41 protein-coding genes (1 of these 41 running past the window's edge) are annotated in these 57,671 nt (G+C 45.7%); 30 read left to right on the forward strand and 11 right to left on the reverse strand.

The window, feature by feature from the left end; translation table 11 throughout:
- A partial coding sequence (locus GON05_RS00615) for a helix-turn-helix domain-containing protein (protein ID WP_157317333.1) occupies positions 1-200 on the reverse strand: 200 nt, incomplete at its 3' end.
- Between the two features lie 319 nt (positions 201-519).
- On the opposite strand from GON05_RS00615, the gene GON05_RS00620 reads away from it, so the two are divergent.
- Complete coding sequence (locus GON05_RS00620; protein ID WP_157317334.1) at positions 520-1,311, forward strand: hypothetical protein; 792 nt, start codon at positions 520-522, stop codon at positions 1,309-1,311.
- Between the two features lie 40 nt (positions 1,312-1,351).
- Here GON05_RS00620 and GON05_RS00625 read toward each other — a convergent pair whose 3' ends face one another.
- Together GON05_RS00625 and GON05_RS00630 are read right to left on the reverse strand one after the other, a co-directional pair.
- Entirely contained in the window at positions 1,352-2,152 is an 801-nt protein-coding gene (locus GON05_RS00625) for a class I SAM-dependent methyltransferase (protein WP_220138817.1), read from the reverse strand.
- Positions 2,153-2,289: 137 nt separating this feature from the next.
- The gene (locus GON05_RS00630; protein WP_157317335.1) at positions 2,290-3,135 is read right to left on the reverse strand and encodes an alpha/beta hydrolase; all 846 of its coding nucleotides are present in this window, start codon (positions 3,133-3,135) and stop codon (positions 2,290-2,292) included.
- Between the two features lie 309 nt (positions 3,136-3,444).
- Between GON05_RS00630 and GON05_RS00635 the strand changes: the two genes are divergently transcribed.
- A complete protein-coding gene (locus GON05_RS00635) occupies positions 3,445-4,467 on the forward strand; it encodes a Gfo/Idh/MocA family protein (protein WP_157317336.1) in 1,023 nt (340 codons plus the stop codon).
- Positions 4,468-4,523: 56 nt separating this feature from the next.
- Here GON05_RS00635 and GON05_RS00640 read toward each other — a convergent pair whose 3' ends face one another.
- The 4 genes from GON05_RS00640 to GON05_RS00655 all read right to left on the reverse strand — a co-directional run bounded on the left by GON05_RS00640 (position 4,524) and on the right by GON05_RS00655 (position 9,364).
- Positions 4,524-5,405 carry an AraC family transcriptional regulator gene (locus GON05_RS00640; RefSeq protein WP_157317337.1) on the reverse strand — a complete coding sequence of 294 codons (882 nt, stop codon included), beginning with the start codon at positions 5,403-5,405 and terminating at the stop codon, positions 4,524-4,526.
- 159 nt (positions 5,406-5,564) lie between these two features.
- On the reverse strand, positions 5,565-6,914 hold the full coding sequence (locus GON05_RS00645) for a lytic polysaccharide monooxygenase (RefSeq protein ID WP_157317338.1): 1,350 nt from the start codon (positions 6,912-6,914) through the stop codon (positions 5,565-5,567).
- A gap of 252 nt (positions 6,915-7,166) precedes the next feature.
- Complete coding sequence (locus GON05_RS00650) at positions 7,167-7,853, reverse strand: response regulator transcription factor (RefSeq protein WP_157317339.1); 687 nt, start codon at positions 7,851-7,853, stop codon at positions 7,167-7,169.
- Positions 7,854-7,888: 35 nt separating this feature from the next.
- Complete coding sequence (locus GON05_RS00655) at positions 7,889-9,364, reverse strand: sensor histidine kinase (protein ID WP_157317340.1); 1,476 nt, start codon at positions 9,362-9,364, stop codon at positions 7,889-7,891.
- A gap of 129 nt (positions 9,365-9,493) precedes the next feature.
- Here GON05_RS00655 and GON05_RS00660 point away from each other — a divergent pair, with 129 nt between their 5' ends.
- From GON05_RS00660 to GON05_RS00685, 6 genes are all read left to right on the forward strand, one after another.
- Positions 9,494-10,813 (forward strand): ABC transporter substrate-binding protein, encoded by a 1,320-nt coding sequence (locus GON05_RS00660; protein ID WP_246238728.1) that lies wholly within the window; start codon positions 9,494-9,496, stop codon positions 10,811-10,813.
- Positions 10,814-10,884: 71 nt separating this feature from the next.
- Positions 10,885-11,775: a carbohydrate ABC transporter permease gene (locus tag GON05_RS00665; RefSeq protein WP_157317341.1), complete on the forward strand. Its 891-nt coding sequence runs from the start codon at positions 10,885-10,887 to the stop codon at positions 11,773-11,775.
- 34 nt (positions 11,776-11,809) lie between these two features.
- Positions 11,810-12,688, forward strand: a complete 879-nt coding sequence (locus GON05_RS00670) for a carbohydrate ABC transporter permease (protein ID WP_220138818.1) — start codon at positions 11,810-11,812, stop codon at positions 12,686-12,688.
- A 7-nt stretch (positions 12,689-12,695) separates the two neighbouring features.
- A complete protein-coding gene (locus tag GON05_RS00675; protein ID WP_157317342.1) occupies positions 12,696-14,114 on the forward strand; it encodes a sulfatase family protein in 1,419 nt (472 codons plus the stop codon).
- 208 nt (positions 14,115-14,322) lie between these two features.
- Positions 14,323-15,360 carry a glycoside hydrolase family 88/105 protein gene (locus GON05_RS00680; RefSeq protein WP_157317343.1) on the forward strand — a complete coding sequence of 346 codons (1,038 nt, stop codon included), beginning with the start codon at positions 14,323-14,325 and terminating at the stop codon, positions 15,358-15,360.
- Positions 15,361-15,770: 410 nt separating this feature from the next.
- Positions 15,771-16,703 carry a D-2-hydroxyacid dehydrogenase gene (locus GON05_RS00685; RefSeq protein ID WP_181646069.1) on the forward strand — a complete coding sequence of 311 codons (933 nt, stop codon included), beginning with the start codon at positions 15,771-15,773 and terminating at the stop codon, positions 16,701-16,703.
- A 63-nt stretch (positions 16,704-16,766) separates the two neighbouring features.
- On the opposite strand, the gene GON05_RS00690 is transcribed toward GON05_RS00685, so the two are convergent.
- Complete coding sequence (locus GON05_RS00690; RefSeq protein ID WP_157317344.1) at positions 16,767-17,984, reverse strand: RCC1 domain-containing protein; 1,218 nt, start codon at positions 17,982-17,984, stop codon at positions 16,767-16,769.
- 119 nt (positions 17,985-18,103) lie between these two features.
- Between GON05_RS00690 and GON05_RS00695 the strand changes: the two genes are divergently transcribed.
- Positions 18,104-18,613, forward strand: coding sequence for a GrpB family protein (locus GON05_RS00695; RefSeq protein WP_157317345.1), 510 nt, complete (start codon positions 18,104-18,106; stop codon positions 18,611-18,613).
- Positions 18,614-18,691: 78 nt separating this feature from the next.
- Complete coding sequence (locus GON05_RS00700; protein WP_181646070.1) at positions 18,692-19,927, forward strand: ATP-binding protein; 1,236 nt, start codon at positions 18,692-18,694, stop codon at positions 19,925-19,927.
- A 7-nt stretch (positions 19,928-19,934) separates the two neighbouring features.
- Here the strand turns inward: GON05_RS00700 and GON05_RS00705 are convergent, their stop codons facing one another.
- Complete coding sequence (locus tag GON05_RS00705) at positions 19,935-20,774, reverse strand: helix-turn-helix transcriptional regulator (RefSeq protein ID WP_157317347.1); 840 nt, start codon at positions 20,772-20,774, stop codon at positions 19,935-19,937.
- Between the two features lie 146 nt (positions 20,775-20,920).
- Between GON05_RS00705 and GON05_RS00710 the strand changes: the two genes are divergently transcribed.
- The gene (locus GON05_RS00710; protein ID WP_246238730.1) at positions 20,921-22,303 is read left to right on the forward strand and encodes an MFS transporter; all 1,383 of its coding nucleotides are present in this window, start codon (positions 20,921-20,923) and stop codon (positions 22,301-22,303) included.
- 63 nt (positions 22,304-22,366) lie between these two features.
- Here GON05_RS00710 and GON05_RS00715 read toward each other — a convergent pair whose 3' ends face one another.
- Positions 22,367-23,836 (reverse strand): GGDEF domain-containing protein, encoded by a 1,470-nt coding sequence (locus GON05_RS00715; protein WP_246238731.1) that lies wholly within the window; start codon positions 23,834-23,836, stop codon positions 22,367-22,369.
- Between the two features lie 243 nt (positions 23,837-24,079).
- Between GON05_RS00715 and GON05_RS00720 the strand changes: the two genes are divergently transcribed.
- The 10 genes from GON05_RS00720 (at position 24,080) to GON05_RS00765 (ending at position 41,737) form a co-directional block, all read left to right on the forward strand.
- The gene (locus GON05_RS00720) at positions 24,080-25,870 is read left to right on the forward strand and encodes a sensor histidine kinase (RefSeq protein ID WP_157317349.1); all 1,791 of its coding nucleotides are present in this window, start codon (positions 24,080-24,082) and stop codon (positions 25,868-25,870) included.
- Positions 25,867-26,934 carry a response regulator transcription factor gene (locus tag GON05_RS00725; protein WP_157317350.1) on the forward strand — a complete coding sequence of 356 codons (1,068 nt, stop codon included), beginning with the start codon at positions 25,867-25,869 and terminating at the stop codon, positions 26,932-26,934. The genes GON05_RS00720 and GON05_RS00725 overlap by 4 nt, the downstream gene beginning before the upstream one ends.
- A gap of 124 nt (positions 26,935-27,058) precedes the next feature.
- Complete coding sequence (locus GON05_RS00730) at positions 27,059-28,360, forward strand: ABC transporter substrate-binding protein (RefSeq protein WP_127455709.1); 1,302 nt, start codon at positions 27,059-27,061, stop codon at positions 28,358-28,360.
- Between the two features lie 145 nt (positions 28,361-28,505).
- A complete protein-coding gene (locus GON05_RS00735) occupies positions 28,506-29,327 on the forward strand; it encodes a carbohydrate ABC transporter permease (protein WP_157317415.1) in 822 nt (273 codons plus the stop codon).
- Positions 29,324-30,148 (forward strand): carbohydrate ABC transporter permease, encoded by an 825-nt coding sequence (locus GON05_RS00740; protein ID WP_157317351.1) that lies wholly within the window; start codon positions 29,324-29,326, stop codon positions 30,146-30,148. Before GON05_RS00735 ends, GON05_RS00740 begins: the two co-directional genes overlap by 4 nt.
- Before the next feature lie 247 nt (positions 30,149-30,395).
- On the forward strand, positions 30,396-32,459 hold the full coding sequence (locus tag GON05_RS00745; RefSeq protein ID WP_157317352.1) for an efflux RND transporter periplasmic adaptor subunit: 2,064 nt from the start codon (positions 30,396-30,398) through the stop codon (positions 32,457-32,459).
- The gene (locus tag GON05_RS00750) at positions 32,456-35,602 is read left to right on the forward strand and encodes an efflux RND transporter permease subunit (protein ID WP_157317353.1); all 3,147 of its coding nucleotides are present in this window, start codon (positions 32,456-32,458) and stop codon (positions 35,600-35,602) included. The genes GON05_RS00745 and GON05_RS00750 overlap by 4 nt, the downstream gene beginning before the upstream one ends.
- Before the next feature lie 55 nt (positions 35,603-35,657).
- Complete coding sequence (locus GON05_RS00755; protein WP_157317354.1) at positions 35,658-38,474, forward strand: RCC1 domain-containing protein; 2,817 nt, start codon at positions 35,658-35,660, stop codon at positions 38,472-38,474.
- Positions 38,475-38,676: 202 nt separating this feature from the next.
- Positions 38,677-39,810, forward strand: coding sequence for a S1C family serine protease (locus GON05_RS00760; protein WP_246238732.1), 1,134 nt, complete (start codon positions 38,677-38,679; stop codon positions 39,808-39,810).
- A 16-nt stretch (positions 39,811-39,826) separates the two neighbouring features.
- On the forward strand, positions 39,827-41,737 hold the full coding sequence (locus tag GON05_RS00765; RefSeq protein ID WP_157317355.1) for a stalk domain-containing protein: 1,911 nt from the start codon (positions 39,827-39,829) through the stop codon (positions 41,735-41,737).
- Between the two features lie 58 nt (positions 41,738-41,795).
- Here the strand turns inward: GON05_RS00765 and GON05_RS00770 are convergent, their stop codons facing one another.
- A complete protein-coding gene (locus GON05_RS00770; RefSeq protein ID WP_157317356.1) occupies positions 41,796-42,470 on the reverse strand; it encodes a hypothetical protein in 675 nt (224 codons plus the stop codon).
- 177 nt (positions 42,471-42,647) lie between these two features.
- On the opposite strand from GON05_RS00770, the gene GON05_RS00775 reads away from it, so the two are divergent.
- From GON05_RS00775 to arfA, 9 genes are all read left to right on the forward strand, one after another.
- The gene (locus GON05_RS00775) at positions 42,648-43,187 is read left to right on the forward strand and encodes a GNAT family N-acetyltransferase (protein WP_157317357.1); all 540 of its coding nucleotides are present in this window, start codon (positions 42,648-42,650) and stop codon (positions 43,185-43,187) included.
- A gap of 409 nt (positions 43,188-43,596) precedes the next feature.
- Positions 43,597-46,746 (forward strand): alpha-mannosidase, encoded by a 3,150-nt coding sequence (locus GON05_RS00780; RefSeq protein ID WP_157317358.1) that lies wholly within the window; start codon positions 43,597-43,599, stop codon positions 46,744-46,746.
- Positions 46,747-46,975: 229 nt separating this feature from the next.
- A complete protein-coding gene (locus tag GON05_RS00785) occupies positions 46,976-47,869 on the forward strand; it encodes a carbohydrate ABC transporter permease (protein ID WP_127455718.1) in 894 nt (297 codons plus the stop codon).
- Between the two features lie 16 nt (positions 47,870-47,885).
- Positions 47,886-48,749: a carbohydrate ABC transporter permease gene (locus GON05_RS00790; RefSeq protein WP_157317359.1), complete on the forward strand. Its 864-nt coding sequence runs from the start codon at positions 47,886-47,888 to the stop codon at positions 48,747-48,749.
- 150 nt (positions 48,750-48,899) lie between these two features.
- Positions 48,900-50,306: an ABC transporter substrate-binding protein gene (locus GON05_RS00795; RefSeq protein ID WP_157317360.1), complete on the forward strand. Its 1,407-nt coding sequence runs from the start codon at positions 48,900-48,902 to the stop codon at positions 50,304-50,306.
- 92 nt (positions 50,307-50,398) lie between these two features.
- Positions 50,399-52,150 carry a sensor histidine kinase gene (locus GON05_RS00800; protein ID WP_157317361.1) on the forward strand — a complete coding sequence of 584 codons (1,752 nt, stop codon included), beginning with the start codon at positions 50,399-50,401 and terminating at the stop codon, positions 52,148-52,150.
- A 7-nt stretch (positions 52,151-52,157) separates the two neighbouring features.
- Positions 52,158-53,768 carry a response regulator gene (locus tag GON05_RS00805; protein WP_157317362.1) on the forward strand — a complete coding sequence of 537 codons (1,611 nt, stop codon included), beginning with the start codon at positions 52,158-52,160 and terminating at the stop codon, positions 53,766-53,768.
- Between the two features lie 25 nt (positions 53,769-53,793).
- Positions 53,794-56,898 carry a beta-galactosidase, LacZ type gene (gene lacZ, locus GON05_RS00810; RefSeq protein ID WP_157317363.1) on the forward strand — a complete coding sequence of 1,035 codons (3,105 nt, stop codon included), beginning with the start codon at positions 53,794-53,796 and terminating at the stop codon, positions 56,896-56,898.
- Positions 56,899-56,918: 20 nt separating this feature from the next.
- Positions 56,919-57,671: the 5' portion of an arabinosylfuranosidase ArfA gene (arfA, locus tag GON05_RS00815; RefSeq protein ID WP_157317364.1), read on the forward strand. Its footprint extends 759 nt past the window's final position; 753 of the gene's 1,512 nt are visible here — the first part of the coding sequence; it begins with the start codon at positions 56,919-56,921; its stop codon lies off the right edge, out of view.

Raw genomic sequence — 57,671 nt, forward strand, 5'->3', positions numbered from 1 at the left:
CGTTTGGAGTCGTTAATGCGTTCGTCGATCGTAGGTAGTGCGTCTGCTCCAAATTCATCTTGAAACTCTTTTACCCAGTTTCGAATGGTCTTTGGTGAGACGTCATACTTCCTTGCAAGAACTCCAACTTTAATCCCGGCTAAAGCTTCTTGCGCCACTTTGTTACGAACATCTTTGAATGCGTTGTTTCGTTGTCTCATTCCGTTCAGCCCCCTTTATTTAATAGTACCTCATTTCCCTAGGTACTCTCCAATTCAATTAGGGGGCTTAACAGCGAAGGGGAACCAGGGGCCACTATTTCCTCGTATTTGGCTGTGATTCAACCAAATATGGAGAAATAAGGCCCTGTAGTTCCCCTCAGCCAATCCAACCCCCGCTATTCGCCGAAATAGCGGACTGTAGTTCCTCCAAGTTAGCCAAGTATTTCGAAACTTTAAGTATGATTCCGCGTCTATTCCTACAGGTGGGAAATTATGGGATAATTTACCTTCGCATAGAAGATGCTGGGAGGAGAATAAAATGAGAAAAACCTGTCTAAGTCTAGCCTTGACTTCATGCTTGATGTTCTTGGGTTCAGCATACCCTGTTCACGCCGAAGCACCCCTCATTAATTTTGTTATTATCCAGGAAACAAACTTGTATGCGAAGGACGATCAAAGCAGCCGTCCTCTAGGTGCCATAGCACCTTATCAGAATGTACAGCTTGCCCCGGGTGCACCATTTAGTTTTTACGACAAAAGAAATCCCGAGGAATGGCTAAAGGTGCAGACTTGGCTGGGAGATCGCTGGATACAGGATGATGACAATGTTTTATATGGCACGTATGAAGAACGGAAGAGTACATTAACGCTCTTGAACACCGCAAGTTTATTTAACGAGCCAAACATTAACACGGAAACAACTCAGAAGCTTGCACCTCAGAAGATTAGTTCTACTGCCAAAATACAGTATGGACCGAAGTACGTTATAAACGCGATGAGTGCCACCGGGCAATCAGGAACGTGGTATCAAATTGATACATGGCTTGGACCTAAATGGATTATCAAACCGGCGCTTATGGAGGATGTCCATGCCGAACCGGTAGATTATCAACTTAAGTTAATGGGAACAGAAACGACATATTCCGTACCCTACGAACAGGAAGGTGAGGGGGAAGTATTGGAAGCAGGAACTGTACACGCTATTGCAAAATGGCAACATGCCCCATTGCCTGCTAATGTTATTACTTGGTATAAAATCAGTCTCCCGCAAGGTGAGCGGTGGGTAAACCCTAAGAATGATGTGATAATCCAAGAGAACTTATCCAAATGATAGAACCATCAGATGGCCTCATTACAGAATCTACATATCCCTACATCTTTCTAAAACGAAATATAACCGCAGGCGGAATATCATACCAATCAAATCTATTATTTGCCTGGTCATCCTTCTCGAAGCTTGGCTCATGCAACCCATCCAGAACAAAACCAGAGCTGAAAAATAAGTTCATATAATAGGCTAAAGGTCTATGAAATAGGAGATGAGGAACAGGCTGACCTTTTATTCCTATTGTTTGGCTAGGCTCTGGAGTTAAATATGTTGAGATTTGGATACTATTTCTTGTGACAATCTCCCCGTTACGGTCTTCGGATTCATGTATTTTTCTTGTAGTTGGCGTTTGGAAACAAGGATGCGGGATGGAGAATACGAAGATCCCGCTCTTTTTTAATAACTGTGAAAGCGCCTTTGTTAAAAAGGTTATATCCGCAATATCCATTAAAGCCATATTAGCTACAGCACCATCATACTTTTCTGTTCCAAGGGTTAGTAATGATTGATAGTTTGTTGCATCAACCACTTGATAGTCTATGCGATTTGTATAGTTAGTTGACCTTAATTTTGCTCGCTCGATCATGTTAGGGCTATAGTCAAAAGCAACAACCTCAGCGCCTAAATCAGCCAACCTTCGTGAGAAGTTTCCATTACCACATGCAATATCCAGCAGCATCTGACCTTCTTTTACTTCAAGAAGTTCTTCCGTCTTTGGTCTGATAATTTCACGATGGAACCGATTGCTGTGTTCACCCATGTAATCATCCCAAAACGCCGCAATCTCGTCCCATCTTGACTGGGAATCGTCCGTCATTTCATTCCATTTGCTCAGAATATCCACGTCCCTTCCACTCATGTTACAGGCTTATCCAACTCTCATAATACCATATGCTGGTATAAATATCCGTTGTCTTCTAGAACTCCAATCACAAATAAAGCCCAAGCGGGATACGCCTGAGCTTGCATTTGCAGTTCCAATCAGTCACGACCCGCCTCGTACAGCTTCTGTGCTACAACGGCAGGTTTTGTGCGGGTATAGGTAAAATGGTCTCCGTCGCCGACGATCAATCGGAACACACCGAGCCGTGAGGACATATGTGGATTCCAGCCGAAACCTTCTCCTTGTGGCAATACGTTGTCTTGGTAGAAATAGACGTAACTTTTGGGTGTAGGCAGTGTATAGAACACTTTGAGATCTAATTTCTCGAAAAGTGGTTTTGCCGGTTCAGGCTTGACTCCTGTATAAAATCGTTTGGCTTCCTCCAAAGTTGCCAAATTGACGAACAAATCGCGAAACAGCGGAAATGGAAGGAGGATGGTATCGTCCTTCGATCCGGCTCTGAGCTGCTCGAAACCCTCCCTCGTCGGGGGCGGCAACTCGTCGGCTAGCGACCCGCCGTCTTTCAGAACAAATGCGTCCCAGAAGACGAGGCGTTTGATGCGGTCTGGTATTTGTTCAGCAACCTTCTGGATGACGGTGCCACCGAAGCTGTGTCCTACGAGAACGAAATCGCTTAAGTTCATCTTCATTATATAATCGACGACAGACTTCGTGATCATCGCATGCGTGACATTTTTGTTCGGATCTGTACCGTGACCCGCGTATTCCGGCGCGTGAACGGTATGCCCCTGACTGCGCAGCACGGCAGCAACGCCATCCCAGAAATGAGCGTCGGCCCAGGATCCATGCACAAGCACGAAGGATAGCCGCTGTTCAGGCAGGCGATTGATTCCGTCGGATAGGGCGGCGCTGCGCCACGAGAGCCACTCGCTTTCCGCATAGGGGGAATAGTATGGCCAGTGGGGAACAAATCGGTAATACATGTACAAACATCCTCTCAAAATGACATATATCAGCTTATGCCCAATTCGCTTGCATGGTGTCTAAGACAGTTTTGTGTGATTTTACACCAGTTCTGTTCCTAGAATCTATGCGGACTATCACGTACAATTGGATTTGTAGGAGCGATGGTTGAGGGTCATGAAAGCGTTATTTTTAAAAAGATGATGAATCTAGGGGTTAACCAATGCCTGCACTTGGAAATATTTTGTTAAAGGGGTATTAATGGGTTCGGTTAAAGAATAGAAAAAACAGAATAGATCAGCTTGGTAGGATCTACAGGAGGGAAATTTATGTTTAAGTTAGGTTTGATGGGTTGTGGAGTTGTTGCAAATTACGGGCATATTCCGTCAATAATGAATTCGTCTAAATTTGAATTAGCGGCTATTTATGAGCCTGATGTCGCTCGAAAAGAAGAGCTGCAGAAGAAACATCAGGTTGAAGTTTTTAGTGACGTAGAGCTGTTCTTCCAATCGGGAATTGATGCGGTAGTCATTACATCGCCAGCGCCTGCTCATTATCAAAATGTTCGCGACGCCGCACGTTATGGAAAGCATGTTTTATGCGAAAAGCCATTGGCTATGGATGACGAAGAGGCTGCGGAAATGATCGCTTTGATGGAAAAAGCGGGATTAATGCTGTTTACAGCCTTTGACTACCGATTTAGCCCCGTTGCTCAGATGATCAAAACGATCGTTGAAAATAAGAGCATCGGTGACGTTCGCTCACTGAGGCTAAGTTATATATGGAATAATCATGGGAAATATGTCAATGATGATCAGATTCCTCCACAGTTAAACCTGAGACGTGCAAACCGAATGATTGAAGGCGGGCCTATGGTTGACTGCGGTGTGCACCAGATTGACCTTGCAAGATGGTGGTTAAATTCGGATGTGCAGCTTCAGCATTCGGAAGGAGCCTGGGTGGACGAGTATGAAGCTCCAGACCATATGTACCTCCATATGAAGCATGCTAACAAGGTACATACGATGTTGGAAATCAGTTATTCTTACTGTTTTACGGCCAAAGAACCGGTATCACATTTTATCTATGAGCTGATTGGGACTGACGGAGTTATTCGTTATGATCGTGAAGCCAAACTATTTGAAATGAGGAATGCATCCGGCACGACCCGGTTTCCTTATGCGTCAGAAAAGAATTTCAATGGCATGTACGAAGCCTTTGCTTTATCGCTTGAGACCGGTCAAACAGGAGATATGCCGACTGGACTGGACGGGCTGATTGCAACCCGGATCGCTCGCAGGGCAACGAATGAGCTCATTCAAAAACGAGCGTTGATGCAAGCAAGCAAGTAACTAAATGGAAAAAGTGCTCTTCCGACTGCGGAAGGGCACTTTCTCACTTTTTTACATTAAACGAGCGATATAGGTTTTTGTATTCGCTTTTTTCGAAATTCGGAAGGTGTATACTCGTTATAGCGCTTGAAAATACGAATGAACATGTTGACATTCGGGAACCCCGATTGAACACCAACATCGGCAATACTTAACGATTCGGTAAGCAGCAGATGCTCAGCTGTTTTTATGCGTCTATAATGAAGATAATCGACAAAGGACATACCGATACATTGCTGGAAATATTTGATGAAATAGTGATACTCCAAATGTACGAGATGGAGTACATCCTGAATTCGAATCGGATTTCGATAATTGATTTCAATATAATCCAATACGGGCTTGAGACGCTGCCAATCTGCAGGTGATAGGGGAGGCGAAGAGGGAGCATGACGAATGAGCAGGGAGAGCAGCTGCTTGAAGGCGCCACTTATCGCCAGTTCGTAGCCAGCCTCCATATGGCTTGCTTCTTGGTACACTTGAACTAACAGCTGAAACATCGTTTCTTTGACGGATGGGTTGTTAGCCAGCACCTCATTTATACGATCCAGCGGTTCCGATAATTCCAGCAAAATAGGCGAGAAGTCCTTGGTATATTGATCTAATTGTGCCAGGATATCCAATTGCAGTACAATTTGTTTGACTAACTTCTGTCTTCGGGTACGGTGCAACCGAGAGGATCCGATAATTAACAAATCCTGAGCTTGTAATTGATAAATCGTGTCAACCGTTTCAACTTGCATGGAACCTTCAAATAAGAGAATGATTTCTACTTCTTTATGATAATGCCACATGTTCCAAGGTAACGAAGGCAGTGGCTCTAAAGTACTGTCCCATATTTTGTAACGCAGTAAGGGATGATGGTAATTAACGTGTTCATTTTTGGCGTTTTCTTCCATAGTTGTCCCTCCAACATATTTAATTATAAGGCTGCAAGGCGACATGTAAGTAAGCGCTGCCATGATTTTAACATAGAACGAGGGATATCACAAAGTGAAAAAAGGGCAAAAAGAAGACGACCGATTCATTACTATCGGTCGTCTTCTTCATTTACTTGGTTATTTTTGCAATTCCCATAAAGCTGGAGTGACCGTTGGTGTCCAAGTGTAGATGGATTTATGGGACTGCAAACATTTGTATGTGTGGCCATTGTAGGTAACGAAAGTGCCTCTTGTATAAGAGGTATTTGTCGCCCAAGCAGCAATCGCCGGAGCTTCGCCTGCAGCTGTTGTTCCGCTGACCGTGCTGCCAGCCGACTGATTACCTGCAGCATCGATTGCGTAAACTTTAAAGTTATACGTTGTATTCGCTGCCAGCCCGGTTACAGTATAAGAATCAGCTGTGCCTGAAGTTGTTGTGACCAGCGTGGAACCGTTATAGATTCTGTAGCCTGTGACCCCAACGTTATCGGTGGAAGCCGTCCACATCAACATCATGCTGGATGCTGTAGGTGCTCCCATGATATGAAGACCTGCCGGTGCGGTTGGCTGGGTAGTGTCTGTTGCCGGCGGTGCTGTCGTTGTTACGTTCAGGCTGTTACTCGCTCCGGATTCGTTGCCTGCTGCATCAAAAGCTTTAACCGTAAAGGTGTAAGATGTGCTAGCTGTAAGTCCCGTTACAATATAGCTGGTTCCGGTCACATTTGCGACAAGGGTAGAGCCCTTATAAACTTTGTAGCCTGTTACACCAACATTATCGGTTGAGGCTCCCCATGACAAGGATACGCTCGTTGCAGCTACTGCTGCTTTAAGCGAAGTTGGTGCTGTTGGTGCTGTTGTATCTACCGGATTGGTACCTGAGAAATTAGCATCAATGACGTTATAAAAAGCGTTACCGGTATCTGCAATTTCCCAAACAGCTAAGATGACTTGATATCCGCTGCGCTGAGGCACATTACAAGTATCCGTGTGACCGGATGCAGGTTGTGCATTGTTATAGGCTACTGAGCAGAACGGTGTTAAGTCAAAAGAGCTTCGACTGAGAGGGGCATTTGGGTCCCAATTTGGTTTCGTGATGTAGTACTTCCAGCCTGTTGTTGAATGATTTGCCGTAAACGTCCAAGTGAAGGAATTTGTCCCACTAGCCATGTTCACTTTGGTCCAACGAGTAGCCGATTGTTGGTCAAGCTCAGGAAATTTGCCGCCGGCACTGGCAATTTGGCCATCTGCGGGTCCTGCAGTAGGGAATCCCTTGGGTGCTTCCAAACTTTGGGGTTCATAAACAATGGCACCGCAATTTTTGTTTTCACCTGACTTACAAAGCGCGGAGCGACTTGCAGGACCGTCTACATAACCGTGCGCTGACGCTATTCCAGCCTGAAATAATGAACTAATGGTTGCAAGTACGATAAGAAGACACATGAGAGCGATTTTTGCTGGGGTAGGCCTTGTTAAGCGTAGTACATTCATTAATGAAATACCTCCATAATCAATTGTTTTTATATAAACTCCTATAGAGTTCATACATATATGTAAAAATATATATATAATTGTAAAGGAAATACTTGGATTCCTCATGAGTCTTTTGATTGATATTGTAAATGTATGGAATTCATTGCTCTTTATCGAAAAATAAGTCTGAGGTACTAAAGCCAAAAAGACTGCCGCACAAGTAGGTCTTCTACTTGTAAAGCAGTCTTTTAACTGTAGCTTTAAGCCGGTTTATAGCTTTTTCAGCACTTCAAAAATTCGCAAATCGTTGATGGTTTGGATAACCATTGCGGAATCAGGCATTTGAAATTTCTTGAGAATGGAGTTTATTTGTTTCTTAATGGTTTCATATTCGACAAATCGCTCTTCGGCAATTTGCTTCCTTTTCTTGCCTTCGCATAGTAAACGGAGGACCTGCAGTTCGCTTGGCGTAAGCTCTGAAATGATCTGAATAATATTCAGCAGGCTGTTCTCGGCTCGCTTCACGCGCGCAAATTCCTCACGGATTTTCTCAGCAATCATCGGGCGGATGGGGGATGCGTTCATGTAGGCGGCGCGTATGGCTTCCATAATTTCGACGTCCGTAGCGGTTTTTAACAAATAGTCCGTAATGCCTGTCTGAAAAGCGGCAAAGATGAAGTTTTCATCCTTGTGGACGGTGAGCACGATAATTTTCATCTGGGGATATTTGTCGTGAATAATTTTCGCAGCTTGAATACCCGCGAATTGGGATTCCATCTCGATATCCATGAGAATCACGTCCGGTTGATGCAGCGCTGCTTGAATAACGGCGTCGTGCCCCGAGGAAACACGCGCCACACAGGCAAAATCATCATGTCCGGCGAATGTCCTTTCCAGCCTTCGAAGGTGAGCTTCCATGTCATCAGCGATGAGAATACGGATAGGTTGATGTGTCATTGTACAGGATCTCCTTTCGTCAGCTGTCCGTTCTTTTAGATAATCGGCAAGTAGACCGTAAAGGTCGTTCCCACGTCTTTCTTGCTCTCGACGACGATTTTCCCGTCGTGGCCTATGATGATCTTATGGCAATAGGACAAGCCGATGCCCCAATTATTAACCGATGCTTTGGTGGTGAAAAAAGGATCGAAAATAGCCTCCAAATGCTCCTCGGCGACGCCGGGTCCGTTATCGGTAATCCGGATGAGCGCCCATCCGTTTTGCTGGCTGCGTTCGACCACAATGCGGCCGTCATCCCGAAACAGGAGCGATTCACTGGCATTGAGGAGCAGGTTGTAGATGGCTTCAGTCAAATGCTTGAAGTCAATATAACAATTAGCGGGCATTGTGTCTGATGAATAATCGACTTGGCAGCGGCTAGCCTGTTCGTTTAAACGGGAAATCGCCTGCTGAACTGGAAGATCGATAGACATCGGTTGGAGATTCAGGCTTATATTTTTTAATTTATCAGCGGCATCGTTAATGCTGGCGAGTGCCGACTGCGACGATCGTAAGATGAGATCCAGACTATACTGGGATTCGCTGTCCGCCTGATGGCGTTCTTTCAGATAGGCGGCCTCCGACTGAATGCCGATTAAATGATTTTTGAGGGCATGTGTAAAAGCGCGCGTACCGAGCGTTGCCGTATCAATGCTTTTATTAATTTGAATATCGCGGTTTTTACGGTAAATCTCGATGGAATTAAACTTATACACCAGGTAAATCATTAAAAACAAGATTAAATAGATGGCAAATGGAAACACAGGAAGAAGGATCGACTGATAGCCAAGAGGAGGCTGCAAATAGTTGAAATAACCTTTCAAATACGTTTCTTTAACCAAAACTTTCGGTGCCCAGGAAAAAATAAACAGATGGATGACGACGAGCGGAATAAAGAGCAAGACATGATACAACGTTAAATTTTTGATAAACTTAATTTTCGGATAATTCAAATAATAGTTGATCAGTAAACCAAAAGCAACAAAAAGTATGAGGTAGCGAAGGCTCTTTATAACCATTTCCATCACACGAAAGAACGTCAAGCTATCTATCTGATTGCTTAGGGCGATATGGAAAGAAGGGTCAAAGTAGGTGGTCTCGATGATAAAAAAGAGTAAGATACCTCCATAGCCGATCCTTTGGTTCCATGGGCTTAAGCTGCGGGTGAAGGCAATGGCGAAGCCAAGCAGCGAGCAGTAGAACAACCCAACGCCGATATTCAGCATGCGAATAAGCCAATCGGGATTAAATTTAGTCAGAACCAAATAGTTCCAGGTGCCGGGACTGAAATCAAAGAAGGTGTGAATGACATTGAAATAGTAATTAAATTTGCTCAGGTACAACGTAAAGGCTACAAAAGAAAGCACCCAGCCGATGATGATGCCGTACATGAAGCGGGTTGACGCATGATTTAGCTTTTTGTACGTGAACAATATGGTAAAAATAAGCAGTACAAGAGTAACGAACAGCATAGAATCACTTCCTTCTCTTCAGGCAAAAGGGGGGAATAAAACATTCATCTGTCGGCCTGCCTGGTGTCTACGTATAATTCAAAATAAGAAAGCGCACACAAATCATATCAAAAAAAGGGTGGGTGTCAAATGAAAAAAAGTTTAAAGCTTGCTGTGACAGGCTCTTTGCTGTTGGGTTTTCTGGCTGGATGCGGGTCCGCCGGGCAAACGGCAGGAGATAAAAACACGGCATCTCCGGATGCCAAAGCGGCTCAAGTGAGCTTGAAAGCAACGGTACTTCAGGATGATTTGGAAACGTTTAAAACCGCTTACGAAGAATTTAGCAAAGAGAACCCGACGATCCAAGTGCAATTTGAAACAATTCCACAGGCGCAGTACTACGAAAAGCTTCGCATGCAGCTGTCTTCCGGGGATAATATCGATTTGTTCGGCGGCAACATGGATGTGTTTCTGGACACTGGCATTTTGGAGCCTTTAGACGATTATGTCAAAAAAGCGAATGTGGATGTTTCCGGATATGGCCCGTTGTATGATTCTTTAAAAGTGAACGATAAAGTTTACGGGCTTCCTTACCGAAAATCCAACTGGATGTTGTTCTACAACAAAACATTGTTCGATCAAGCCGGCGTGGCCTATCCAAAAGCGGATATGACATGGGACGAATTCCGTGAACTGGCCAAGAAGATGACCAAAGGGGAAGGCGCTAATAAAACGTACGGGGCATTCTTGCATCCGTGGGCACAAACGTGGTACATGCAAGGCGTTCAAACCGGCGCTTCGATCATCGATAAAGATTTATCGGCGTTCAAGAAAGGCCTTCAATTCCGATTGGATATGGAAAAAGACGGTTCGATGATGGGGTGGGCCGAGCAAATTACGACAAATGCCCATTACAACGCCGCTTTCCAGAAGGGAAATGTGGCGATGAATCTGATCGGAGATTGGCATGTGGCACAGCTTAGACAAGCGGAAGCCGAGAAGAAAATCAGCTTTGATTGGGACGTTGTTCCCGTTCCGCATCCGGAAGGCGTAGCAGCTAATACGAGCTTGGCGACTCCGGTGTCCTTGATGGTGAATAAGAACTCCAAGCACAAAGAAGAAGCGTTCAAAGTGCTTCAGTTCATGACCGGCGTGAAAGGTGCGAAGCAGTTTGCGGCGAAAGGCTTTCTCACAGGATATATCAACGATGAAATCCGTAAAACGTATATTGGTGACGGCACTTTGAAGCCTAAAAATATCCATTATTTCGTGGAACAAAAAGAATATCCGGAATATCCGCTGCTGCCAGGCGTGAAAAACATTTTGGTAGGAAGCGTCTACAAGCAAGAAGGCGAAATGGCGCTAACGGGCGCTCAGACCGTCGACCAAGCGATTCAAAAGATCGGTCAACGCGTTGCCTCCGAATGGGCCGATAAATATGCCAAAGATTACAAAGCAGGCAAAAAGTAAGAGACAGAACAGAAACGGCCGGGCTTCGCTCTATGTAGTGAAGCTCGACGGTTTTGATAGGGGTGAAGCATATGAAGGGTTCGAGCAAAGCATTACGGCGTAATCGATTGACAGGATATACATTTCTGCTTCCCAATATACTTGGATTTTTGATTTTTATTTGCTTACCGGTGTGTGCTTCCTTCCTCATGAGTTTTACGGAATGGAACGGGTTTGGTGAAATTGAATTTGCGGGATTATCGAATTACACGCGTTTATGGAGCGATGAAACGTTCCGAATCTCTCTGCTCAATAGTTTACTTATGACAGCCGTTTCCGTTCCGGTGACGCTGATTCTTGCGATTTTGGCAGCAGTCGCCCTCAATAAAGGCTTGAGAGGCGTTAAAATATTTCGAACGGCGATTTTTCTGCCGCATATTACGGCAACCATTGCCGTAGCCGTCGTGTGGCAACTGCTTTATAACCCGACCATGGGGCCGATTAACGGCTTCCTCAGAAGCCTTGGGATCGACAATCCGCCAACTTGGCTTGCATCGACACACTGGGCGCTCTTTTCGGTCATTATCGTCAGTATCTGGCATTCAATTGGTTACTATATGGTGCTCTATTTAGCCGGCCTGCAGGGAATTCCAAAGGATCTCTATGAAGCAGCAGAAATTGATGGCGCAGGCAAAGTCTCACAGTTTCGCAATATAACACTGCCGATGCTGTCGCCGGTCATTTTCTTTACTATTATTATGGGCATTATCAATTCGTTCAAAGTATTCGATCTGGTCTTTGTCTTGACCAAAGGAGGCCCCGGCCGTTCAACGCACATGCTGGTTTACGACATTTATTATACGGCGTTCCAGCGCTTTGAATATGGCTATGCCTCTGCCATGGCTTACGTGCTGTTCGCAATTATTCTAGTCATTACGTTGATTCAATTTAGAGGGCAGAAACGTTGGGTGAACTACTCCTAACGAGCATATCGGGTTAGAGAAGGGAGAAGCCAACATGAATATGCAAGTAGAATCAAGTCGGACGATGGTGACGTTACCGAGGCGAACTCCAATTGGCGCATGGATTAGAAAAACGGTTTTATATGCGGTCGTGACCGTTGTCGCCTTGTCCATGGTTGTTCCTTTCCTTTGGATGCTTTCCGCATCGGTGAAGTCGGAGGCGGAAATATTCAGCTTCCCCATTCAGTGGATACCGAGTCACTTTTACTGGTCAAATTACAGTAAGGTATGGACGCAACTTCCTTTTTTCACCTATTATTTGAATACGATCAAAATTGCCGTGCTAACTACACTGCTGCAAATTATTACATGCTCTACGGCTGCTTATGCGTTCGCCAAAGTGAAATTTCCGGAACGAGATAAACTGTTTTTCATGTATGTGGCAACGATGATGGTGCCTTACCAAGTCATGATGATTCCACAGTTTATGTTAATCAAGAAAATCGGGTTAATCGATTCGCATTTGGCATTGATTTTGTTGGGAGCTTTTAGTCCATTTGGCGTGTTCTTGTTCAGACAGTTTTTTATGTCTATTCCAGAGGAACTCTCGGAAGCTGCCAGAATTGATGGATTGAGCGAGTTTGGCATCTATGCACGGGTTATCCTGCCACTCATTCGGCCTGCGATTGCCAGCTTGACGATCTTTACCTTCATGCACGCATGGAATGATTTCCTCGGTCCTTTGATCTACCTGAATTCGGATAACTTATTTACGCTCCAGCTTGGCATGCAGCATTTCCAATCCGAGCATGCTACGGAATACGGCCCGTTAATGGCCGCAGCGGTTTGTGCCATTATTCCGACGATCATCATTTACTTTATGGCGCAAGACCACTTCGTCGAAGGGATTTCCGCAGGCGCGGTTAAAGGGTGAGTCGATCATGAAGCCAAACATCATTTATATTTTTGCTGATCAATGGCGGAAGCAGGCTGCCGGTTTTATGGGGGAAGATCCTGTCATCACGCCCAATATCGACCGATTTGCGCAGGAGAGTCTGGTGTTTAACCATGCGCTCTCTTGTACGCCGCTTTGTTCTCCGCACCGAGCTGCGCTCATGACAGGCAGATATCCGCAATCGACCGGTGTCTATACGAACTGTAAGATCGGTGCAGATATTATGCTAAGCCCGGACGAAGTTTGTGTGGGAGATGCGCTGAAGGCGGCTGGGTATCAAACGGGTTATATTGGCAAATGGCATCTGGATTTACCTGAGCAAAATCGTTGCCCGGAACCGGAATCCGGAGCGCGTGAATGGGATGCGTACACACCACCAGGGCCCAAACGGCACGGCTTTGATTTCTGGTATTCTTACGGTGCGTACGACCAACATTTGAAGCCGCATTATTGGAAAGACACACCGGAAATGATTCAAGTGGAACAGTGGTCATTGGAGCATGAAACGGATGTTGCGTTAGACTTTATTCGGACAAAAAGAAAAGAAACAGAGAAGGACAATGGGCCGTTTGCTCTATTTGTCTCTTGGAATCCGCCTCATAGCCCCTTTGAACTTGTGCCTGAACGCTACAAGGAGATCTATGGCGGACGGGAGTTGAGTTTGCGACCGAACGTAAGTTCTGGTCGACTTGCTGCGCACACGGGTGAGCCCTTTGAAAGCGGGGATGAGGCGCTGGATCGGTACACCCGAGATTACTTCGCAGCGGTATCAGGCATGGATGAACAATTCGGCCGGATATGGCGGGAAGTCGAGCAGCTGGGGATAGCGGAAAACACGTTGATCGTACTCTCGTCGGATCACGGCGAGCTTATGGGCTCGCATGGCTTAATGGCGAAGCATTCTTGGCATGAGGAATCCATTGCGATTCCTTGTCTTATGAGTTGGAAAGGCGTGATTGAGCAGGGCAGCACGAATCTGCTTTTTAACAGTGTGGATATTATGCCTACGCTGCTTGGTCTTGCAGGCATTCCCGTCCCTGCAGCTGTAGAAGGGATGGATCTGTCCGGTGATATTCTTGGTACGAGTGAAACGGATATTTCCTCAGCTTTCATTTCCGGTTTCCCCGGAAGAAAGGATGCGATGGAGCTCTTCGCCGCCTCTGGCTTGGACAACCGCCGATATGGTTGGCGGGGTATCCGCACAAGCATGTACACCTACGTTGTACATAGAGGATACGCACCTGGAGCGGAAGTGCAACGCTTATTTTATGAGCATGAGAAGGATCCTTATCAGCTGAATCCTGTTGTGCTGTATGAGCGGCCGCAGACGGAACTTTTGATCTCACTGGAAAAAGAGCTGCAAAGTTGGTTAGATCGGACCATGGATCGGTTTGATCTGGGTTGATAGATGTTTGCATTATAAAAAGAGCGCACAGAGTTTTGAATGTGTACTCTTTTTTGCTGTTTCTTTATCTAATCGCAAGATATGCGAGATTTGGTTATTTTTTAGTTAAAAATGCGGAGAATACCCTCGGAAATTATGCTATTTTTATAGGTAATGTGCGTAAAAGCTATAGATTTCATCAGGCAGAATAGATGGAGGTATCGATCCTATGCGGAAATTTGAATGTAACGAAAACGAAGTAAAAGAACTCATAGACCGGGTAGTCCGCAGAACGATGAATATGGATTTCACATGGAACTGGTCTTGCGGCGTAGCTTATTATGGCATTTGCAAAGCTTGGGAAGTAACGGGGAATCAGGAGTACATCGATTTCTTGGTGAAATGGGTGGACGAGTACCTGGAGCTCGGATTGCCGCCGATGATGGTTAATGCTTGCGCGATGGGGCATACCATGCTGACCTTGTATGAAGCTACGGACGATTCCAAGTACCTTGACCTGGCGCTCTTGAAGGCCGAATATTTGCGCAAGGATGCCATCCGATTCGGATCGGGTGTTTTCCAGCATACGGTATCCTCCAAAAATGATTTCCCAGAGCAAGCGTGGGCAGATACGTTATTTATGGCGGCGTATTTCCTGCTGCGGCTTGGATTCAAAATAGACAATAAAGCTTACATAGAAGATGCGCTGAATCAATTTTACTGGCATGAAGAATACCTGCAGGATACGAAGACGAACTTGTTCTACCACGCATGGGATAATGTGAGGCAAGATCATTTGTCGGCGATTTATTGGGGCAGAGCCAATGCATGGGCGGCTTATACGATGGCGCAAGCGTACAAAATGCTGAATCCTTTCATGCCAATGTGGATGCAAATTGGAGGAGCTCTCGGCGATCAATTAAGCGCTCTGGTCAGACTCCAGTCTGAGAACGGGCTGTGGCGCACGGTATTGACGGATGAAACCTCCTACGAGGAAACTTCAGCCTCCGCCGGTATTGCTGCCGCACTCACCACTTATGCGCATCCGCTGCATCAAAATTATATGGCCAAAGCCTATGAGGGCATCTTGGCAAACATTGATGAAGAAGGCTCCGTGCGGAATGTATCGGCAGGTACGGCCGTGATGTACTCCGTAGATGATTACAAAGTCATCTCCAAGAAAAGAGTGCAAGGATGGGGGCAAGGATTGACCTTAGCTTACCTGGTTGCTCTGCTTCAAAATAGGGAAGTCGTTAGTAAAATTTAAGAGTCAGCGGCAGTCTGGGGCTTGATTTTCTCCCGGGACTGCCGCTTTTATTTATCAGAATGCCACCCAAGATCAATGTTGCAATCGCTTAAGTGGTTCCTCCCTGGCCAGCGATGGGAACTACAGGGTGCTATTTCATCGAAATATGCTCTTTTTTGCGCGGAGTGGAACTGTGGGCCGCTATTTGTCCATTTTCTTTAAGAAAACGGGTTTAGGCGGTCAAATAAGGCCCTGCAGTTCCGCTTGAACGCGGAAACGGGCTGAATGTGCTAGAATAGCGGGCCGTAGTTCCTCAAGGACGACGAAGTTGTTTATCCTTCGAGAACGGAAGCAGAATATAAAAGAGAACTTGCCGTGGTATAATAAGTTACTATTGTATAGTTTTATGGATTTTATAGGGGGCGTGGCAGGTGGATATACAAAAAATCTTGGTGACCGGACGGATGTTCAAAGAGCTGGAAAAGTTAGCTTTGCTGGACACTAAGCGGGAGTATCTGTTTCTTCCAGAGGCGGAAGTGCGCTCGAATCACTTCGATTGGGCTGATGGTTATGTGGCTTTTAAACCGACGGAGTCGTTTCATTTCGGTAAACTGCGGTGGGTTCATGCGCTTGGAGCTGGCGTTGATGCTTTTTTACATAATCGCGAATGGAAAAAAGATGTATTATTGACTCGAACGGTCGGCAGCTTTGGATCTAAAATAGGGCAGTATTGCTTAAGTTACATACTTGCCGATGTGCAGCAACATCAAAAATTTCAGCAATATCAAACAGAAAGACAGTGGCAGCCTTCACAGCAGCTGCTTCTACAGCAGCTTCGCATTGTCATTTTCGGTACTGGAACAATTGGCATGAAAGTCGCGAAGATGCTTCATACTTTTGGGGTAACCGTTTATGGTATATCTCGCAGTGGAGCTCCGATCGCTCATTTTGATAGGGTAGTTTCACTTAAGGATGCGAACTCGTTGTTAGCCGAGGCCGACTGGATGATTAACACACTTCCATTGACTCCAAAGACGGATAAATTATTCGACAAGCATTTGTTCTCCTGCATGCAAGGTGCTGGCTTTATCAATGTGGGCCGGGGAGCTTCCGTAGATGAAACCGCACTGCTTGAGGCAGTAGACCGAGGCCAGGTGCGCCGAGCTGTTCTTGACGTGTTCCAAGAGGAGCCGCTGCCCGCAGCATCGCCGTTGTGGTCTCATACGAACGTGACCATTACTCCACATATTTCTGCCGTTACCGGGGTGGATGAAGCGATGGATGGTTTGCTCGCCGTACTGGAAGATATGGACAGCGGGCAAGAACACATTCGCCATTTGGTGGACGTAAGCCGAGGATATTAGTTTTAAATGAAAGAGACCAATTGCAGGCCCTTGATGGGCAACTGCAATTGGTCTATAAGCTAATTAACTCCTAAACTCTACTTGCTGTGGTTTATCAACAAATTTGCTGAAGTTATCAAGTCCCCACATCCAGACCGTTCCATCTTTTTTGATAATGGACTCTGTCGGCGAATAGTAATTATTAATATTAACGGAAGCAGCATCGGCAATGCCATCTAATTTAAATAAATCCTTCCAAACGGTTTGAGGCTCAATACCAAGAGCTTCCCATTTCTCTACAAAATAGCCCTTGCCCCAAACCGAACCATCTTTTTTCACAAAAAGTACATGTTCAAAGTTGCTAGAAACATCCACGACATCCGAAATTTCATCCACTTGATAAGGTGCTACAGGTGTGAGAGCTACTTCTTGGAAGGATTTATTTTCTGAGAAAGCTGTTGTTCTCCCCCAGTTCCATACGGTACCATCTTTCTTTATGGCAAAATGGTTGTTTTTCAGCATAACAATATCTTTTAAATTTTCGAGTTGCACTGGCTTATTGAAGCGAAATGAGTCGTATAAAGGCTTTTTCGAACCCCATGGGTTATATTCATCAATGTTCCAAACCGTTCCATCCTCTTTTAAAAATGTCACATCATAATAGTCATTAGAAATCATCAAGTCCTTAATATGATCCAAGCCTTCAACAAGAACTGGCTCTGTTTTCAATGAAATAGAAGGATCATTTTTTACATAACTTGGAGCCGTTTCGAATATCCATACTTTTCCATTTTTATCAAGGGCAAGAGCTAACATACCAAACGTATCAACTTTTACGATATTTTCTAAGTGAGGGATTTGCTCTCCTAAAGTTGCAGAGATATGCTCCTTGTGATCCGGTTGCTCATTTTCTGCCGTGCGTTCTACTGTCCATACGGTACCATCATTTTTCAAAACAAATATCATGCCAAGTTCATTTTGGCTAATGCTTTTTACATTTGTAAGACTTGGTGCTTTAACCATCAGATTAGGGAAAAAGCCATCCTTAACGGATATGGCATGAAGTGCCAAACACCAACCATTACCTTGATTGTCAATCGCAACAGGAAATTTGGGTTGTGTCAATTGAACAATCTTGGGCTGATCCTTCGCCGAAGCATCTGCCGCTATTGCCGTCAGTGGAGCAATACTTGAAAGGGATAGTACAGATAATAACGCAGCACCTTGAGTGAATCGTTTTGACCAATAATAAAACTTCAACGTCGTCATCTCTCCTTTAATTGGGGAATTATTTTTATTCATCCATTTATATCCATAAGGTTAGACGGAAAAAATAGGAAATAGTTTCGATATACAATAAAATTTTCTATTAATTCCCAAGTTGGTGATTTGATCATTCAGAATGAAAGGCAGGTATTCCCATGGCCGAGGAAGTTGTAATTGCAGAATATACGCCTGAATGGGCGACAGAGTTTGAGAGGGAAAAGGCGAAGATACAGCAATCTCTGCAACAAAGGGCGGTCTATATCGAACATATAGGCAGCACCTCAGTGGTCGGATTACCCTCAAAGCCAATAGTGGATATTGCGGTTGGCGTGCATCAACTTGAGGAAGCCGACCTATTCATTGAACCTTTGCGTAAAATGGGTTACGAATATGTTCCCAAAGTGGAGTTTCCCACTCGCCGATTTTTTCGTAAAGGAGAATGGCGGAAAGGAACGCATCATCTTCACGTTTATGAAATTACGAGTAAGGAATGGGAAAGTAACCTTTTATTCCGCGATTATCTCAGAAGTCACCAAGAGAAAGTAGGCGAATATGCCGCACTTAAGAAGCATCTTGCATCCCTATATTCAGAAGATCGAGCGACATATACCAAAATGAAAGCACCTTTCATTCAATCGGTCATAGAATTAGCGAGGAAATCATGAAGAAATGTCATTTGGCTATTTGCTAAGTGGCTTTTTTCAGGCATAATCAAAATTGAATAACTTCGTATGGGAGGGCTTATGTTAGATTACATACTCTTAAACTTTCTATTTATTCTGGTAGGTGCCCTTTCATACTTTGCTTTTGGATTATACAAGAATAAACACTCCAAATTAATTATTGGTGTGTTATCGGGTGTATCCGTCGTATTTTGCATGTCGTTTCCTTTTACGGTTTTTCCAGGATACATCTACGATTTGAGAATAATTCCATTTCTAGTAGCGCTGATTTACGGGGGGTATGGCGCAGGAGGGCTCGTAGCCGTTACATTGCTTCTGTATCGCTTTTATCTCGGAGGCAGCGGGTTTATCGTAACCACGTTATCTTACGTTCCCATTTTCATTCTTGTTCTTGTGTTTCTGAAGCTTCGAAAAGAAGGAAAACAAAATATTTTATTTGGGATGTTGTTCTCCTTATTGTCAGCATTAATTGTATCCGTGTGGAGCACGATTCAATTGCAGCATGATATAGATCACCATGAGATCTTTTTTGTTTATTATTGCGTCATTCTAACGGTTTGTTCATGGATTACTTTCTTTTTCATTGAAACGATGAGGGACAACATCCATATGCGGGATGAAATCTACCGTTCTGAGAAACTTAGTGTTTTGGGTGAGCTTGCTGCCACCATCGCTCATGAAATTCGAAATCCAATTACCGTATCCAAAGGTTTTCTTCAATTATTAAAATCCCGTACGCAGAATGAAACGGATCTTAAATATTCTATTCTTGCATTAGAAGAGATTGATCGAGCGGAAGCTATCATTTCCGAGTACCTCATGTACGCCAAGCCTCAGGCTGAAAAGGTAGAAAAGATTGATGTTAAAGCCCATTTGAGTAACGTTATAAGCATAACCGAACCCTATGTTACGTCAAAGGGCCATATTGTGGATAGCCAATTGGAAGATTTGTATGTTTATGGCGATTCGAAAAAATTAACGCAAGTCATGATCAATTTAATTAAAAATGCGGCTGAAGCGATAGAGAAAAACGGGAAGATCACGATTCATGCATTTGCCCAAAATAACTACGCTGTTATTGAAATTATGGATACGGGAATCGGCATGAATGAAGAACAGCTTCAGAGATTAGGAAATCCTTTCTATTCGACGAAGGCGAAAGGAACGGGGCTAGGACTTATGGTCAGCTACCGAATCATTGAAGCTTTGGGTGGAACGATTCGTGTTCAAAGTAAACAGGGGATGGGCACGAAATTCAGCGTTCTCATTCCTTTGCAAGATGAGGCCAAACAATAAGATGAACTTATTCCGCTAGAAGCTTCTTAAGTTTGCGAGTCGTATCACTATCGAGTGTCGGTACATTGATTGTCACCGTAAGGTGGGGTAAATCCGTTACATGGAAGGAAATTTGATCAAAGATCAGTAATCCGGCTGCCGGATGATGATTGATTTTCTTTCCTTCGGGCCCATTGAGAACATCATGTTGCGGCCACCATGCCCTGAATTCCGCACTTACTTGATTCAAATCCCCAATAAGCTCCATCCACCAAGGATCACCCGCAAATTTGCCGTAATTGGCACGAAAATGAGCCAAACGGTGCCGGGCATGATTTTCCCAGTTGTCTTGAAGCATTTCACGCACGTATGGCGAAGTGAACGTTCGCCATACCGAATTGCGCTCGCGCATCGACATGGCACGATAATCCCCATAAATCAGATTTGCTGCTCTGTTCCAAGCAACAATATTCAGGCGCTGATCGGTCACATAAGCTGGACTCGTCCCTTGTAGGTCAAGGAAAAGCTGAAGCGTCGGACTAATCGTAGTTTCAACTGGCGTCAGATCGGCAGGCAGCTGCTGTAAAGCCAGCAGAAATAAGTGCTTGCGCTCACTCGAATCCAACTGGAGAGCCCTAGCAATATTGTCCAGCACTTGAGCCGATACCTGAATATTTCGCGCTTGTTCCAGCCATGTATACCAATCCACGCTTACGCCGGAGAGTTGCGCCACTTCCCCGCGTCTAAGACCGGGTGTGCGTCTTCGGCCTCCATGCGGCAGACCCACTTGCTCAGGCGAGAGGCGTGCGCGACGTGTTTTAAGAAACTGCGCCAATTCTTCAAGACGCGTATGGTTTGAATGATCCATATAGCGGCGTCTACTCCTCTCCTCTAATCTGGCTCCTATCGTAGGAGCTCAACTCCTAGGATAAACCATCATCTTATTCTATTATACAATTCATTATACACTTTCTATTGAGATGAATTTCATATCGCAATGGAAGGGGACTTACTTTGGAAAAAGCATTGCAATTACAGTCCAACCTTACAGGAAAGCTAGCCAAAATGCTGCTTCTTCTTGGACTTTCGCTTGGATACTTTATGGTACTCCTGGACATGACGGTGGTGAGCGTCGCGCTGCCTGCGATTCGCTCCGAATTAGGCGGAGGACTATCCGGACTTCAATGGGTGGTCAACGCATACACAATTGTATTTGCCGGTTTACTGCTATCCATGGGTTCGTTAGCGGATAAACTTGGTGCCAAACGGGTTTATGCTGGAGGTTTGGTCCTTTTTCTCGGGGCTTCGGTCCTAGCCGCATTTGTTTCGTCGCTGGGGATGCTGATCGGCTTACGTGCGATACTCGGCATTGGAGGAGCAGCGCTGATGCCAGCTTCGCTCAGCCTATTGGTCCATGCCTACCCGGAGACGGCCGAACGCGCCCGGGCGCTTGGTATATGGGCAGCAGTTACCGGGGCAGCGATGGCGGCGGGACCTGTGATCGGCGGACTCTTGGTAGATTCGTTCGGTTGGCGAAGCATTTTCCTGCTTAATGTGCCGCTTGCAGTCATTAGCCTAATCTTGACGTTTCTGCTAGTTAAGGAAACAGACCGTAGAGCGCAGAGAAGCTTTGACATAGGGGGCCAAATGACGGCTATAGTCGCCATCGCTGCTTTGTCATTTGGACTGATGGAGGGGGATAGCTATGGATGGTCATCTCCGACTATTTTAATGGCATTTGGCGTAGCCCTGCTAAGCGCCATTCTCTTTCTCATATTCGAAGTGAAAGGTGAATCCCCATTACTTCCATTGTCATTATTTAAACATGCGACAGTATCGGCGGGCATGATAGCAGGGATGGCTATTAACATCGGCCTGTCGGGCATTTTATTTATCATGCCGGTATTTTTTCAACAAGTGCGCGGATTATCGGCCCACATCACGGGACTCATGCTCCTTCCCATGATGATTCCGCTTGCTTTTAACCCGATTCTGACTGGACGCATCGTTGGCAGAATCGGAGCACGGATACCGATGACTGTCGGTTTTTGTCTTGGTGGTGTGGGTACACTGCTTCAGGTGTGGACGGAAGTGAACACCAACTATGTGATTACGATGATTGGTTTGCTGTTTATCGGTTTCGGAGTATCTTTTACGATTCCTTCGCTGATGGCGGCTGTAATCTCTTCTGTCCCGAAGGAACAGACCGGTGCGGTATCCGGCGCTCTTAACGCAAGCCGTCAGCTCGGCGCCACGCTAGGGGTTGCTATTCTCGGTTCGATTCTGAGCAGCCGCACATCTTTTATTGACGGCATGCATCTATCGTTTATCGTGACAACCGTTATCTTGTTTGGCGGGAGCAGCTTGTCGTTCGTATTTATGGGTAGAAAAGAATAAACAGCGGCAGCCAAGGACTAAATGTTCAGTCCAAGGCTGCCGCCGTTTGTTGTCCCAGGTCATTCAATCTGCTAAGGCGGAAATGCCAGTTTTCCTTGCCCGTTTCATCGTATACATAGCCTCATCCGCGTTCTTCATTAATGTTGTGATGTCCGTGGCATCTCGAGGAAATTGGCTGACTCCGGCGCTAAACGAAATCGGAATTTCAATCCCTTTATACGTAAAAGGGGTCTTCTGTACGAGAGACAACCGATGGTCGACAATACGATCTAATTCGCTATTGTCATCCATGGAGGAAATAATCCAAACGAATTCGTCTCCACCGATCCGTCCAATCTTATCATCAGGTTGGGAGCAGTTTTCCAACATAAGTGCAATATGTTTGAGATAAAGGTCGCCAACAAAATGCCCGTATCGATCGTTAATTGGTTTAAAATTATCCAGGTCAATTAAGATAAGAGCAAAACTTTCACGGCGTTCAATCTTTTCTAACAGCAGCTCATGGAGGGCAGCCCGATTATATAAATCCGTAAGTGAATCATGGTGCGCTAAATATTTGTAATTTTGCTCGGATTTCAATAGTTTACGTTCCGCAACCTTAAGAGACGTAACATCCGTCAGATGCATCACATATAGTTTCTCGTCGGTTTCTTCGATCAATTCAAGGCCCATAATCAAATCCCAGTCGCCTTTCTTCGGATTATGCAGTTGAGCCTCCCACTGTACTTCATTTTCTTGCTGAACGAGAGCCAACATGTCGACTACGGGCATGTTATTCTCAAACTGGAAATAGCTCATGATATGATGAACAGGAATCCCTTCCAGCCATTGTTTGGCCCGGGGATTCATTTCTTTAACGTCTCCCTTTTGGTCCAGAAGCAGAATGGCAGTCGGCGCAGACTTGAAAAGAATATGGAAAAGCTTGCGGTAATCCGGCATAATGTCATACTTACCAACCAAATGGCGGAGTGTAACAGCCCATAGCAAATAGCCGATAAAAAATAGGATCATGGCATTCCGCGATGTTAGTACTTTCGATTGTAGAAGGAATGTAACAAGGACAAACCAGGCAAACAGCAAAAATAAGCTGAGAAGCAGGGAACGCAGAACCTGTCGATGTTTGATTTCCTTCACACGGTACCAAGAAACGGCGAGGATGATCACCGAAAGCAGGATATATCCTGCTATAAAGAGAACGGTAATAAGTAAAAATTGTGGATCAAGCGGACTTCGTCCATCCGTCACTTCAGCGTTATATAATACGCGATGATCTTTGGTGATTAAAAACCCAAGCCACAATGTATACGGGGCTGCGTAAATGAAAGGCAAAAATCGCTTGAAAGCCGAAGTTGCAGGGTTTCCGATGAGTACGCTGAGATGGACCAAACAGCAGATGACCAACAGAAGCATCGGGCTATTCCCATATAGAACAATTTGCATTTGATATTGAGGCAGCAAAGATGTTTTAATGTATTCTCCTAAAAAATAAAACTGAAAAGCCAGCATAAGCAGAGCGGCAATTCGGTTCAACATGCTTTTTATATTTCGATGTAGTAAGGTTACTGCCATGTAGAAAAAGAAAAAACTAGGGAGCAAAATCGTTAAGAAGTCCATGAAAAGTTCGTTCATTATAAAATGTACCTTCTCGTGATCGTATAGTGGAGTGTTCACTCTCACAGTAGCATGAATTTTACTTGCTATGCAATAACAAAACAGGAGGAAAATATAAGGTGATTTGACGAAGATTTTTAACTATCAATAAAAAGGGGATCGACTATGGAAATTAGAAATATGACTCGGCGTCTTCAGTTTCCTTTTCAAATGAGTATGAGATACAAGCTTATGATTCTAATGGTCATTATCGCTGTGCTGCCGTTAACCTTAGTGACGATTTTCGCCGCAAAGACGACCAAGCACTCGCTAAGTCTGGAAATCATACGTTCCAACGAGTCAAGAATGGACTGGGCTGCGAAATATTTTGATGAAAAATTTGGCCAATTGCATTCAGTGGCGTATTCCCTTCTTATGGATAACAACTTATTTCCGAATACCAATGGTGAAACGATTAGCGCTGGTAACGGTCTGGAGACAGGTAAACCGTATATAGACGAGAAGCTCAGATCTCTCTATGTGGCCAACAACACGAATATTGCCTCAATCTCTCTTTATCTGAATGCTAAACAGCGCCTCTATATCGTGGATAAAGATGCCGTTCGATCAACAGATCAGAGAGTGAATCCCGCTTTGGAAGGGGGAGAATCAGCCAACAACCATCAGACCGTCAATAAGATTGTGAAATCTACACACAATAATTTCAAATTGATACGCAGCATGAATCGGTTTGAAGATCACGAAATTCTTGGCGGCGTGTTTATTGAAGCCAGATGGAATATGATGGATAATGTCATCAACATGATCCATTCGGAGCCCAATAGCGAAGTGCTTGTATTGGATGCGCAGGGAAACCTGATGTACAACCCTTACCCAGTACAAACGATGATGGATCAGGAAATGCTGGAAAAGGCGATACACGGACCAATGGAATCAGGCTTTATTGAATCCAAGCAAGGAATTCTGTTTTATCAGCCTGTTGTGTCGGCCAACTTATGGATCGTGAAATTTATCCCGATTAGTTATGTAAATGAAGGCGCTTCCACAACGCTGAGTTTTAGTTTTTATACAGCTATGGTCTCTACCCTACTGGCGATTATTCTTTCCGTATTAATTGCTTATTTCACGACGAAGCCGATTATTCGATTAACGAGGTCGATGAAAGCCTTGGAGCACTTGAATTTCAACGTGGGTGTCGACAAGGTGAGAAGCGATGAGATTGGTACGCTGGAGAGACGATTTAATTCCATGCTGCTGAAAATTAAAGAGTTGGTTCAAATTGAGTATAAAAGCAAAATTGAGAAGAGGACCGCACAGCTGAAAGCGATGCAGGCACAGATTAATCCTCATTTCCTGTATAATGCGCTGCAATCCATAGGCGGGGTTGCCCTCTCCCGACAAGCACCGGAAATTTATGAGTATGTCAGAGCACTTAGCGAGTTATTTCGTTATACGATCAAAATGAAATCGGATCTGGTCACCGTGGCTGACGAAATCGAACATGTCACGAACTATTTGCAAATTCAAAAATTGCGTTTTCAAGACATGATTCATATTCAGATGGACATCGAAGAGGACTGCGGACATTACGAGCTTCCCAAGTTCATCCTTCAACCTATCGTAGAAAATTGTTTCGTCCATGGTTTGGAAGGAAAGATGGGCCAATGGATCATCGCGATCAGAGTCGAGAAAATGATGGATGACATTGAAATTAGTATTGAAGATAACGGACTAGGCATAGATGAGGCGCGTTTGGAGGACATTCGGCGACAATTAAGCCGCCCAGGGGAGGATCAAGTGATTGGGGAAAGCATGGGCATGAATAACGTGAATTCACGGATTAAGCTTATTTTCGGACAAGAGTACGGGATGTTTGTTACAAGCTCGAAAGGTGCCGGAACGACGGTCAAAGTCGTTATCCCCGCCATTGTTAAAGGAGAGGAGCCTCTACTATGAAAGCTGTCATTATTGATGATGAATTCTGGGTCCGCAACAGTATAAGGCATTTGGCCGATTGGGAGCGACTAGGCATCTCTCAGGTTGAGGAAGCCGAAGATGGGCTTAGCGGCTTAAATATCATAGCGCAGATTCATCCTGAAATCGTCATAACGGATATGAAAATGCGAGGCATGGACGGAGCTCAGCTACTGCAAAAAATAAGTGAAGACTATCCATTCATACGCAAAATTGTCATTAGCGGATTTGATGATTTTACCTATACGAAACAGGCGATTTTATCCAAGGTGGATGAATATTTGATCAAGCCGATCAATCCGGAAGAGCTGAATAGAGCTTTGGAGAAAGCGGTGCGAGAGCTGGGCGTAACACGGGGGATTCATGCGGCTAAACCGCTGGACAAGCAGTTATTAAAGGTCATTACCGAGATGAAGCACACAGTCGCCAGGCATTTTCAAGAGATGAACACAGAGGCGATCAAAAAAAGCTTTAAGCAGTTGGAGCAAGTGTTGAGCGATCAAGAAAGCCTGCAGCCTGGACTGAATAATTCACTCTACAAGCAATTCATGCTGCTATTGGAGGAGCAATGCGCCCTTTCAGGAAGCGAATTAACGTCTGATGCTCAAGCAAGTGTCAGCCATTTTTTTGTTACGGATGATACGAAGATAGTAGAGTGGATCGAGGTGCTGACCACCACATATGTCGGGATTTTGGAAGCTCTCATTCACCAAAGGAAAAACAAAAATCGTATTAATATCGACGAGATTCGGAAGTATCTTGATCTTTCCTATGCCGAGCAAGTGAGTCTGGGGACTATTGCGAACACATTTTTTGTCAGCAAAGAGCATCTATCCCGCGTGTTCAAACAAGAAGTGGGCGTAACCGTCATGGATTACTTGATTGCCAAGAGGATGGAGAAAGCGCTGGAGCTTCTTCAGGACGCCTCTGTATCTATCAAAAGTGCCGCAGAAGCAGTCGGCTATTCCGATCTCACTTATTTTCACCGCATATTCAAAAAAATGACAGGAATGACGCCATCTCAGATGAGGCAGGATGATGAATGAGCTTAAGCCAGTGGAGTGATATCAATATTATCCAATCCGAGATGCTTTTTCTGTCCAATGAATGGTGGCGCTTTCTTAAGTATACTAGGTTCGTAAGCGTTACCATAACAAAGGGGGCGACAAAATGAAGAAAGCATTTGTAATGATAGTTGCTATGGCTCTGCTAGGAAGCACGGTAGCTTGTTCTTCGGGTCAAAGCACACCAAGCGCTGGAGGAAGCAGCAATGCCAAAAGCGAGGGTGCGGCTAAAAAGGTTGAATTAAAAGTATTCCTTGGCGGCTTGGACCGTTTTCGCGATCAATTTGAGAAGTACTTCGCTGAATTTGCTAAAAAAGAAAAGAAAGAGAAAAATATCGAGGTTACGATTAACACCGAGTATCCGGGCTCCGATAATTCCACACAAATTTTAAAAACGCGTCTAGCCACTGGCGACGTACCGGATATTTTCAGTTTGCATGCCGTGAACGACATTCCTGACTATTACAAAGCCGGTTATTTGGACGATTTAACGAAACAACCGCTTTCCCCTAAATTGATTGATGGCATTAAATCACTCGTGACAATTGATAATAAAGTCGTTGCAGTACCTATGGAAAGCTTGGCATGGGGGTATCTTTACAACAAAAAAATCTTTAAAGATTTAGGCATCAAGCCGCCGTCCACTTTGACAGAAATGAAGGCTGTTGTTCAAAAGCTGAATGACAATAAAATCAAGCCGTTTATGCTCAGTTACAAAGAAAGCTGGATTCCTCAGTTGTTCTTGCCTCTGGCCATTGGTGGGTTAGGCAACTCCAGCCACAAGGATTTTGTTGATAAAATGAACAAAAATCAAGGAAGCTTCGCAGAAGTGAAAGAGATGTTCGGAATCATCGATCTTGTGAATAGCAACGGTACTGATCGCGTATTTGAAGTAGGCAACGATGACGGAGCTGCTGATTTCGCTGCCGGCAAAGCCGCTATGTGGGTGCAAGGGCCATGGGATGCTGACAGCCTATTGAAGGCTAATGATAAGTTTGAGTTCGGAGTTGCTCCTCTTCCGATCAATGATGATCCTGCGGCAACACTAATCAACGTATCCGTATCAACTTCTTTAGCGATGGCTTCCCAAGGGAAGAATAAAGAAGTTTCGGCGGATCTGCTGAACTTCATTTTAGATGATCAAGCGTCGAACGATCTGTACCAAGGTTTGAAGTTCAATCCAGTGTCCAAAAACCACACGTTCAAACCGTATCCTTGGGTCGAGGACGCTTCTGTTTTTGTAAACAAAGGGCAGTCGTATAAAGATCCGCAGATTCCAGCTGCCGTGAAAGATGAGTCGGGCAAAGCGCTTCAAGCCTATTTTAACAAGAAAATGTCCGCAGATGATGTTATTAAGGATCTGGACAAAACCTGGAAAGATGCGAATGCGATAGCCAACAAAAAATAAAGATTGGAAGACATGTTGTGCTCTGCCCTGGTCCTCGTAAGATCAAGGCAGAGCACGAGATTTTCCTAAGGAGTGAGCCCACGTGCTGAAACGCCTTGCCAAAGACCATACATCATTGATTTTGTTCGTGCTGCCCGCTTTTATCATGTATGTGATATTTCTGGTTATTCCGATGCTCCAAGGCTCGTATTACAGCTTTACAAATTGGGATGGCTTGAACAAACATTACAGCTTCATTGGGATAGAGAACTTTATTGAAGCTATTCGCGATGATGCGAATTTTCGATCCTCGATTGTATTCACGGCCAAATATGTCTTGTTTGCTGTCGTTTTTCAGAACGCCATCGCGCTGCTGCTTGCCCTCATGATTGAATCGCAAAGCAAAGGAAAAGGGTGGCTTAGAACGATCTTTTTCATGCCAAGCATGTTAAGTATTATCATTAGTACGTTCATGTGGGTATTCGTGTTTACAAAGGTTATGCCTGCCTTGTCCAAGTATGCCGTTTTGAAATTTCTCGATATTTCCTGGTTAGGCGACCCCAACGTTTCGTTTTTCACCATCATGCTCGTTTCCGTTTGGGGCGGTATTGGAACTTTAATGATTATTTACATGTCGGCCATTCAAGGCATTCCCATGCATCTCAAAGAAGCGGCTATTATTGACGGCGCGAAGCCTTATCATATGCTACGATACATTACTCTGCCGTTGATTGCGCATGCGCTCACGATTTGCATCTTTTTAACCTTGAACAACTCGTTTAAAGTGTATGATCTTATCTATGCTTTGACAGGCGGAGGACCTGCCCGGGCAACGCAAGTTATCTCTATGAATATTCTGGAAGAGGCTTATCAGCGCAATTTCCGATACGGATATGCGAGCGCGAAAGCGATTATTCTCTTCCTGATCATACTTGTCATTACGCTAATTCAAGTGTCGGTGATGAAGAAGCGGGAGGTAGAGGCATGAACAAACGGCAGTATTCGGGGCTGTCTCTCTTGCTACTAAGCATCTTGGCTATTTTTTTCCTTTTTCCGATATATATGGCTATTTTGAATTCATTCAAAACACAAGGAGAGATGTACAGCTCCGTTCTAGGCTTACCGGTCAAGCTACACATTGAAAACTATGTGCAGGCCTTTAGCAAAGCTAACATGCTCAAGAGCGGCTGGAATACGATTGTTGTAACCGTAACAGGTATTGTGGTCATCGTGTTATGCAGCTCTTTGGCGGGCTACAAGCTTTCCCGAACGCCTGGAAAGTTGAGCAACGTGATATTCATGTTGTTTGTGTCCTCGATGTTGATTCCTTTTCAGACCATTATGGTGACTTTAACGAAGATGGCAAAATCGCTCGGACTTCAGGGTTCGCCATTTGGTTTGGGCATTGTTTGTGCCGGACTGGGCGTCAGTATGGCCGTGTTTCTGTATCACGGTTTTGTGAAAGGCATTCCACGAGAGCTCGATGAGTCTGCGAAAATGGATGGATGCAGCGAAATAAAAACCTTTTTCATGATCATTTTACCGCTATTGCTGCCGATTACCTTTACGATTGGTATTCTCAATCTGTTGTGGTTGTGGAACGATTTCCTCTTGCCGGTGCTCATGCTGACCGATTTCCGCCAATATACGTTAGTTTTGACCATCAATATGTTCTTCGGCAAGTACAGCCGGGAATGGTCGCTCATTCTGGCCTCTCTGATTTTGTCATCCATTCCGATTGTCATCATATTCGCTTTGTTCCAGCGTTGGATTATCCAAGGGATTACAGATGGTGCTGTAAAAGGATGACGGTATGACAAGAATGATGTATAGGTGTATTGCGAAATTAGTCGAAATTAGTCGAATGGTTTTCGGGAAACCGCCCATATTGGGTGGTTTTTTCGTTTTTTCAGGCCTATTATCCTAAGGGAATCGCGTGTTTTTCCTTGTTTTTACATATTCTTCACATTTTAATCACACTTCTATCATCAATGTCAAATATGGTGAAAGAGAGTATTTGCCCAAATGAAATGAAGCAGACGGAGGTTTCCATCCCATGAGGAAGTACAGTTCACTCAAGAGTACCACAATCATCGCAATCGTTACCGCGATAACCGTCACCATAGCGGGTTGCAGCGCGCCAGCCAGCACCGCTAAACCAGGGGCAAACGGACGAACGGGAACACGTCAGATGACCGTAGAAACACAAGTTGTTAAATTGTCGGACATCGGTGGCGGGCAGGTATTTACAGGCTCGATCACGCCGGCTTTCACTACGAATCTTTCTTCCAAAGTGAATGGCCGCATTACTTCTCTTGATGTGAACATCGGGGATAAAGTGACGGTCGGACAGGCTTTAGCGCACATTGATACCACTACGCTTCAGCAATCTGTCGAGCAGAGCAAAATCGACTACGCTTTAAGTCAAGTACAGTACAACAAAGTGGTGAATGATCAGGCGAACAGTCTGGCTCTAGCTCAGAAAACGCTGGCCGTTCAGCAAGCCGCTTACGAGAAAACCATCAATGATCAGAAGAATGCTGTAGCTCTGGCGCAAACGCAATTAAATAATGCGATTACGACGCAGCAGAATTCGATTGAAACCGCAAAACAAGGGGTTTCCACTGCACAGGTAGGCTTCAGTAAAGCACAAGCTGATGCCGCTACCGCCGTGACTGTCGCCCAGACGAACTTGAATTCACAGTTAGACAGCTTATTAACAACACAGAATAATAATATAGATACTTCTCAATTAAGCGTGCAGCAAGCAGTTGCTGCTTACAATGCCGCTCTTCAGTCTGGTAAAGACGTAGACAGTGCATTCGCTAAGCTGCAAACGACACAGCTTGCCTTGCAGCAAGCGCAGCAGGCGCAGTATAAAGATACACAGTCGGCGCAGCAATCGTTGACGAGCTTGCAAAATGCGCTGTTGACCGCACAAAGCTCGCAATCGGTGCAAGTTGCGCAGGAATCCTTAAATTCGGCGTTATTATCACTTGCTAATACACAAGCGACCGCTGCCGCTCAGCTGGATCTCAGCCGTACTCAGCTGGCGCAGTCACAATCTTCTCAGGATATTTCCAAAAACAGTGCGGAGGCTGCGCTCGAACAATCCAAGCAGCAGTTGAAATCTGCCCAGTCTACGGATTCCTTGGAGGTAAGTGCTGCTCAGCTACAGCAAGCTCAAACTAGGTTGAGTATTTTAAGCGAACAGCTTCAAGATGGTGTGTTGACGAGTCCCGTTGCAGGGATCGTAAGCGCGATTCTGGTTCCAGTCGGACAGAATGCCGGGCAAGCTGCCGTCATGTCGATTTCTACGGTAGATCCATTATTGGCGACCGTTAACGTATCTGAGGCATCCATTGGCAAAATCAAATCCGGCTCACCGATGTCGGTTAAAATTCCAACATTGAATAAATCGTTTGATGGAACTGTGTATACGATTCATCCAACCATGGACGCTACGTCCAAATCTTTCCTGGTCGACATCAAAATTAAAGATGATAACCATGAAGTATTGCCTGGAATGTTTGCAGAATCGTCACTCAAAAGTGAAGGCAAACAATCCATCGTTGTACCTGCAGACGCCGTGCTCAGCCAACCAAGCGGTAATGCGGTATACATTGTGAAAGACGGGAAAGCCTCTAAGGTGCTAGTAAAAGTTGGCGTAATGACCAGTTCATCCTTCGAAATTACCAGCGGGCTGAAAGTTGGAGATGAGCTTGTCGTTAAAGGACAAGAGCTGCTTTCCGATAACGTTCCGGTTCAGATTAATCAACCAGGACAAGAAAATGGAGCAGGCAAAGGCCAGGGACAGGCCGGTCAGGGTCAAGGCAAGGGCGGAGGCCAAGGGCAAGGACAAGGACAAGGACAAGGACAAGGACAAGGACAAGGTGGTCAAGGCCAAGGCCAAGGGCAGGGCCAAAATAGAACTGGCGGCCAAGGTGGTCAAGGCGGCCAGGCTGGCGGTCAAGCTGGTCAAGGACAAGGTCAAAGCCGAAGCGGCGGCCAAGGACAAAACGGACAAGGCACCCCAGGTAAGGGAGCTGACCCATCAGGGGCTAAGCCAACCGGCAACGGCGCTGATGCAGCAGCTCCGAAAGCGGGGGCTGGACAGTGAAATTAGCTAATTTCTCCGTTCATCGTCCTGTCACCATCTTGATGATCATGATTTCACTCGTGATCGTAGGCTCGATCGCAATTCCGCTTCTCCCCGTGGATCTGTACCCGAACCTGGAAATTCCATCGGCAACGGTATCGGTTTCTTGGAGCGGCGCATCGCCGGGACAGATTGAACAACAAATTACGAAACCGATTGAGAATGCGATGGCTACCGTCACAGGAGTCACGAGTATATCCTCAAGCTCTCGTACGGGATCAAGTAACGTTACACTGCAATTTAATTACGGAACGAATATTGATCAGGCAACCCTGACCATGCGGGATAAATTAGATCGCGTCCGAAGGCAGCTTCCTACGGATGCGGATGCCCCCGTCGTTTCACGTGTTGATCCGAACAGTACACCAATCATGACGTTAGCCTTGTATGGTAAAACAGATCTGGTCACACTGCGCGACATTGCTGACAATATTGTGAGTCCTGATGTTCAGCGATCCGATGGCGTTGCATCGGTTGGGGTTACCGGCGGACGTGTCAGACAAATACAAATTCTTGTCGAACCAAGCCGATTGCAGCAATACAATATCTCTTTCAGCACGTTGGTTTCAGCTCTCGGTAATGATAACTCTTCCACTGACGCCGGTCTTGTGAATAAAGGCAGCCAACTGGTGCCTTTGCATATTGATGGAGAATTTAAGTCAACGGCTGATATCGGAAAAGTACAGGTTCAGCTAGGACGTGGACAAACGATCGCGTTAAGCGAACTCGGTACTATTATTGATACTTATCAAGATGTTACGCTTGAAGCGCGCAAAGACGGAGAAGTCAGCGTTTCCCTCTCTGTTCTTAAGCAATCGGATGGAAACACGGTTTCCGTGTCCACCAACATTCAGAACTCGCTTCAAGAAATTCAATCCAAGCTGCCAGAAGGCATGCATATCGCGGTATTGAATGATTCGGCCAAGTTTATTCGCGATTCCTTACGTACCGTTGTTGAGCATACATTGCTTGGAGGCGTGTTCTCGGTCATCATCTTGTTGTTCTTCTTGCGAAGTGTTAGGGCGACGCTCATTATCGGTGTCGTGATCCCGATTTCAATCATAAGCACATTCAGTATGATGTATTTCGGTCATCAGACGATTAACACCATCACGCTCGGGGGCTTGGCGCTTGGTCTTGGTTCACTCGTAGACTTCGCGGTCGTTGTCTTGGAAAGTATTTTCCGTAAACGCCATGAAGGCTTGTCTCCTGAGGAAGCTGCCAAAGTGGGGACAGCCGAGGTAGGTACAGCGGTTATGGCTTCAGCATTGGCCCAAATTGCGGTTTTTGCGCCGACGGCTTTCATTAGCGGCTTAGTTAAACAATTTTTCTGGCCGATGGCATTGGTTGTTTGTTTCTCTCACATAGCCGCATGGTTTGCCGCTGTAACACTAGTGCCAATGCTAGCTGCGAAAATTTTGCGTCGCAAAGTCGATGAAGAGCTGCCAACCGGCAAAAGCCTTAATCCTTTCGTTTGGTTCGGAAGAGGCATGGAGTTTCTCACGAAGCTATACGGAAGGCTGCTGCGGTGGTCTATGCTTCATCGTTGGGTGATTATCTCGGTTACAGTTCTGTTATTCGCTGCCAGCGTGTACTCGGTCCGTTTTGTTGGTAGTGAGTTAACGCCAAAAACAGATCAAGGGCAAGTCAACTTAAATATCAATCTGCCGCAAGGGACAGATTTCGCCGTAACGAATCAAGTTGCTTCTACGCTGGAGACGAGATTGAAAGACGTGCCGGAAATTGATACCGTCTTTACTTCTGTCGGATCCGCCGGTGGCGGAGCCTTTCAATCAGCGTCAACAAATACGGGAAGCATTCAGATTCGATTAAAACCGCTCAGTGAAAGAAAGAAAAGTACCGATCAAGTCGCCGAACAAATCCGCACTCTCACTACGGGCTTTGCAGGAGCGCAAATCGGTGTAAGTGTTCCATCAGGGGTACGTCTGCCAGGTCTTGGCGGTGGCGGTAACTTTGGTGGCGGTGACATTCAAGTTGATTTATCCGGACCGGATTTAGCGGTCTTGCAAAAGCTGGGTGATCTCGTCGCACAGGAAATCACTTCTGTAGATGGCACACGTAACGTGCAAAATACGTTAGATCGTTCGATTCCACAGTTTAATTTAACGATCGATCGTGATGCAGCGGCGCATTACGGCGTTTCGTTAAGAGACGTGATGACCGCATTGCGTACAGCTTATCAAGGAAGTGTGGCTACACAGTTTAAAACCGCTAGCTCGCAAATTTCCGTTCTAGTGAAGTATCCAAATGAATTCACGAATAAGTTGGAGAATTTCAACAATGTGACGATCAATACCGCAAGCGGTACGATTGTCCCTGTTAGTCTCATTGCCAAAGTTGAACCAGGTACAGGACCTGCACAAATTCGCAGACAAGATCAGAACCGTGTGGCGTCGGTGCAAGCTTCCGTATTTGGCGCTTCCGTTGGTGAGGTATCCGCTCTCGTCAAAGAGAAAATTGATGCGATTCAACCACCGGACGGTTACCAAGTTAAAATGGGCGGCCAACAGACTAGTCAGAATGATTCTTTTAAAAGCTTATACTTAGTTCTTATTCTATCCGTTGCTTTGGTGTACATGGTTATGGCTAGCCAATTTGAATCGTTATATGGTCCATTTATTATCATGTTCTCCTTACCGCCAACGTTTATTGGCGGCATACTGGGACTTATCGTCACACATCGAACGATTAATATGAACTCTATCATTGGAATGATCATGCTAATAGGGATTGTCGTTAATAATGCCATTGTATTAATCGATTATACAAACCAATTGCGTGCCAAAGGGATGCCGCTGTTCGATGCTTTAATTGAAGCGGGCAAAGTGCGGTTGCGGCCTATTCTGATGACTACGGCGACAACTGTTCTAGCGATGCTGCCCCTTGTTATCGGCTTTGGGGAAGGTGCGGAGACACAGGCTTCCATGGCAACGGTTGTAGCTTTTGGTTTGACTTTATCCACTTTAGTTACACTTGTATTGGTTCCTGTTGTTTACACATTGCTGGAAGGTTGGAAAAATGGCATTACAAAAAGATTTAAACGCAAACCAACCATTACCCAGGAGCCAGGAACGATCGTTTAGTGATAGAGATCTACGAAGATAGCTTTCTTGATGGAAAGCTTTAAGGAGAAGGAACATGAAAACAGTGAAACGTAACGTTACTTTCTGGCTGCTAGGTTTTCTGCTTTTTAGTTCCTTTACAGCTTTCTCGGTATTTCCCGGGAAAGTTTTTGGGGAAACTGACAGCCCTACTACCACGACATCAGACATGAACACTGCCTCGATTCAGCAAATTCGGGGCGGGAAAGGTTTTACGGTTGTTTTGAAGAAAGACGGTACCGTTTGGACATGGGGAAATAACCTTCGCGGTAAGCTGGGGGGAGGACTGAGCAATCGTAATCAAGCGACACCTATCAGCGGATTGTCGGGTATTACGGCCATTGCGGTTGGTTCGGCTCACTCCTTGGCACTCAAGTCGGACGGCACCGTGTGGTCTTGGGGGGAGAACACCTTCGGCCAGTTGGGCGACGGATCCACGATAGATCGGTCGACACCTGTCCAGGTGGCTAATCTTACTCATGTGACGGCAATTTCCGCAGGTAATTTCCACTCGGTTGCCATCAAGGACGATGGAACAGCTTGGAGCTGGGGAGATAATACGTACGGCCAACTCGGAGATGGTACGAATACGACCCAAAATAAGCCCGTTCAAGTTATCGGCAACATTGCATCTGTTAAAGCGATAGCGAGCGGTGCTTACCATACTTTGGCGCTTGATCAAGACGGCGTTGTATGGGCTTGGGGCGATAATTTCTTTGGCGAGCTTGGTTATGGTTTTGATCAAAACCGTTTGAGTACGCCGATTATGGCTACAAGTGCCAACTGGCATATTACGCAAATTGCTGCCGGATTCGACTACTCATTAGCTCTTAAGGATGACGGTACCGTGTTAACTTGGGGACTGATCGATTCAGACCCAAGCACGATGTATAGCGCTATTACGACGAATACACAGGATGCGCATAAGTTCCCCGTACTTATTACCGGATTGGATCATGTGACTCAAATCATGGCTGGAAGTTCGCATGCAGTGGCATTAAAAGATGATGGCAGCGTGTATGCATGGGGGAACAACACCTCTGGTCAATTAGGCGTAGGGACCGGATTTGATGGGAAAACATGGAGTCAGACGTTTCCCAACCGCATTAATGATCTGCCCGAAATCGCCAACTTAGGGACAGGTTCCAATGACACTTTTGCGATTGATAAAGAGGGTAAGCTTTGGGCATGGGGGAACAACAGTTACAGCCAACTTGGCGACAACACCCTGAACAACCAACCTGCTCCGGTTCAAACGAAAGTGAACGAATGGTTGAATCCTACCGTGCTTAAGCCCGGCGAAGGAACAGTTATCATAAAAACGCCTAAAGATCAGCCCCTTATGGCGAGCGAAAGCAATACATTTATGATCAAAAATAATCAGCTGTTCGGTTGGGGCAGTAACACGTTCGGCCAATTGGGAGACGGAACGCATACGTCCGCCATTTCTCCGAAAGCCATAAGTTTGGACGGGATTGCTGCCATCGAAGGCGGTGATACGCACATGGTTGTCGTTAAGAAGGATGAGACCCTATGGACATGGGGGCAAAACTTCTTCGGTCAATTAGCCGATGGAACAACGACGCCAAGCACGGCACCCGTTCAAGTAAAAGGCTTGAATGGTGTGGTATCCGCGTCAGCTGGAAGCAATCATACTTTGGCCCTGCTTAATAATGGTTCTGTTTGGAGTTTTGGCGACAATACCTATGGACAATTAGGCCATGACGCAACGGCAGCGTCGAACCAAATTATCCAACTATCGAACATTGTAGCTATCGCTTCAGGCGCCAATTTTAACTTAGCCCTAGAAAATACGGGAAAAATATGGGCATGGGGAGATAATACGAATGGACAGCTAGGAGATGGGACGCTTGCCAGTAAGCAGCAGCCTGCACAGATTTATGATCTAGCTGGTGTTATCGCGATTTCGGCGGGCAAGAACTTTGCGCTTGCTCTCAAGGATGACGGTACCGTCTGGGCTTGGGGCTACAACGCCTTCGGACAGTTAGGCAACGGAACAACCGTTAATCAATTGAAGCCAGTTCAAGTGACGACATTGCCTTCCATGAAATCCATACATGCAGGCTCTTATCACAGTCTAGCGATTGCGAAGGACGGGAGTGTTTGGGCTTGGGGCCAAAACCTTTTTGGACAAATCGGCGATGGTACGAAGGCCAATCAGAATAAACCGGTACAAATTAAGGGAATTGCCAAAGCAGATGACGCTGCCGCAGGCGGGACTCATAGCGTAGTGAAAGGAACGGACGGAACCATTTGGACGTGGGGCGGCAATTACACAGGCCAACTGGGGAGCAATTCCTTAGCAAATCGCAATCTGCCGGAGGTTGTTACTGGGTTAAATGCTTCTTTCAATGATTTGGAAGGGCACTGGGCGAAGGAAAATATTCTTCAAGCAGCAGAGCAAGGCATTGTAAATGGCTATAGCGACGGCAGCTTTCTTCCTGATCGTGTCATTACAAGAGGCGAATTTCTGAAGCTTGCCGTTACGGCTATGCATCTGCCTATTGCTTCAGAAAATACAGGCGGAGCCTGGTATCAACCCTACGTTGACGCTGTACAAAAGGCGGGCATTCTGCAAGCAGGGGACCTGCAACAAGGCTGGGATCTTCCGATTACCCGTCAGGAGATTGCAACCGTTGCTCTCCGTGTCATAACCCCGGATTTGCAAAAAGCAAATACCGTCATTGATCCGAGCTTTGTGATGAGCGAAGCTGTGAACAAAGGAATTATAGAAGGTTTAAGCGACGGAAGTTTGGCGCCGAATGAGGCAACGACAAGAGCGCAAGCGGTCGTTGTCGTCGAGCGTGTCGGAAACGTTCTGCAAGGCAAGTAATTCTATCCAGATAGCTAGATAGGAAAATCAGAAAAGATACAGTTGGAACACGAAGAGTAAATCGTACTCTAGTGATCCAGCTGTATTTTTTCGTTTTACACCATAAAGATGAATAGAAAGATTTTCCACCTATCCTACTTTCCATATTTATGTATAATAGAAAGGGAGCTATTTTCCATAAACTAGTTAGGGAGAGATTTATTTGAAAGTGCACACTCGCTATGTAATATCCACTTTACTAGCACTCACGCTTTTGGGAGGAAATGGCCAAGTATTCGCAGCTCAAGCCACCAGTGTTTCGCATTGGCAAACGAAGGAGCTGGACGGTGAGGTCTATGTGAAGGCATCCGACGTTGTCAAAACGCTTGGTGGAAGTGGAGATTACCGCGCTGAAGAGAATGATTTTAGCTATACTTCTGCATCTCGTATAACGGAGGTAGTCAAGAAGGTATCTCCATCCATAGTCGGAATTATTGGCAAGCCGATGAGTGGGAGCCAAGCTTCGTCGGACAACCGTTTTAATTTAGCACATGGCACTGGAATTATTGTTCAATCCGATGGGCTCATTGTTACCAATGCGCATGTAGTTGAAGACATGAAGCAAATTATTGTTGTAACCTCAGACGGGAAGCAATATGCGGGAAAAACGATTCATTTGGATGAAGAAAGCGATCTGGCTGTCGTTCAAATTGACGCAAAAGACCTGCCGGCAGCCACTTTCGCCAAAAGCAGCAATGTTGAGGTCGGTGAACTTGTTGTTGCGATCGGCACGCCGATTACTTTTGCGCTTCGCAACTCCGTTACTTACGGTGTGATTAGCGGGACTGACCGCTCGCTGCATTCAACGTATCGCCTGCTCCAAACCGATGCGGCTATTAATCCGGGCAATAGCGGTGGGGCATTAGTTAATCTGCAGGGTGAGGTTATCGGTATCAATTCGTTGAAGTTATCTGCCGCAGGTATTGATGGACTTGGATTCGCTATACCTTCAGACACAGTCCAATATATTTTGAATCAGTTTATGAAATACGGGAAAGTCAAACGTCCTGCGCTTGGTCTGGAAGTAGAGGAAAGCTGGGCGGCTGTTGTCGGGCTTCCTACAGATGAGCCGCTTAAGGTTTCGCGCGTAGATCCGAATACGTCCGCTGCTGATGCCGGAATTAAAGAAGGCGATGTCCTGTATTCTGTCAATAATTCCAATGTGAAAACATTGGTTGATTTAAATGAGTTATTGAAACAATATTTACCCGGAGACAAGGTTACTTTGACCCTGCAGTCTAACGGAGACATTATCCAAAAGGATATAATCTTGCTGGATGCGACCCAAACCCAATAAACTCGGAAGGTGACAAATGATTAAATTACGCTCTACATACCTGATTTTACTAGCATTTATACTCATCATGATTCAACCGCTCAGCGCTTTTGCCGCTGATACAGAAACGAAGGATCAATCCGTACAGATTCAATTGAAGCTTGGTGAAGATCATATTACGATTAACGATCAATCCATTTCCGTTGAAACTCCTTATGCGAACAATGGCGTGACGCTTGTACCTCTGCGAGTCATCACATCGGCGTTCGGCGCAGCGTTAAGCTGGGCATCTGAAACACAGACGGTAGGACTCACCTATAATGGTACATCCATTTCGTTACAAATCGGCAGCACAACAGCGACAGTCAACGGGAAAGAAGAACAAATCGAAGTTGCGCCCGAGTTGAAAAATGGGACGACCATGGTACCTCTCCGATTCATTTCGGAAAAGTTCGGAGCCAGTGTGAAGTTTGATGAAGCGACTTCAACGATTGCGATCTCGAGCACGCGTGCAGCCGGCACGGATGCGGGAGGTATTGATTCAGATCTAGGAAAGACGCATATCGGCAACAGCTATTATGGCTGGTCGATGAAATATCCGACAGGTTTGGTGAAGAGTTATCAGAGCTTTAAGGAAGATTATGTTTCATTCAATGATGCAAATGGTGAGTACCACATTAACATTTCGGTGAAGTCCGATATGACCGAGAATATGTCGGAGGATGCTCTACTGGACTTGCTGGTGGATGAAACAGATGGTGAACCGCTACTAGAGAAAAAATATGTTTCAAGCGGTGCACATCCATACGCGCTCATTAAATCCAAGGATGATGGTGAACTTTTTGAATATCGCGCTTATCAAAGCGGCGACAAAGTATATATCCTTATTTTCACGATTATCAAGGAAGAAACGGATAAAGTTATAACGAAACATAATGCTTATCAGGATCTATTAAACAGCTTCCAAATGTCATTCGATACAAATGTTAAAACCTTGAAAGACCTTTCGACAGTGAAAGATGGCTTGCGCATGTATACGGATGAAACGTATGGGATTTCCATCAAGATCCCAGCTGACTGGTCGAAATCCGGTAGCAACAGTGAAATGATTCAATTCATTGATCCGAAGAAAAAAAGAAGTATCGGTTACAAAGTGACTTCCAAGTCGGATAGCGATACGCTGCAAAAATGGTCCGATCGCGCTAGTCAAAATTATACGCAGCTATACGCTTCAGCATATAGCAAATCGGAAGCTGCACGAAGTATCGTCGTTGATGGAAATCAGGCGCTTGTGAGCCGATCGTCGAACACATTTGACAACCGCATTTGGGATTCGACGGAGAACGTGTTTCTCATTAAAGGAAATTATAAATACTTTATTGCGATTGATTTTAGCAATAAGGATGATCTTTCCGATAGCTTCATTCAATCCACTTTGCAATCGATTAAAATTGGTAAACCATCCAGTTCGATCGGGACGATTAAAGATAGCTCGGAGAACTTGGATCGTTCGAAAACGAGTGTAGTGAAGAATAAAAATTATAACTACACAATTTCAATTCCTGATTACTGGAAGCTTAATGCAGCCCAAAGCAAAAACGGTAATCTGACGTATTCGTTCGGGATGGGGCATTTTATTTTTCTAGCTGCTGATTCGGAGTTATCTAGTTTAACCACCCAAGAGATAGTAAAGGAGTTTAAGGAAAAGGCTCTGACTCAGTACGGTGGCACCGATGTCAAAGAGACCGTCAACCGGACGGAAACCGTTGACGGTGTTCAAGCGGTGTGGCTAGAATGGGAGTTTAAGGACCTTGTAACGACAATGAGCCTCCTTCAAAAGGACGGTAATTATTATCTGTTCACGGTCGTTTATCCGAAGGCGCTTCAAACGGATTTCTTGCAAAAGCAGATTAAGGATACAATCAAATCCTTCCAAACAACAAAATAAAGCACCAAAAAAGCCGGAGACCATCTCCGGCTTTTTTGTGCTTTTTTTACGCAAACAATTAAATATCATCCGTCAAAACAAGCGTATCCCCGTTAACGGTTCCCTTCAGCTTCAACAACGAAAGATTAACGTAGACCGTGCCGTCATAGGTAAAAGATCCAGTTCCTTTGGAATATTGGCTGTTGGTGGCGAATGAGCCGACAAGCTGGCCATTATAACTTAGCTGCAGCATGGGATCTCCCCAACTAATCGTATAGAAGCTGCTTAAGGTTGACAGAGAGACATAACGCGCTCCGTCCACTTGGATGAGGCCGAATTCTCCCGTGCTTTTTTGGGATTTTTCATCCTCTAAACTGAGAATCACCGTTTTAATTGCTTGATAGCCGCTGCTAGGGTCACCAGGCACTTGCGGTTCAGGTGTTGCGGACGGGGAAGGTGTCGGCGATGGAGTTGGAGTTGGGAGGGCAGGCTGTACCTCCTTTTTCTTTAGCGAAATGCCGAGGTCGGCATCGAAAGAAACATCGTATCCGGTTGCTTCACCAAAAGCACGTACGGGCAAATAAGAAGTACCGTCTACAACGATAGCCGGAGTTGCCAGTGTTTTGCCTTCAATCTGGAAGGGGAAAGCCCCCTGAATTGTTTTTCCTATTAAACTAGTAACTTCTTCTGCATGCGCAGAAAGTGTTGTAGCCAACAGAAATCCGGCGATCCCGCCGATGATATACTTTTTCAAATGATGCACCGCCTATTGGGTAGATTGTCTATGATTAATAATACGCTATGTTGTTTTTGTGCTGCAACTGTATGGCCTTTTGAAATTTACATAAAGTAAATGCAGAATTTATATAATCACCGAACTCCTTTTATATACTTAAATTGCTTGAATATAGGGACTAGGTGGTAGAACATAATGATCAGAAAACGCAACTTGCAAGAATGCCATTCTCTGTACAATTTAATAAATGATCCAGAGGTTTTTCCATATGTTCGTTATAAATGCCAGTCGTATGAAGAATATTTATTCGTCACCAAGCAGTTAATGGTGGAAGAAGAGCAGATGACGTGTATTTCCAGAACGATTCTTAACGAGATCGGACATCCCATTGGTACGATTGATTTATATAACATTGAGAATAAAGCGGGATTCCTGGCGACATGGATTGGAGCTCCTTATTTCGGTCAAGGTTATAATCAACGGGCGAAGGAATCCTTTTTTACGGAGCTCTTCCTTGAACATAGAATTGAAACGGTATTTTTGAAAGTCAGGAAACAAAATATTCGTTCCAAAAAAGCCGTTGAAAAACTGCCGTATGCCAAGTTAGCCAATGATTTAAAGCCGCATGTCTATGCATCTATCAATCCTACTGAACAGATCTATGATTTGTATCAAGTGGAGCGGTCGGACTTTTTAGACGCTAGTGAAGGTATGCAGCATGAGGTTGCGACATAATGAGAGAAATGGGCCGGTACTCCGATGGGGGGCCGGTTTATTCATTTTTGGGGAACTGGCGTCCTCTATTATGGAGACAATGGGTCTGTATCCTCTCTGAGGGGAACTACAGGCTCTTATTTGGCTTTCATGACCCGCAGTTCGCGTCGAATTGGAAAAATAGCGGACTGTAGTTCCCCTCTACCTGTTAAACTGTGCGTTTCCCCAGAAATAGAGGACGCCAGTTCCACTAAGGAAGAATCTTTGCCGGATTCCTGCGGCTCTTCTGATAGAAAATGATTTTACCCCCTACGAATCATGAGATTACCTATCACCCAATCGCCTTCAAAAGGGTTAAAATAGACATATCCATCCCTCAGGGATATAGACTTATATAAAACACGATCACAGGTTTGAAGGGAGTATGTCAATGTTTTGGACTGTTGAGAAATTGCATGCGCGAATCCATGAACTGGAACCATTTCGCTACCGTGATGCGAGGGTTATCGATACTTTTCGAATGAAACACGATGCCGAAGGAGCGATTGGAGCTTATCCGACCGAAGACGGCGAGTGGGGGACTATTCAAATTGGAGATCGCTGGAAAGGGCGCGATGTCTACTATTGGTTAGCTGCGGACCCTGTTATCCCGGCCGAGTGGAAAGGAAAGAAGGTCATCGGCCGATTTAACTTAGGCCAAACGGGTGGAGGAACAAACAGCGGGTTTGAGTCGCTGCTTTTTCTGAACGGGGAGCCGTATCAGGGCGTGGACTCGAATCATGAGGAAGTATTTTTCGCTGAGGAACTAATTGGTTCCACGATCCAGCTTCGCTTCCGCTTATGGTCGGGGTTAGGCGGCTATCAAAGCCACCTTGAAATGGAGAGCAAGCTGGAGATGGCAGCTTTGTGCTGGCTGGATGAAGCATGCGACGATCTATACTACACAGCCAAAGCTTTGCTGGAAACGATTCGCATTCTGGATGAGAATCGTCCGGAACGGCACCAGCTGCTGTCTATGCTGGATCAAGCTTTTCTGCTGCTGGATTGGTCAAGGCCGGGCAGCGATGCTTTTTACAATTCAGTTGCCAGCGCGCAGGAGCAGCTTCAAAATGCGTTGTCAGCGGTGCCCAAGCTGCACTCGGTTGTGGTTCAATGCATCGGGCACACGCATATCGATGTCGCATGGCTCTGGCGTTTGAAGCATACGCGGGAAAAAGCCGCAAGATCTTTTTCGACGGTGCTGCGATTAATGGAGCAGTACCCGGAGTACATTTTCCTACAAACTCAGCCGCAACTGTATGAATACATCAAATCGGATTATCCGGAAATTTATGAACGGATCAAGGAACGTGTGCAGGAAGGACGCTGGGAAGCAGGCGGTGCGATGTGGCTGGAGGCGGATTGCAACTTGGCTTCCGGGGAATCGCTTGTACGGCAGCTTCTGTATGGCACCCAATTTTTCCGTGATGAATTTGGTGTTGCCTGCAATTATTTGTGGTTGCCTGATGTATTTGGATACAGCTGGGCGCTGCCGCAGATTTTGCGAAAGGCCGGTATTGAAACTTTCATGACGACGAAAATCAGTTGGAATCAATACAACCGGATGCCTCATGACACTTTTATGTGGAGGGGGATTGATGGTACCGAAATTTTGACTCATTTCATTACTACGCCGGATCCTGGCTCCAGTGAAGGAGCCTTCTACTATACGTACAACGGAAAAGTGACGCCATCCTCGGTACAAGGGATTTGGGACGCCTATCGTGATAAATCGCTCAATTCCTCTTTACTGTTGGCCTATGGATACGGCGATGGCGGGGGTGGCGTAAACCGGGAAATGCTGGAGATGAGGCGCAGACTGGATCAAATACCTGGTATTCCCGCGGTGAAAACGGGACGCGCCGATACGTATTTCAACGAGTTGCAGCAACAGGTGTCGAACTCAAATTCCTATGTGCACACATGGGATGGTGAATTGTATCTGGAGCTGCATCGCGGCACCTACACCAGTCAAGCTTATAACAAGCTGATGAATCGAAAGCTGGAGCTTTTGTATAGAGAAACCGAATGGATGCAAGTTATGAGCAGCATATTAAATACCACCGCACATGCAGGGACTAGGGAAAGCTCGCTCCTTCTCTATGAAGGTTGGAAGATTATTTTACGCAATCAGTTCCATGACATCATCCCGGGTTCGTCGATTCGAGAGGTCTACGAGGACAGCAGGGTTGAATACGCTGAAGCACGTGCCATTGGTGAGAAGGTGTGGGATCAATCCGTTTCCTATCTAACGGACGGCAAGCAGGGGCGTGAAGTGGTAGTGTTCAACAGTTCGCCTTGGGAGCAAACAGATATCGTAAGCTTGCCGCAAGGAACATCTGCAGAAGAGTGGTTGGATGCTCATCAACGTCCGCTTGAAGTGCAGCGGGTGGATGGGAAGATGTGGGTGAAGGTTGAGAACGTCCCATCGATGGGTTACACAGTGATTCGTCAGGCCGATCAAGCGGACACGTATATGCAAAAGGTTAAGGAGAATCCATTCCAAAAGCTGGATCAGGGGTTAATTACTCCTTTTTACGAAATTGAATGGGATGCTCATGGTCAGATCGAACGACTCTATGATCGCATAGAGAAGCGGGAAATCATCGCTGAGGGTCAACGAGGCAACCGATTTGAGGTGTTTGAAGACAAGCCGAAAGGTCGGCACGAGGCGTGGGATATTGATATTTTTTATACGGAGAAAAAACAGGAAATGACTTGTGTGACTCGGATGGAAGTGACGGACACCGGAGCTTTGGCTGCTATCGTTCGATTCGAATGGTCCTACATGGATTCAACCGTGGTACAAGATATGGTGCTCTACGCGCATAGCCGCAGAATAGATTTCAAAACGCATGTGAATTGGAATGAGCAGCGGAAACTGTTGAAGGTAGCATTTCCTGTGCGCATCCGGGCGACGGAAGCGACCTACGATATTCAATTCGGCAATGTAAAGCGGCCTACGCATTGGAATACGAGTTGGGATTACGCACGGTTCGAGACGGTTGGCCATCAGTGGGCCGATTTGTCCGAACGGGGGTATGGCGTCAGCCTCTTGAATGATTGCAAATACGGCTATGATATCAAAGATCATGTGATGAGACTCACGCTGATCAAGTCCGCGAAGGTTCCTGACCCTACGGCTGACCTTGGCGAGCATCACTTCACATATTCCCTGCTTCCGCATGCCGGCGATTGGTACGATGGTCAAACGATGCAATCCGCATGGTCGCTTAACAATCCATTGTCATCTGCGTCTGGCGCGCCTGATCAAGCATCGTTCAGCCTGTTCCAGCTTTCCTGCGATCATGTCATGATTGATGCAGTCAAACATGCTGAGGGCCAAAACGCGGTCATTATACGCGTACACGAATTCGCAGGTATAAGCGGGCAAGTGGACATTACGAGCGATGTCCGGATTGCGTCCTGGCAGGAATGTGATCTGCTCGAACGCCTGGAAGGCGAACAGCAGCATGACGCTCGAATAAGCGTTCAGATGAAGCCATATGAGATCAAGACATTTATGATCCATTTTAATTAGCATGTAGGCAAATGAGGCCGCGATTTTTCGCGGTCTATTTGCTTTTGCCGTGCATTTGTGTGCATTGGCCATGAATTTACCGCGTATGTACAGCAAATTTCCCGATGTCCTTCCCCTGGGAGGAAGACAGTTGATTTGTCACACGGACATAGTTGGATTACCACTCCCGCCTGTCAGCGCGGTTGTAATATGCTTAATCTACTAATTAAGTCTAAGGAGTAGATCACATATGCGCAAAAGGAACTCCCTTTTCAATTCCTATGTTTTTATTTTTCCAAGTCTGTTTTTAACTTTGGCGTTAGGCATCTATCCGCTTATATGGGCGTTTCGCTATATGTTTTACGATTATCAGGGATATGGCGAAGAGAAATTTATCGGTATCGACAATTTTGCAAGATTGCTGCGCGATACGGAATATTGGCATTCGGTATATAACACTATGATCTATGCAGGTGGCAAGCTGATTATCGTGCTGCCGCTTTCACTGATCCTTGCCGTTATTTTGAACCGGGGGATCAAAGGGAAGGTACTGCTGCGCGCCGTATACTTTATGCCGACGATCATAAGCACTTCCGTTATGGCGATCGTATTTTTCACCATTTTTAATTCGTATAACGGACTGCTCAATCAATTTTTGCTAAAATACGGCTTAATCTCCAAAGCGATTGATTGGCTGGGGCCGGATTACGCCATGTTAACGGTTATTATTATGGCCATCTGGGGCGCGATCGGTAACTATATGCTCCTATTCATTGCCGGATTGCAAGGGATTCCAGATGATTTATATGAGAGTGCATCCATTGATGGAGCGAATGTGGTCCAAAAGTTTTGGTACATTACGATTCCGATGCTCGGACCTGTCTTGCAGATGATCGTTATGCTTGCCATAATCAACTCCCTGAAAGGGTATGAAAGTATTATGGTCATGACCGAGGGAGGACCTTTCGGCAAAACCGATGTCATGTATCTATATGTGTACAAGCTATTTTTCCCAGTCTCGGCTGTTTCTCCGACCGTCCAACAAATTGGCTACGGCAGCGCCGCCGGTTTCGTAACAGCCCTGATCGTCGGGTTAATTACCATTGTTTATTTCGCGATGTCCAAACGATTGAATCAGGATTAACAGAGGAGGGTATACAATGACTACAAGCACGAAATCAGGCGGTTACCTCGGCGGCCGCATTATCGGGCACAGCATCAAATGGATTTTTTTGATCGCAGTCGCCTTTTTCACGATATTCCCTATTATTATGGCGATGCTGGGCTCTGTAAAAACGAATGCTGAATTGACAACCGGCGCTACCCTATTGCCGACTGTCTGGAAGTTTTCCAACTATGCAACAGCCTGGAAGCAGGCTAATTTCGCACAGTTTACGTGGAATAGCCTCTTTATCAGCGTAATCGTGACGATTGGCACGCTGCTCGTTGCAACCATGTCGGCTTATGCGGTGGACAGAACGAGGTTCCCGGGTAAAAAATTGTATGTAGCTCTGCAAGCGAGCACGATGTTTATCTCCATTGGCGCCGTGGTATTGATGCCGCAGTTCAATCTTATGGTTAAACTTGGTTTAAACAAATCCCTTTGGGGCGTCATTCTCATTCTGATTAGTTCCCATGCGGTCATTTACTTTATGTTGATCGGTTTCTTTAAGGCTATACCGAAGGATTTGGACGAAGCGGCTTACATCGACGGCTGTAATTTCTTTACGGTGTATTGGCGAATTATTCTTCCGCTCTTGAGCCCTGCACTAGGCGTCACTGGACTGTTCACGTTCCGCGGCGCTTGGAATGAATATATCTTGCCGCTGGTCTTCACGATGACGAACCCGAAATTGCAAACATTGACGGTTGGGCTGGCTAATTTGCGCTACGGCATTGGCGCCGCGGCCGAGGCACATCTGATGATGGCTGGAGCTTGTTTATCTTTCCTACCCATTCTGGTCGTCTATATATTGGCGAATAAGTCATTTATTCAGGTGACGGCAGGAAGTGTAAAAGGATAATTGTTACAGGAACATACAAAAGAGTTATTTTCCCCCACCTGGAAAGTTGATTTGTCCTTCACGGTCAAAACGGATATAGCGTTATTATGAAAACAGTTACATGAGGCATGGTTCAGACATTTGAAAGAGAAAAACGGGAGGGTTAACAACATGAGTAAAAAAGTAGTAATGAGCGCAATGCTTGGCGTTACACTGGTAGCTTCACTTGCAGCATGCGGTGGACAAACCAATCAACCTACGAATAATAGTGGCAGCGCAAGCAGCGCACCTGCAGCAAGCGGGCAGAAGACGAAGCTTGCCTACTGGACGATTGACCGTCATGACGCTGACTATATGAAGGAAGTTATCAAAAAGTTCAATGAAACCAACAAGGACAACATTGAAGTTGAGATGACGGTGATGGCGGACAACTTTAACCAGTCGGTCGATATTGCTTTTGCCAGTAAACAAGCACCTGATATCTTTCGGACCAACGATTTCCCCGGCTTTGTGAAGAAAGGTTATCTATTGCCCCTGAACGATATGATGACAGAGGATATGAAGAAACGATATAATAATCTACTTGTTGAAGATAGCAATATGGTCGATGGAAAAATTTATTCGCTTCCGAACACAGGGCAATATTGGAGATTAATCTATAACGTTGATCTTTTCAAAAAAGCAGGGATTACGGAACCGCCGAAAACGATTCAGGAAATGGTGGAAGACGCCAAGAAGATTACGGAAGCTGGCAAAGATATCGGAGCTTACGGTTTTGCGGAAAACTTCAAGAATCCAAGCTCTGCCTTCTCACGGATTGCCAACCCTATCGGATCCTTCAGCGGAACGTCCGTGTTGGACGGCTATAATTACAAAACAGGTCAGTACGATTTTGCTGCTTATAAGCCTATTGTTGAGGCGCTTCGCCAAATGAAGCAGGACGGCAGTATGCTGCCTGGTGTTGAATCGCTTGACATTGATCCGCTTCGTGCCCAATTCGCAGCTGGAAAAATCGGTATGTATTTTAACCACTCGGGTGAACCTGCTGTGTATCAAAGCCAATTCCCGACCCAAATTAATTGGAGTGCGGCTCTGCCCCCAACGATTGACGGGAAACAGCAAGGAACTGTAGCCGTTGCGAATACGGGGAATTATATTGGCATCAACAAAGACACTCCGAACAAAGATAAAGCATGGAAATTCTTGGAGTACATCTATAATCTGGACTTCCAAAAGGCATATCATGAAAAAGGTCTTGGCATCTCGATTGTGCCGGATGTGAACGCCACTGCGAATAAGCCGGCTATGCCAGGTATTGAAGGTTTCTTGCCTACGAAGTTCGACGCTTTATATGCAACGACTCCGACTGGCGTAGCAGAAACCAAGGTGGAAGGAACAAAATTAGGGAACGTCATCATTAAATACATGCTTGAGGGCGGAGACTTGGACAAGCTTTTGAGCGATTTGAACACTCGCTATAATGCGGCATTGGACAAAGCGCGTGCCGCGGGAGAAACGAAGATGAAGGCGGATCCGAATTTCGATCCGGGCAAACTGCAGGGTAGTCTTGCCAAATAGGCGCAAAGTTTAATGGATACAATAGGTAAGGGGCGCGCGGCCTAAAGCAGCGCGTCTCTTCCTTATTATTGTGCGGAGAAGGGGGAAACAGCTTGAACAAATGGTATTATCGGCTTTCGCTCCGCCGGAGGTTATGGTTCTTGGTTCTGATATTGACTGTCGTCTCCATCGCAATAACAGGAATGATGTCGTACTGGATTGCCTTTCGATCAACAGAAAGTGAAGCCTTTATTTCCAGTCAGAATACACTCAATAAAACAGCACGCGTGTTTGACGAGAAGCTTAGACACATCATTGTTACGACTTCTTCCATGATGCTCAGCGACCCCTTCAAGAACGCTATGGAAGATGTTGTTTCGAATCATTCGGCTTCCTATTATACGCGTTTATCTTCTTTGCAGACGCCTCTAGGGCAAATGAAACTCATAGAGCCTTCGATTCAGTCCGTTTTAATTTACACACCTGTTGGCGAGATGTATGCCACGAATGATCTTCGTAACGGACAGATTCGTTTCAAAGATACGCTATTCTCCCAATATCTGAACACAACCGAACGTGTCGTATGGCTGGAAGATCACGAGGATCCGCTTTTTTCAGGAAAGTCGAGGGTGATTTCGTTGATCATGAAGCCCGTTACAGAAGCGGACGTTCGTGATGTATATGTTGTCGTTAACGTCAAGGAAGAGGCCATTAGCAAGGTTGTCACAGATGGTTTATTGGATCAAACAAAAAACTATTATCTCATATCAAACAAAGGTGAAACTGTCCTTCCGCTAAGCGGCAATACACCTCCCTTTCAAGGGGATGCTTCTTTTTTAGAGCAGCTGAAGAACCAGGAACGTGGATTTTTCAAGCATGACATCGCTGGTAAAAAGTATTTGGTTAACTATTCGAGGCTGACACTGGCGGACAATTGGACGATGGTCAGCATACAGACGCAGTCGGATTTGCTTCATCAAGTGAATCGCATTAAAACAATCACCCTTTGGATCATGTTATGCTGCGCTATATTGGCTTTCGTGTTATCGAATGTCATCTCGAGCTTTCTCCTGAAGCCGCTCCACAAACTGCAAGGTTTAATGAAGAAAGTGGAACAAAATCAACTCGATGTGCGCTTCACCAGTAAATATGAAGATGAAGTGACGCAGGTCGGTCTGAAGTTTAACCGCATGCTGGAGGAAATTTCTTCGCTGATTGAGGACGTCAAGGAAGCCGAATATGAGAAACGCAAGATGGAGGTCAAAGCGCTTCAGGCGCAAATTGATCCGCACTTTTTGTATAACACATTGAACACGATCATTTGGAAGTCGGAAACGTCTCAAAACCGGGACGTCACGGAGATGATCACGTCACTGTCTCTCTTGTTCCAATTTGGCTTGAACGGCGGGAATGAGATGACCACTTTAGCGAAAGAGATGGATCATGTAAGGCAATATTTAATACTTCAGCAAAAATGTTACGAGGACTTGTTCGAGTATGCGATTGAGTTGACGGACCCGACATTACGGGATGTTCCCGTTTTGAAAATTATTTTGCAACCCTTGGTAGAAAACTCCATCTTGCATGGCTTTCAGAGTATGGATAGGATGGGGAACATTCGGATATCCATCTCCAAATCCGAGTCACATCTCATTCTACTGGTGGGGGACAACGGTGCAGGCATGGATGTCCCATCCGTCGATGCGGATATGCGGAGTGAGCAGACGTTGAAGAAAAGCTACGCACTTCGCAATGTGTATGGGCGACTGCGGCTTTACTACGGCAATAAAGCAGATATTCGTCTGAGCAGCGAGCCTTATGTCTCCACCACGGTGCAACTAACTATCCCATTGACAGGCGAGTGATGAAGCAATGACGACTGAACTTAGAATGTGTGTGATCGACGATATCAAAACCGTCGTACAGGGCATTGCCAATCAAATCGATTGGACGTCTTACGGGGTTTGCATTTCGGGTACTGCGAGCAATGGCGAGCAGGGGATTGAACTGATTAAACAAACGGAGCCGCACATTGTGCTGACGGACATTCGAATGCCCAAAGTAGACGGGCTGGAGATGACCAGACAGATCCTGGCTTGGTTTCCACGAACGAAAATTGTCTTTTTGAGTGGCTATACCGATTTTGAGTACGCGCAGGAGGCGCTTCGCCTAGGTGCGTTTGATTATATTGTCAAACCGTATACTCCGCAGAAGATTATCGATGTTGTGTTGAAGGCGAAGCAGTCCATTGAAGAGGAAATTCATGAAACACAGCGTTATCGGGAAATGGAAAGAAAGCTGCGGGAAAGCTTGCCATTTTTGAGGCAGGAATATTTTCAACTGCTGCTGCAGTTCCGTACGACCCCTGAACAGGCACAAAAGCGTTGGGATTTTCTAAATATTGGACTTGAACGAGAGCGTTTCATTGTGATGTTGACAGAAATCGATCAGTTCAGTGAGCAAACGGATACGCTGCCTGTTCAGGAGGTCGAGCTCATCCGATTTACCGTTCACAATATTTTGGAGGAAAGCTTGAGGGAGCACACCAAAGGTTTCGTTTTTCGAGATCATACGAACCGATTTGTCGCGATATTCAATCCTTCGGATGCTTATCATGCAGACGTCATTGCGGAAAAATGCCGCGAAAATGTCAATAAATACTCCCGATATACGATATCGATTGGGCTTGGAGAAGAAGTGCAGGAGATCCATCAGATCTCGTATTCGTATTCCCAGGCGTTCGCGGCCATCTCCTATAATTTCTATACGGGAGGCAATACCGTTTTCACGTATCGGGATTTAAGCCCGGTCCATCAAACGTTACCTCGCTACTCTCCCGAGAAGGAGAAGGAGCTGTTTTACTGCTTGAGGTCGGGAAATTTGCAAAAAGCGTGCAGCCTTGTAGATGAACTGTTTGAGGAAGCCGTTCATGCCTCGACGCCTCCTGCTCCCGAGGTGGTGAAAGGAATGTGTGATGAGCTGGCTTTTCTAATCAATCGGGTCTTTTCTGAAAAGCTAACGCGCGATGAGATGGAAGGGATTGAACGCTATTTGTACTCCATCAAAAATCTCTCTTCCTATAAGCTGAAGGAACTTCAAGAAAACATTAAGGAATTGTGCAGGCTCGGCTGCGAGTTCATTCAGAAACGCCACGTTGAAGATGTGAATCAAGTAGTTGAGCAAGTCATTGCGCACATTCGGCAGAATGTCTCTTCTAACATGACCGTTAATGATTATGCCAAACTGGTTTATTTGAGTGGTAGTTATTTTGCTAATTTGTTCAAAAAGGTGACGGGGATGACGGTTACCCAATTCGTAACCACGGAGCGGATGGAGCAGACGAAAGCGATGCTGCTTGAAGGAAAGCAGGTTCAAGAGATTGCTCAGGCTCTGGGATATGAAGATAGGCGACATTTCAGTGAATTATTTAAGAAGCATACGGGTATGACACCCTCAGAATTTAAACAGCTGTATATAAAATAAAAATCTAGCAAAAGAGGTGCTTGATATGCGTCAAAAATATTCCTATCTTCCTCCGAAAAACGGGTACCCCGAGTGGAACAATAATCCGGAGATTTTTCAATTGAATCGAATGAAAGCTCATGCGACTTTAATGCCCTATGCCTCGATAGAAGAGGCGCTTAAAGGGGACAGAAGCGCATCCCAATCCGTGGCATCACTAAATGGCATGTGGCAATTCAGCTTTGCCGAAACCCCGGATCAGCGGATTAGAAATTTTTACGAAATGGGCTATGATACCAGCGGCTGGGATACGATTCAAGTTCCTGGGCATTGGCAGCTACAGGGTTACGATTACCCGCAGTACACGAATGTTAGATATCCTTGGGAAGGCAAGGAGGATATCAAGCCCCCTTTTGCACCGACGAAGTATAATCCTGTTGGCTCCTATACACGAACATTTACGGTACCAAGTAATTGGAAGGATTCACCTGTTTATATTAGTTTCCAAGGTGTGGAATCGGCTTTTTACGTCTGGGTGAATGGTGAATTGGTCGGTTACAGCGAAGACTCGTTTACTCCTGCGGAATTTGACCTGACTCCCTATGTACATGAAGGCGAAAACAAATTGGCTGTAGAGGTCTATCGCTGGTGCGATGCCAGTTGGTTGGAGGATCAGGATTTCTGGCGGATGAGCGGGATTTTCCGCGATGTTTACTTGTACAGCACGCCGAGAGTGCATATTTACGATTTCAGTGCTGTGGCGGATTTGGACGACGAATATCGGCACGGCCTTTTGCATATAAAGGCAACGGTGACGAATGCGTTCAGTGAGCATTTAGACAGGCACAGGCTGGAAGTCAGCCTTTATGATCAGGATGGGAATCTTGTACAAGCATCTTTGTCCGCGGACGTAAGGTTGGACGGTGAGAATGAGCAGGAGCTTCATCTTCGCACAATGCTTAATGACCCTATGAAGTGGACGGCTGAGACTCCGAATCTGTACCATTTGGTTCTATCGTTGAAAGATTCATCCGGGGATTTAGTTGAAGCGGTGAGCTGCCGCATCGGATTCCGCAGATTTGAGTTGATCGATGGACTGATGAAGATTAACGGCAAACGTATCGTGTTCAAGGGTGTGAACCGTCACGAGTTTAACTGCGATACAGGCCGCGCCATTCACTATGACGATATGGTTCGCGATATTCAGCTGATGAAAGCCTATAATATCAACGCCGTTCGTACTTCGCATTATCCGAATCATCCGCTTTGGTATGACCTGTGTGATGAATATGGGTTGTATGTCATTGACGAAACCAACCTTGAAACACATGGAAGCTGGAAGAATTTCCAAGAGGAGGAAGGCTGGACAGTCCCTGCGAGCAAACCGGAATGGACGGCCAATGTCTTAGACCGGGCGAATTCCATGCTGCAGCGGGATAAAAATCATCCTTCGATCATCATCTGGTCACTGGGCAATGAGTCATGGGGCGGAGATAACTTTATTAACATGCACGATTTCTTCCGGTCCAACGATCCAACTCGGTTGGTTCACTATGAAGGCGTCACGCGCTGCCGGAAATCTGACGCAGCTTCTGACATGGAAAGCCAAATGTATACACTTCCTGGCAAAGTAGAGGAGTATGCACTTACTAATCCTAAGAAACCTTTTATTTTATGTGAATATAGTCACGCGATGGGGAACTCGAATGGGAATCTCTTTAAATATTGCGAGCTATTTGATAAGTATCCGATTCTCCAAGGCGGCTTCATCTGGGACTGGATTGACCAAGCCATCCGCACGAAAACTTTAGAGGGTACCGAGTATCTGGCCTATGGCGGGGATTTCGGTGATACCCCTAATGATGGCACCTTTTGCGGGAATGGTCTTATTTTCGCAGATCGCAGTGTCACTCCTAAATTAGTTGAAGTGAAGAAATGCTATCAGAATGTGAAGTTTGAGATGATAGATTTGGAGCAATGCCGCATTCGTGTAAAGAACAACTTCCTGTTTACGAACTTAAGTGATTATGATTTGAAATGGGAATTAGCGAAAAATGGTATAAGTGTGGATGAAGGGCACGTTACGCTAGCGGTGGAAGCGGGTGACACGGCAGAGATTACACTTCCTATTGGGCTGCCAATGAACGTGAACGATGGTGAGGAGTGTACATTGACGATTCAATTGCTAGAGAAGGAAGATAGAGCTTGGGCGGATGCCGGGCATGAGGTTGCATTCGAACAGTTTCTGCTGCCCGTTGTGACACAGGCTTTGCCACCTCCAGAGGTTGGGGAGTTGCGTACGGAGGAGTCGGAGACGTCTTTTACAGCGTTTGGTTCCGATTTTAGCGTGACATTCAACAAGTTGACCGGAGATTTGAGTTCCTATTCGTATAAAGGCGTCGAGCTCATGAAAGAAGCTCCGAAGCCAAACTTTTGGCGTGCCAGCATCGACAATGATAAAGGGAATAAGCTCCCGGAACGAAGCAGGACTTGGAAGGAAGCCGGACAGGAGCGTAAGCTTCATGTCATGCATATACATTCCTACGCGGATAAGGTAGAAATAGCGGTTGAGTACATGTTGCCAACGACACACAGCTCGTCTTGCAAATTGTTCTATGTCGTGAGAGGGGACGGCACGATTCAGCTGAGTGAGGAACTGCAGCCTGGTCCTAACCTGCCGGAAATTCCTGAGATCGGCATGCTGCTTCAGCTGGATGCCAGCTTTGAGAACCTGGCATGGTATGGCAGAGGCCCGCATGAGAATCATTGGGACCGTGCGGAAAGCGCAAGGTTGGGGATCTATCAAGGGAAAGTTGCCGACCAGTATGTGCCGTATCTGCGCCCTCAAGAGTGTGGGAACAAAACCGATGTAAGGTGGGCTGAGCTGACCCGTGCCGATGGACTTGGCTTACGGATTGAAGGAGCTAGGGCTGTGGAGCTGAACGCGCTGCCTTACACACCGTCTGAGCTGGAAGCGCACGATCATATGTATAAACTGCCTGCTAGTGACAAAATCGCGCTGCGAGTTAACTACCGGCAAATGGGGGTCGGCGGCGATGATAGCTGGATGTCGAAGACGCATCCGGAGTTTACCCTTTATGCAAACCGCAGTTACGCATATAGCTTTTCTTTTAAAGGTATAACGCACTAATTAAATAGGGGGAAAAGGCAATGGCACTACAAGCATCTATGATTGTCGACAAAGACTTTATTCTCGATGAGGTTGATCCGCGGATTTACGGTTCTTTTATTGAACATTTGGGTCGTGCGGTATATGGAGGCATTTATGAACCTTCCCATCCAACAGCAGATGAATGCGGATTCCGCCGGGATGCCTTGGAAGTTATTCGGAGATTGCAGGTTCCGATTATTCGATACCCTGGCGGGAACTTCGTATCCGGCTACAACTGGGAGGACGGCGTTGGCCCCCAATCGGAGCGCAAACAGAAGCTGGAGCTGGCTTGGTGGACGACAGAAACCAATCAGGTTGGAACGAATGAATTCGCCGATTGGGCTAAGCTTGCGGGTACAGATGTCATGATGGCCGTTAATCTTGGCACGCGTGGTGCAGATGATGCGCGCAACCTGGTGGAATACTGCAACCACCCGTCTGGCTCCTATTGGAGCGACCTCCGAATATCCCATGGCTATAAGGAGCCTCACCGGTTCAAAACATGGTGCTTAGGCAACGAAATGGACGGTCCATGGCAAATCGGCGCCAAGACGGCGGTAGAATATGGCCGCTTGGCCAATGAAACGGCGAAAGTCATGAGATGGGTGGATCCTAATCTTGAGCTTGTCGCGTGCGGGAGCTCCAGCAGCGGCATGGCGACCTTCGCCGATTGGGAAGCTACGGTTTTGGATCTGAGTTATGATCAAGTGGATTTTCTATCCTTGCATACGTATTACAACAATAACGAAAAC

This window comes from Paenibacillus anseongensis, assembly GCF_009757995.1.
Taxonomy (GTDB): domain Bacteria; phylum Bacillota; class Bacilli; order Paenibacillales; family NBRC-103111; genus Paenibacillus_E; species Paenibacillus_E chondroitinus.

Coding starts and splice junctions, on each gene's coding strand:
- GON05_RS00620 (WP_157317334.1), top strand. CDS start 520: ATGAGAAAAACCTGTCTAAGTCTAGCCTTGACTTCATGCTTGATGTTC.
- GON05_RS00630 (WP_157317335.1), bottom strand. CDS start 3,135: ATGTATTACCGATTTGTTCCCCACTGGCCATACTATTCCCCCTATGCG.
- GON05_RS00635 (WP_157317336.1), top strand. CDS start 3,445: ATGTTTAAGTTAGGTTTGATGGGTTGTGGAGTTGTTGCAAATTACGGG.
- GON05_RS00640 (WP_157317337.1), bottom strand. CDS start 5,405: ATGGAAGAAAACGCCAAAAATGAACACGTTAATTACCATCATCCCTTA.
- GON05_RS00645 (WP_157317338.1), bottom strand. CDS start 6,914: ATGAATGTACTACGCTTAACAAGGCCTACCCCAGCAAAAATCGCTCTC.
- GON05_RS00650 (WP_157317339.1), bottom strand. CDS start 7,853: ATGACACATCAACCTATCCGTATTCTCATCGCTGATGACATGGAAGCT.
- GON05_RS00655 (WP_157317340.1), bottom strand. CDS start 9,364: ATGCTGTTCGTTACTCTTGTACTGCTTATTTTTACCATATTGTTCACG.
- GON05_RS00660 (WP_246238728.1), top strand. CDS start 9,494: ATGAAAAAAAGTTTAAAGCTTGCTGTGACAGGCTCTTTGCTGTTGGGT.
- GON05_RS00665 (WP_157317341.1), top strand. CDS start 10,885: ATGAAGGGTTCGAGCAAAGCATTACGGCGTAATCGATTGACAGGATAT.
- GON05_RS00670 (WP_220138818.1), top strand. CDS start 11,810: ATGAATATGCAAGTAGAATCAAGTCGGACGATGGTGACGTTACCGAGG.
- GON05_RS00675 (WP_157317342.1), top strand. CDS start 12,696: ATGAAGCCAAACATCATTTATATTTTTGCTGATCAATGGCGGAAGCAG.
- GON05_RS00680 (WP_157317343.1), top strand. CDS start 14,323: ATGCGGAAATTTGAATGTAACGAAAACGAAGTAAAAGAACTCATAGAC.
- GON05_RS00690 (WP_157317344.1), bottom strand. CDS start 17,984: ATGAATAAAAATAATTCCCCAATTAAAGGAGAGATGACGACGTTGAAG.
- GON05_RS00695 (WP_157317345.1), top strand. CDS start 18,104: ATGGCCGAGGAAGTTGTAATTGCAGAATATACGCCTGAATGGGCGACA.
- GON05_RS00700 (WP_181646070.1), top strand. CDS start 18,692: ATGTTAGATTACATACTCTTAAACTTTCTATTTATTCTGGTAGGTGCC.
- GON05_RS00705 (WP_157317347.1), bottom strand. CDS start 20,774: ATGGATCATTCAAACCATACGCGTCTTGAAGAATTGGCGCAGTTTCTT.
- GON05_RS00715 (WP_246238731.1), bottom strand. CDS start 23,836: ATGTTGAACCGAATTGCCGCTCTGCTTATGCTGGCTTTTCAGTTTTAT.
- GON05_RS00720 (WP_157317349.1), top strand. CDS start 24,080: ATGGAAATTAGAAATATGACTCGGCGTCTTCAGTTTCCTTTTCAAATG.
- GON05_RS00725 (WP_157317350.1), top strand. CDS start 25,867: ATGAAAGCTGTCATTATTGATGATGAATTCTGGGTCCGCAACAGTATA.
- GON05_RS00730 (WP_127455709.1), top strand. CDS start 27,059: ATGAAGAAAGCATTTGTAATGATAGTTGCTATGGCTCTGCTAGGAAGC.
- GON05_RS00735 (WP_157317415.1), top strand. CDS start 28,506: ATGTATGTGATATTTCTGGTTATTCCGATGCTCCAAGGCTCGTATTAC.
- GON05_RS00740 (WP_157317351.1), top strand. CDS start 29,324: ATGAACAAACGGCAGTATTCGGGGCTGTCTCTCTTGCTACTAAGCATC.
- GON05_RS00745 (WP_157317352.1), top strand. CDS start 30,396: ATGAGGAAGTACAGTTCACTCAAGAGTACCACAATCATCGCAATCGTT.
- GON05_RS00755 (WP_157317354.1), top strand. CDS start 35,658: ATGAAAACAGTGAAACGTAACGTTACTTTCTGGCTGCTAGGTTTTCTG.
- GON05_RS00765 (WP_157317355.1), top strand. CDS start 39,827: ATGATTAAATTACGCTCTACATACCTGATTTTACTAGCATTTATACTC.
- GON05_RS00775 (WP_157317357.1), top strand. CDS start 42,648: ATGATCAGAAAACGCAACTTGCAAGAATGCCATTCTCTGTACAATTTA.
- GON05_RS00780 (WP_157317358.1), top strand. CDS start 43,597: ATGTTTTGGACTGTTGAGAAATTGCATGCGCGAATCCATGAACTGGAA.
- GON05_RS00785 (WP_127455718.1), top strand. CDS start 46,976: ATGCGCAAAAGGAACTCCCTTTTCAATTCCTATGTTTTTATTTTTCCA.
- GON05_RS00790 (WP_157317359.1), top strand. CDS start 47,886: ATGACTACAAGCACGAAATCAGGCGGTTACCTCGGCGGCCGCATTATC.
- GON05_RS00795 (WP_157317360.1), top strand. CDS start 48,900: ATGAGTAAAAAAGTAGTAATGAGCGCAATGCTTGGCGTTACACTGGTA.
- GON05_RS00805 (WP_157317362.1), top strand. CDS start 52,158: ATGACGACTGAACTTAGAATGTGTGTGATCGACGATATCAAAACCGTC.
- lacZ (WP_157317363.1), top strand. CDS start 53,794: ATGCGTCAAAAATATTCCTATCTTCCTCCGAAAAACGGGTACCCCGAG.